The sequence below is a fragment of the Pseudomonas sp. AM4(2022) genome (genome assembly GCF_036346515.1).
Taxonomy (GTDB): Bacteria; Pseudomonadota; Gammaproteobacteria; order Pseudomonadales; family Pseudomonadaceae; genus Aquipseudomonas; species Aquipseudomonas paracarnis.
Window position 1 is genome coordinate 1 of record NZ_JAOTNW010000005.1, and the last position, 57671, is coordinate 57671.

Annotated in this window: 48 protein-coding genes and 1 pseudogene (1 of these 49 running past the window's edge); 19 read left to right on the plus strand and 30 right to left on the minus strand. The window is 61.9% G+C overall.

The annotated features are described in order from the left end of the window. Nucleotides 1-751, plus strand: a 751-nt coding sequence (locus tag ODQ19_RS08450; RefSeq protein WP_330209786.1) for a thermonuclease family protein, incomplete at its 5' end; no start/stop codon positions are given. 182 nt (nt 752-933) lie between these two features. Then, on the plus strand, nt 934-2202 hold the full coding sequence (locus tag ODQ19_RS08455) for a malic enzyme-like NAD(P)-binding protein (protein ID WP_014716577.1): 1269 nt from the start codon (nt 934-936) through the stop codon (nt 2200-2202). Between the two features lie 244 nt (nt 2203-2446). Here ODQ19_RS08455 and ODQ19_RS08460 read toward each other — a convergent pair whose 3' ends face one another. Further along, a complete protein-coding gene (locus tag ODQ19_RS08460) occupies nt 2447-4909 on the minus strand; it encodes a penicillin-binding protein 1A (protein ID WP_371921541.1) in 2463 nt (820 codons plus the stop codon). A gap of 233 nt (nt 4910-5142) precedes the next feature. Between ODQ19_RS08460 and pilM the strand changes: the two genes are divergently transcribed. The 10 genes from pilM to hemE all read left to right on the plus strand — a co-directional run bounded on the left by pilM (nt 5143) and on the right by hemE (nt 19602). After that, nucleotides 5143-5799 carry a type IV pilus assembly protein PilM gene (pilM, locus tag ODQ19_RS08465; RefSeq protein WP_330209787.1) on the plus strand — a complete coding sequence of 219 codons (657 nt, stop codon included), beginning with the start codon at nt 5143-5145 and terminating at the stop codon, nt 5797-5799. Then, nucleotides 5796-6347, plus strand: coding sequence for a PilN domain-containing protein (locus ODQ19_RS08470; protein ID WP_073524717.1), 552 nt, complete (start codon nt 5796-5798; stop codon nt 6345-6347). The genes pilM and ODQ19_RS08470 overlap by 4 nt, the downstream gene beginning before the upstream one ends. Further along, a complete protein-coding gene (locus ODQ19_RS08475; protein ID WP_330209788.1) occupies nt 6344-7315 on the plus strand; it encodes a pilus assembly protein PilP in 972 nt (323 codons plus the stop codon). The genes ODQ19_RS08470 and ODQ19_RS08475 overlap by 4 nt, the downstream gene beginning before the upstream one ends. A 69-nt stretch (nt 7316-7384) precedes the next feature. Then, entirely contained in the window at nt 7385-8710 is a 1326-nt protein-coding gene (locus tag ODQ19_RS08480) for a type IV pilus secretin PilQ (RefSeq protein ID WP_116666195.1), read from the plus strand. A 4-nt stretch (nt 8711-8714) separates the two neighbouring features. Then, a complete protein-coding gene (gene aroK, locus ODQ19_RS08485) occupies nt 8715-9233 on the plus strand; it encodes a shikimate kinase AroK (protein ID WP_003187914.1) in 519 nt (172 codons plus the stop codon). A gap of 126 nt (nt 9234-9359) precedes the next feature. Beyond that, nucleotides 9360-10460: a 3-dehydroquinate synthase gene (gene aroB / locus ODQ19_RS08490; RefSeq protein ID WP_330209789.1), complete on the plus strand. Its 1101-nt coding sequence runs from the start codon at nt 9360-9362 to the stop codon at nt 10458-10460. 9 nt (nt 10461-10469) lie between these two features. Next, nucleotides 10470-12047, plus strand: a complete 1578-nt coding sequence (locus ODQ19_RS08495) for an SPOR domain-containing protein (RefSeq protein ID WP_330209790.1) — start codon at nt 10470-10472, stop codon at nt 12045-12047. A 352-nt stretch (nt 12048-12399) separates the two neighbouring features. Beyond that, on the plus strand, nt 12400-16845 hold the full coding sequence (gene gltB / locus ODQ19_RS08500) for a glutamate synthase large subunit (RefSeq protein WP_330209791.1): 4446 nt from the start codon (nt 12400-12402) through the stop codon (nt 16843-16845). 32 nt (nt 16846-16877) lie between these two features. Further along, nucleotides 16878-18296 carry an FAD-dependent oxidoreductase gene (locus ODQ19_RS08505; protein ID WP_003187920.1) on the plus strand — a complete coding sequence of 473 codons (1419 nt, stop codon included), beginning with the start codon at nt 16878-16880 and terminating at the stop codon, nt 18294-18296. Nucleotides 18297-18534: 238 nt separating this feature from the next. Beyond that, complete coding sequence (hemE, locus tag ODQ19_RS08510; protein ID WP_330209792.1) at nt 18535-19602, plus strand: uroporphyrinogen decarboxylase; 1068 nt, start codon at nt 18535-18537, stop codon at nt 19600-19602. A gap of 155 nt (nt 19603-19757) precedes the next feature. On the opposite strand, the gene ODQ19_RS08515 is transcribed toward hemE, so the two are convergent. Next, nucleotides 19758-20975 (minus strand): MFS transporter, encoded by a 1218-nt coding sequence (locus tag ODQ19_RS08515; protein WP_442962733.1) that lies wholly within the window; start codon nt 20973-20975, stop codon nt 19758-19760. Between the two features lie 181 nt (nt 20976-21156). Between ODQ19_RS08515 and ODQ19_RS08520 the strand changes: the two genes are divergently transcribed. Then, nucleotides 21157-22050 (plus strand): LysR family transcriptional regulator, encoded by an 894-nt coding sequence (locus tag ODQ19_RS08520; RefSeq protein WP_330209794.1) that lies wholly within the window; start codon nt 21157-21159, stop codon nt 22048-22050. 304 nt (nt 22051-22354) lie between these two features. On the opposite strand, the gene ODQ19_RS08525 is transcribed toward ODQ19_RS08520, so the two are convergent. The 20 genes from ODQ19_RS08525 to ODQ19_RS08620 all read right to left on the minus strand — a co-directional run bounded on the left by ODQ19_RS08525 (nt 22355) and on the right by ODQ19_RS08620 (nt 39835). After that, nucleotides 22355-22750 (minus strand): hypothetical protein, encoded by a 396-nt coding sequence (locus tag ODQ19_RS08525; protein ID WP_032893934.1) that lies wholly within the window; start codon nt 22748-22750, stop codon nt 22355-22357. 26 nt (nt 22751-22776) lie between these two features. Further along, on the minus strand, nt 22777-24003 hold the full coding sequence (locus ODQ19_RS08530) for a beta-ketoacyl-ACP synthase (RefSeq protein WP_330209795.1): 1227 nt from the start codon (nt 24001-24003) through the stop codon (nt 22777-22779). Next, nucleotides 24003-24731 (minus strand): 3-oxoacyl-ACP reductase FabG, encoded by a 729-nt coding sequence (fabG, locus tag ODQ19_RS08535; RefSeq protein WP_116666201.1) that lies wholly within the window; start codon nt 24729-24731, stop codon nt 24003-24005. Before fabG ends, ODQ19_RS08530 begins: the two co-directional genes overlap by 1 nt. After that, a complete protein-coding gene (locus ODQ19_RS08540) occupies nt 24728-25189 on the minus strand; it encodes a hotdog family protein (protein WP_330209796.1) in 462 nt (153 codons plus the stop codon). The genes fabG and ODQ19_RS08540 overlap by 4 nt, the downstream gene beginning before the upstream one ends. After that, nucleotides 25186-26352, minus strand: coding sequence for a beta-ketoacyl-[acyl-carrier-protein] synthase family protein (locus tag ODQ19_RS08545; RefSeq protein WP_330209797.1), 1167 nt, complete (start codon nt 26350-26352; stop codon nt 25186-25188). The genes ODQ19_RS08540 and ODQ19_RS08545 overlap by 4 nt, the downstream gene beginning before the upstream one ends. Then, nucleotides 26349-26831 (minus strand): hypothetical protein, encoded by a 483-nt coding sequence (locus tag ODQ19_RS08550; protein ID WP_020301667.1) that lies wholly within the window; start codon nt 26829-26831, stop codon nt 26349-26351. Before ODQ19_RS08550 ends, ODQ19_RS08545 begins: the two co-directional genes overlap by 4 nt. After that, nucleotides 26828-27577, minus strand: a complete 750-nt coding sequence (locus ODQ19_RS08555; protein WP_330209798.1) for a class I SAM-dependent methyltransferase — start codon at nt 27575-27577, stop codon at nt 26828-26830. The genes ODQ19_RS08550 and ODQ19_RS08555 overlap by 4 nt, the downstream gene beginning before the upstream one ends. Beyond that, the gene (locus ODQ19_RS08560; RefSeq protein WP_330209799.1) at nt 27574-28821 is read right to left on the minus strand and encodes an NAD(P)/FAD-dependent oxidoreductase; all 1248 of its coding nucleotides are present in this window, start codon (nt 28819-28821) and stop codon (nt 27574-27576) included. Before ODQ19_RS08560 ends, ODQ19_RS08555 begins: the two co-directional genes overlap by 4 nt. A gap of 33 nt (nt 28822-28854) precedes the next feature. Beyond that, nucleotides 28855-31167 carry an MMPL family transporter gene (locus tag ODQ19_RS08565; RefSeq protein ID WP_330209800.1) on the minus strand — a complete coding sequence of 771 codons (2313 nt, stop codon included), beginning with the start codon at nt 31165-31167 and terminating at the stop codon, nt 28855-28857. Continuing rightward, a complete protein-coding gene (locus tag ODQ19_RS08570) occupies nt 31157-31840 on the minus strand; it encodes an outer membrane lipoprotein carrier protein LolA (protein WP_330209801.1) in 684 nt (227 codons plus the stop codon). Before ODQ19_RS08570 ends, ODQ19_RS08565 begins: the two co-directional genes overlap by 11 nt. After that, nucleotides 31837-32262 carry an acyl-CoA thioesterase gene (locus ODQ19_RS08575; protein WP_034125591.1) on the minus strand — a complete coding sequence of 142 codons (426 nt, stop codon included), beginning with the start codon at nt 32260-32262 and terminating at the stop codon, nt 31837-31839. The genes ODQ19_RS08570 and ODQ19_RS08575 overlap by 4 nt, the downstream gene beginning before the upstream one ends. Beyond that, nucleotides 32255-33796 carry an HAL/PAL/TAL family ammonia-lyase gene (locus ODQ19_RS08580; RefSeq protein WP_330209802.1) on the minus strand — a complete coding sequence of 514 codons (1542 nt, stop codon included), beginning with the start codon at nt 33794-33796 and terminating at the stop codon, nt 32255-32257. The genes ODQ19_RS08575 and ODQ19_RS08580 overlap by 8 nt, the downstream gene beginning before the upstream one ends. Then, nucleotides 33780-34715: an LpxL/LpxP family acyltransferase gene (locus tag ODQ19_RS08585; protein ID WP_330209803.1), complete on the minus strand. Its 936-nt coding sequence runs from the start codon at nt 34713-34715 to the stop codon at nt 33780-33782. Before ODQ19_RS08585 ends, ODQ19_RS08580 begins: the two co-directional genes overlap by 17 nt. Further along, the gene (locus tag ODQ19_RS08590; protein WP_330209804.1) at nt 34712-35446 is read right to left on the minus strand and encodes a glycosyltransferase family 2 protein; all 735 of its coding nucleotides are present in this window, start codon (nt 35444-35446) and stop codon (nt 34712-34714) included. Before ODQ19_RS08590 ends, ODQ19_RS08585 begins: the two co-directional genes overlap by 4 nt. 161 nt (nt 35447-35607) lie before the next feature. Then, a complete protein-coding gene (locus tag ODQ19_RS08595) occupies nt 35608-37278 on the minus strand; it encodes an ApeI family dehydratase (RefSeq protein ID WP_330209805.1) in 1671 nt (556 codons plus the stop codon). After that, nucleotides 37275-37820 (minus strand): membrane protein, encoded by a 546-nt coding sequence (locus ODQ19_RS08600; RefSeq protein ID WP_003187947.1) that lies wholly within the window; start codon nt 37818-37820, stop codon nt 37275-37277. The genes ODQ19_RS08595 and ODQ19_RS08600 overlap by 4 nt, the downstream gene beginning before the upstream one ends. Next, nucleotides 37817-38071 carry an acyl carrier protein gene (locus ODQ19_RS08605; protein ID WP_003187949.1) on the minus strand — a complete coding sequence of 85 codons (255 nt, stop codon included), beginning with the start codon at nt 38069-38071 and terminating at the stop codon, nt 37817-37819. Before ODQ19_RS08605 ends, ODQ19_RS08600 begins: the two co-directional genes overlap by 4 nt. A 9-nt stretch (nt 38072-38080) precedes the next feature. Beyond that, nucleotides 38081-38350 (minus strand): phosphopantetheine-binding protein, encoded by a 270-nt coding sequence (locus tag ODQ19_RS08610; RefSeq protein WP_032904077.1) that lies wholly within the window; start codon nt 38348-38350, stop codon nt 38081-38083. Further along, the gene (locus tag ODQ19_RS08615; RefSeq protein WP_116666215.1) at nt 38328-39140 is read right to left on the minus strand and encodes a lysophospholipid acyltransferase family protein; all 813 of its coding nucleotides are present in this window, start codon (nt 39138-39140) and stop codon (nt 38328-38330) included. Before ODQ19_RS08615 ends, ODQ19_RS08610 begins: the two co-directional genes overlap by 23 nt. Beyond that, nucleotides 39116-39835 carry a beta-ketoacyl synthase chain length factor gene (locus ODQ19_RS08620; protein WP_073524779.1) on the minus strand — a complete coding sequence of 240 codons (720 nt, stop codon included), beginning with the start codon at nt 39833-39835 and terminating at the stop codon, nt 39116-39118. The genes ODQ19_RS08615 and ODQ19_RS08620 overlap by 25 nt, the downstream gene beginning before the upstream one ends. A gap of 316 nt (nt 39836-40151) precedes the next feature. Between ODQ19_RS08620 and ODQ19_RS08625 the strand changes: the two genes are divergently transcribed. Both ODQ19_RS08625 and ODQ19_RS08630 read left to right on the plus strand, forming a co-directional pair. Next, a complete protein-coding gene (locus tag ODQ19_RS08625) occupies nt 40152-40922 on the plus strand; it encodes a ParA family protein (protein ID WP_020301660.1) in 771 nt (256 codons plus the stop codon). Between the two features lie 450 nt (nt 40923-41372). Then, nucleotides 41373-41588 (plus strand): DUF6124 family protein, encoded by a 216-nt coding sequence (locus ODQ19_RS08630; RefSeq protein WP_116666217.1) that lies wholly within the window; start codon nt 41373-41375, stop codon nt 41586-41588. Between the two features lie 130 nt (nt 41589-41718). Here ODQ19_RS08630 and trxC read toward each other — a convergent pair whose 3' ends face one another. Then, a complete protein-coding gene (gene trxC, locus ODQ19_RS08635; RefSeq protein ID WP_032893915.1) occupies nt 41719-42153 on the minus strand; it encodes a thioredoxin TrxC in 435 nt (144 codons plus the stop codon). A gap of 223 nt (nt 42154-42376) precedes the next feature. Between trxC and ODQ19_RS08640 the strand changes: the two genes are divergently transcribed. After that, entirely contained in the window at nt 42377-42673 is a 297-nt protein-coding gene (locus ODQ19_RS08640; protein ID WP_043047206.1) for a type II toxin-antitoxin system HigB family toxin, read from the plus strand. Beyond that, nucleotides 42670-43071: a helix-turn-helix domain-containing protein gene (locus ODQ19_RS08645; RefSeq protein WP_046070589.1), complete on the plus strand. Its 402-nt coding sequence runs from the start codon at nt 42670-42672 to the stop codon at nt 43069-43071. Before ODQ19_RS08640 ends, ODQ19_RS08645 begins: the two co-directional genes overlap by 4 nt. 4 nt (nt 43072-43075) lie before the next feature. On the opposite strand, the gene selO is transcribed toward ODQ19_RS08645, so the two are convergent. The 5 genes and pseudogenes from selO to ODQ19_RS28155 form a co-directional block, all read right to left on the minus strand. Next, a complete protein-coding gene (selO, locus tag ODQ19_RS08650) occupies nt 43076-44539 on the minus strand; it encodes a protein adenylyltransferase SelO (protein ID WP_330209806.1) in 1464 nt (487 codons plus the stop codon). A gap of 48 nt (nt 44540-44587) precedes the next feature. After that, nucleotides 44588-47971, minus strand: coding sequence for a mechanosensitive channel MscK (mscK, locus tag ODQ19_RS08655; protein WP_330209807.1), 3384 nt, complete (start codon nt 47969-47971; stop codon nt 44588-44590). Between the two features lie 49 nt (nt 47972-48020). Further along, nucleotides 48021-49763 (minus strand): potassium/proton antiporter, encoded by a 1743-nt coding sequence (locus ODQ19_RS08660; RefSeq protein ID WP_044270843.1) that lies wholly within the window; start codon nt 49761-49763, stop codon nt 48021-48023. 265 nt (nt 49764-50028) lie between these two features. After that, nucleotides 50029-50901, minus strand: coding sequence for a methyl-accepting chemotaxis protein (locus ODQ19_RS28150; RefSeq protein ID WP_371915192.1), 873 nt, complete (start codon nt 50899-50901; stop codon nt 50029-50031). 30 nt (nt 50902-50931) lie between these two features. Next, a pseudogene (locus ODQ19_RS28155) lies at nt 50932-51654 on the minus strand (MCP four helix bundle domain-containing protein); the annotation flags it as partial. A gap of 278 nt (nt 51655-51932) precedes the next feature. Between ODQ19_RS28155 and ODQ19_RS08670 the strand changes: the two are divergent. Beyond that, complete coding sequence (locus ODQ19_RS08670; protein WP_003187970.1) at nt 51933-52163, plus strand: hypothetical protein; 231 nt, start codon at nt 51933-51935, stop codon at nt 52161-52163. Continuing rightward, the gene (locus tag ODQ19_RS08675) at nt 52160-52453 is read left to right on the plus strand and encodes a cell division protein ZapA (RefSeq protein ID WP_003187971.1); all 294 of its coding nucleotides are present in this window, start codon (nt 52160-52162) and stop codon (nt 52451-52453) included. Before ODQ19_RS08670 ends, ODQ19_RS08675 begins: the two co-directional genes overlap by 4 nt. Here the strand turns inward: ODQ19_RS08675 and ODQ19_RS08680 are convergent. Then, entirely contained in the window at nt 52450-54252 is a 1803-nt protein-coding gene (locus tag ODQ19_RS08680) for an acyl-CoA dehydrogenase (protein ID WP_330209809.1), read from the minus strand. The genes ODQ19_RS08675 and ODQ19_RS08680 overlap by 4 nt on opposite strands. Nucleotides 54253-54479: 227 nt before the next feature. Further along, a protein-coding gene (gene putA, locus ODQ19_RS08685; RefSeq protein WP_330209810.1) for a trifunctional transcriptional regulator/proline dehydrogenase/L-glutamate gamma-semialdehyde dehydrogenase crosses the window boundary here: on the minus strand, nt 54480-57671 show its 3' portion. 762 nt of this gene lie beyond the right edge of the window; the window shows 3192 of its 3954 coding nt (coding positions 763-3954); its start codon lies off the right edge, out of view — the gene reads right to left on this strand; the stop codon is at nt 54480-54482.

Consider the following 57671-nt stretch of genomic DNA (forward strand, 5'->3'; position numbering starts at 1 on the left):
TGGGGTTTGGCTGGCGACTGCTCAGGCCGATGCATTCTGCCCCGCCCCGTCAGCCATCGCCCGCGTTGAGGTGCAGCGTGTGGTGGATGGCGACACAGTGCGCCTCAAGGACGGTCGCAGCGTGCGCATGATCGGCCTCAACGCACCGGAAACCGGCAAGAAGGGCCGCCCAGACGAGCCATTTGCCGTCGCCGCGCGCCAGCGTCTGCAGGCGTTGGTAAAGGCTAGCGATGGGCGTGTCGGCCTGGTGCCGGGGCGTGAAGGCAAAGATCATTACGGGCGCACCCTGGCTCACCTCTACGGCGCCAATGGCGAGAACCTGGAGGCGCAACTGCTGGCCGAGGGCTTGGGGTACCAAGTGGGCGTGGCGCCGAATGTTGACCTGGTTGCCTGCCAGCAGGCGGCCGAAAACAGCGCCCGCCATGCACGGCTTGGTCTGTGGCGCCAATCGCCGGTGCAAAGTGTGGCGAAGCTCAAGCGCTCCGGGTTTGCGCTGGTGACCGGCCAGGTCAGCAAGGTCGAGCGTAATCGCGGCGGAATCTGGATTGAACTGCAGGGTTCACTGGTATTACGCATTGCCCCTGAGCTGATCAGCCAATTCGATACGGCCATGCTCGATGGTCTACAAGGCCGCACCCTTGAGGCGCGCGGTTGGGTGCAGGATCGTGCCCGCCGTGGCGGCCAGAAAAAAGGCCAAGCACGCTGGCTGTTGCCAATAACCGATCCCGGCATGCTGAAATCGGCGCTTTGAATAAAAAATTGTAGACATTTTTTATTTCGATTGTGAACAGTTGAGCCCTTGTATCCCGTGGCTCTTGGCCAAAAGTCGTAGCCCAGGGCCCTTGACACCTGTGACTGCCCAGTCTTGTAGGGACTTTACGACACGCGTATCCTCGGCGGTCCGTCGACCAACAGTAAAAGCGGAATGCCGATATGTCTGATTTGAAAACTGCCGCTCTCGAATACCATGCCAATCCTCGTCCAGGAAAGCTGAGTGTAGAGCTCACCAAAGCCACTGCCACTGCCCGCGACCTGTCGCTGGCCTACAGCCCTGGTGTTGCCGAACCCGTACGTGAAATCGCCCGTGACCCAGAGCTGGCGTACAAGTACACCGGCAAAGGCAACCTGGTTGCAGTGATTTCCGATGGCACCGCGATTCTTGGCCTGGGTAACCTCGGCCCATTGGCTTCCAAGCCAGTCATGGAAGGCAAGGGCGTGCTGTTCAAGCGCTTTGCCGGTATCGACGTTTTCGACATCGAAGTCGATTCCGAAAGCCCGCAGGCGTTCATCGACACCGTCAAGCGAATTTCCATCACATTCGGTGGCATCAACCTGGAAGACATCAAGGCGCCTGAGTGCTTCGAGATCGAAAAGGCCCTGATCGAGCAGTGCGACATTCCGGTATTCCACGATGACCAGCACGGCACTGCGATCGTTACCGCAGCCGGCATGATCAACGCCCTGGAAATTGCTGGCAAAACCCTGGGCGAGGCGAAAATCGTCTGCCTGGGCGCCGGTGCCGCGGCCATTTCCTGCATGAAGCTGATCATCAGCATGGGCGCTAAGCTGGAAAACATCTATATGGTCGACAGCAAGGGCGTGATCCAGTCCGAGCGTACCGATCTGAACCAGTACAAGGCGATGTTTGCCCATCCGTCCTCCAAGCGCACCCTGGCTGACGCCCTCGACGGTGCGGACGTGTTCGTTGGCCTGTCCGGCCCGAACCTGCTGAGCGCTGAAGGCCTCAAATCCATGGCGCCGAACCCTATCGTGTTCGCCTGCTCGAACCCGGATCCGGAAATCTCTCCTGAGCTGGCCCACGCCACTCGCAGCGACGTGATCATGGCCACTGGCCGTTCGGACTACCCGAACCAGGTCAACAACGTATTGGGCTTCCCGTTCATCTTCCGTGGTGCCCTGGACGTTCGCGCCAAGCGCATCAACGAAGAAATGAAAGTGGCTGCCGCCAACGCCCTGCGTGAACTGGCCAAGCTGCCGGTACCTCAGGACGTGTGCGACGCCTACGGTGGCGCCAAGCTGGAGTTCGGTCGTGAGTACATCATTCCAAAACCAATGGACAAGCGCCTGATCACCCTGATCTCCGATGCCGTGGCCAAGGCCGCTATCGAGACTGGCGTGGCTACCCTGCCGTATCCAAAGAACTACCCGCTGCAGAGCGTGGATGATGTGTTCAACGGCTAAGCCGTTATAGCGCACCAACAAAAAGCCCCGGCTGAGTGATCAGTCGGGGCTTTTTTGTGGCTGGCGATTCACGAGGCCTGTGCAGATCCACCCTATGTAGGAGCGAGCTTGCTCGCGAAAAACGTCAACGATAACGCGTACTTCCTGAATGAACGCGGCGCCTGTGAATTTTTCGCGAGCAAGCTCGCTCCTACAAAAAGCCTTCACTGACTGGCATTAGGACTTGCTCCAGGCCGCAAAGCCGTCAGAACAGGTCGATCGGCGCGCCTTCATCCGCTGGTAGTGGGCTGCCCGGCACTGCGCCGTTGCCCAGTTCGTTGACCGACGGCGGTGTGTCTTCGCTCTTGAACAGCTCGAAGTACGCATTCGGCGTGCTCGGCGAGGCCGCACGGCCACTGATCGGGTCGATGCGCAGGCTGAGGATGCCTTCCGGCTCCGGCTGGGTGTGCAGCGGCTTGTCCTTGAGGGCGGCGCCCATGTAACTCATCCAGATCGGCAGGGCGACGGTGCCACCGAATTCGCGGCGGCCCAGGCTTTCCGGTTGGTCATAGCCGGTCCACACGGTGGTCACGTAGTCGCCGTTGTAGCCAGAGAACCAGGCGTCCTTGGACTCGTTGGTGGTACCGGTCTTGCCAGCGATATCCGCACGGCCCAGGGCCAATGCGCGGCGGCCGGTGCCTTTCTTGATCACGTCCTGCAGGATGCTATTGAGAATATAGGTGGTACGGCCATCCACAATGCGCTCGGCAACCGCTGGCGCTTGCGGTTCGGCCGGTGCGCTGGCGTTTGCGGCCGACGGCGTGCCTGGCGTCGGCTCGATGGTAATACCGTCGTTAGCCGGGGCCGCGAGACCGTCGGTTGCGGCCACGCCATTGACCACATCACCCGGTACCCGTGGCGGGTTGGCAGTGAACAGGGTGTCGCCATTGCGGCTTTCGATCTTGTCGATCAGGTAAGGCGCGATCTTGTAGCCGCCGTTGGCAAAGGTGCTCCAGCCGGTGGCGATTTCCATCGGCGTGAGGGTTGCGGTGCCCAGGGCCAGGGACAGGTTCGGCGGCAGGTCCGACTTGGCGAAGCCAAAGCGCGTCATGTAGTCGATGGTCTTGCCTACGCCCATCGCCTGCAGCAGGCGGATCGACACCAGGTTGCGCGACTTGTACAGCGCCTCGCGGATGCGGATCGGGCCAAGGAACGTGTTGGTGTCATTCTTCGGCCGCCAGACCTTGTCCAGGTATTCATCGACAAACACGATTGGCGCGTCGTTGACCAGGCTGGCGGCGGTGTAGCCGTTGTCCAGCGCGGCACTGTAGACGAACGGCTTGAAGCTGGAGCCCGGCTGGCGCTTGGCCTGGGTGGCGCGGTTATAGTTGCTCTGCTCAAAGGCAAAACCGCCGACCAGCGCGCGGATCGCACCGTTCTGCGGGTCCAGGGACACCAGGGCGCCCTGGGCGATCGGCACCTGGCTGAATTTGAGGCTGTCATCCTTCTGGCGTTGCACGCGGATCAAATCACCCACCTGGGCTACGTCGGATGGCTGCTTGGGCATCGGGCCCATGCTGTTGGTGTTCAGGAACGGGCGTGCCCACTTCATGCTGTCCCAAGCTACATGGGCTTCGCCAGAGCGGGTCAGCACTTGGATACCGTCTTTCGATACCTGGGTAACGATGGCCGGGTCCAGGCCGCTGATCGAGCGCTGTTTGCCCAATTCGGTGGTCCAGGCACTCAGGGTCTTGCCGGGCAGGCGCGACTCGGGACCACGGTAGCCGTGACGCTGGTCATAAGTGATCAGGCCTTCATGTACCGAATGGTTGGCGATTTCCTGCAAGTTGCTCGGTACCGTCGTGGTCACGCGGAAACCTTCGGTGTAGGCCTCGCTGCCATAACGGCCAACCATCTCGGCGCGGGCCATTTCAGCGATATAGGGCGCATTCACTTCCGGCGTCGGCACGTGATAGCTGGCGTTCAGCGGCTCGGCCACGGCGCTTTCATAAGCGGCCTGGTCGATCTTGCCCAGCTTGTACATGCGGCCCAGGATCCAGTCGCGGCGCTCTTTGCTGCGCGCCGGGTTGGCCAGCGGGTTGAAGCGCGAAGGTGCCTTGGGCAGGCCAGCAATCATGGCCATCTGCGCCAGGCTGGCGTCACGAATCGACTTGCCGTAGTAGACCTGGGACGCGGCCTCGATGCCGTAGGCGCGGTTGCCCAAGTAGATTTTGTTGACGTACAGCTCGAGGATTTCATCCTTGGTCAGCTGGCGTTCGATCTGCAGTGCCAGCAGGATTTCGGTGGCCTTGCGGGAAAAGCTGCGCTCGCTGGTGAGGAAGAAGTTCTTCGCCACCTGCATGGTGATGGTGCTGCCGCCCGATTGAATGTGTCCGCTTTTTACCAACTGCGTGGCTGCACGCACCAGGCTGCTGGGGTCTACGCCGTAGTGGTTGGCGAAATTATCGTCTTCGGCAGACAGCAAGGCGCTGATGAAATTGGGTGGAATGTCGGCGAAACGGATCGGTGTACGGCGCATTTCGCCGAACTCCGCGATCAACTTGTCATCGCTGCTGTAGACCCGCAAAGGAATCTGCAACTGGATACTTCTGAGGGCCTCTACGGAGGGCAAACCCGGACTAAGGTAGAGGTAGGCCCCGCTGAATACGAGCAGCAGCCCGCAGACGATGGCGACAATGGAGTACCCGAAAAACTTCAGCAGACGAATCAAGGCTTTTGGATTTCCAGAGAAAAGAAAGAGTTACGCGTCGGGGCATGCATGGCAAACGATGGATCGACCCGGGCAGCAGATAAAAAGCGGGAAAAAACGCTGGGCATTAAAGCATTTTTCGGCTTAGGGCGTCATTCGCGAGCCTTGAACAAGCCGACCGAATGCAAGGTGCCTGGCAGCAATCAGGCGAGATGACAGCCGGTATGACAGGGAAAGTTTTGGGGAGTTTTATGGGAAAGGGATTTTTCAGGCGAAAAGTCGACACGGTGTTGGGGGTCGATATCAATGACAGCGGCATCAAGCTGATCGAGCTGGGCCGTTCATCCGGCGGTTTCAGCGTCCAGGGTTACGCCACACAAGTGCTGGCGCCCCACGCGATGGTCGACGGCACTCTGCTGGACCTTGAGGGTGTGGGCCGGGCGCTGCAACAGGCGCTCTCGCGCTTGGGTTCCTCGGCCCGGTACGCCGCCGTGGCGGTTGCAGGCCCTTCGGTGATTACCCGGTTGATCGAAATGGACGCGGGTCTGAGCGATGAGGAAATGGCCTGGAAGATCCAGATGGAAGCCGACCAGTTCATCCCTTATCCATTGGATGAAGTGGCCATCGACTTTCAGGTTCAAGGGCCATCGGCTCAAGGCCCACAGTGGGTGGAGGTGATGCTGGTGGCGTGCCTGCGCGAGCAGGTCGAAGCGCGCGAGGCGGTTTTGGCCCTGGCGGGGCTGGTGCCGCGGGTGGTCGATGTAGAAGGGTTTGCATTGCAGCGCGCTTGCCTTCAGGATTTTGCCAGCTTCACGCCGGGTCATAGAGTCGATGGTGCACAATGGGCCTTGGAGGCCCAAGGGATGGGAGTGGCTTGCGGGCTGGCCCTGAGGAGTTTCGCTGGATGACACGAATCAATCTTTTGCCTTGGCGCCAGGCCCTGGCGGAGCGCAGGCGCAAATACCTGTTGGTGCTATTGCTGGCGTTTGCCTGCGTGGCGCTCGCGGCACTGTGGTTGGCTGATCAAGTGATCGACCAGGCGATAGACCGGCAGGTAAGCCGCAACAGCCGCCTGGAAGAGCACATCGCCACCCAGGACTCGCGGATCAGGACCATTGACGATTTGCAGGAGCGAAGCCAGCAACTGGCCGAACGCATGAAGGTGGTTCAGGACCTGCACGATGCCCGCTCTTCCGGGGCCCGATTGTTCGAGCAATTGGCTCGCGCGGTGCCTGAAGGTGTCCATCTGCATGAGGTGGTTGCGAACGGCGACACCATCAGCATTCGCGGCACGGCTGAAAGCAACCAGGATATCGCCCGTTTGATGCAGCAGCTCAAGCCAACCCACGGTTCCAGTTCAACCCGTCTGCAGCGCGTGCAGGCCGAAGGTGCGCGCGGCGAAAGTGAATTTCAGCTGATGGTGCGCCAGGGAGAATCCAGCGAGGCGCAACCATGAGCCTGCCCAGGCTCGATTTTTCCACGCTCTCTTACAACGCTGCTAAATGGTCCCTGCCGGGCAAGGTGCTGCTTGGCTGTGCGCTGGCCGGCCTGGTGCTGGTGATAGGCGAGGTTTCGCATGGGGGGCCGCAGCGGGAGCGATTGCACGGGCTTGAGGCGCGGGAGCAGGCGCTGCAGCAGCAACTCACAGAAAAGACCGGCCTGGCCGCGAGCCTTGAGCTGCGCACCCGGCAGGTCCGGAGCATGGAAGGCCAGATTGCCAGCCTTCTAGGGCAATTACCCGGCGAGTCCGAGGTGCCTGCCGTGTTGGAAGACATCGCCCGGCTGGCGGCTGCCCATGGGGTGTGGGTCGAAGGCATCACCGTGCTGGATGAAGCGCCTCGGCAGCTTTATATCGAACAACCCATGCAGGTAAGCGCCTCCGGGGCTTACCACGACCTGGCGACATTTGTCAGTGCCTTGGGTGGGTTGCCTCGGGTAGTCACCGTGCAGGACGTTACGCTTGGGCATCAGGGCGCCTTGTTACGTCTGAACATGCTCGCCAAGACCTATCGCAGCACCCTGCAAAACGGCAAGGCCCGTCAGGTGCTCGACCCAGGGCCGCTGTTTGTCTACGAGCCCTCGCCCTTGCGCGACCCGTTCACGCCGCCCGCCTTGCAGGCAGCCCACGTTCCGGGCCGCCCGGCCCTTGCCCCGGATTTCACCCGGCCACGGGGACTGTTGGAGGGTATGCGTCTCGAACAGTTCGAAATGGTCGGCACGTTGTCCCGTGGTGCGCAGGCCTTTGCCTTACTGCGGGCTGGGGCCAGGGTGTATCGGCTGGCGGTGGGTGATTATTTGGGGCCGGACCATGGCCAGGTCACGGCCATTCAAGACGCTGCTGTCGAGCTGGTGGAGCTGTTTCCCGATGGACAGGGTGCCTGGCTGGAACGCCCGCGAACCCTTGTGCTGAACGTCAACTCATAACGGAATCAAACAATGAAAAGGACCTTCTTGTCCTTCGGTGTGGCGCTATGGATAGCGTTCACGGCACCGATGGCTGCTGCTGTGCCCAATCGCCTGGACCTGATCCAACTGCCGCCGCCCGACAGTGCCTTGTCGGTCAGCTATACAGGCGCCAAACTGACTCTGAACTTCCAGGACATCGACCTGCGCGCGGTATTGCAGCAAATCGCTGATGTCGCTGGGCTCAACCTGGTGACCAGCGATGAGGTGCAGGGCTCGATCACCTTGCGGCTCAAGGATGTGCCGTGGGACCAGGCGCTGGACCTGGTGTTGCAAACCAAGGGCTTGGACAAGCGAGTCAAGGCGGGTGTGTTGCTGGTGGCGCCCGCCGATGAATTGGCTGCCCGAGAGCTGTTGATGCTGGAGTCGCGCAAGCAGATGGCTGAGCTCGCGCCCTTGCGGCGGGAGCTGCTGCAGGTCAATTACGCCAAGGCCGCCGACCTGGCCAAGCTGTTTCAGTCGGTGACCGGCTTTGAGGGCGCCACCGATGAGCGCGGTTCGGTGGCGGTGGATGACCGCACCAACAACATCATCGCCTACCAGACTGGCGAGCGGCTCGAAGAGCTGCGGCGCATCGTGGCGCAGCTGGATATCCCGGTACGCCAGGTCATGATCGAGGCGCGGATTGTGGAGGCCAATGTCGACTACGACAAAAGCCTGGGCGTGCGCTGGGGTGGACGGCTTACCCGTGGCAACGGCGGCGTTGGCGGTATTGCCAAGCCGCAGGCAGACGGCGCCGAGCCGCCGCAAAACCCGCCCAGCTCACCCTTTGTCGACTTGGGGTCGCTGGCCGGAACCTCGGGCCTGGGGATCGCCTACATCACCGACAACCTGTTGCTGGACCTTGAGCTGACCGCCATGGAAAAAACTGGCAACGGCGAGATCGTCTCGCAGCCCAAGGTCGTCACCTCCGACAAAGAGACTGCACGCATCCTCAAGGGCACGGAGATTCCTTACCAGGAATCCACCTCCCAGGGTGCCACCTCGGTGTCGTTCAAAGAGGCTTCGCTGTCGCTTGAAGTCACGCCGCAAATCACCCCCGACGACCATGTGATCATGGCGGTCAAGGTCACCAAGGATGAGCCCGACTACCTGAACCGCCTCAATGACGTGCCGCCGATCAAGAAAAACGAGGTCAACGCCAAGGTTCTGGTCAGGGATGGCGAGACCATCGTCATTGGCGGGGTTTTCTCCAACACCCAAAGCAAAGTGGTAGATAAAGTGCCATTTTTGGGCGATGTGCCGTATCTTGGCCGCCTTTTCCGGCGCGATGTGCTGGCGGAGAAAAAATCCGAGCTGCTGGTATTCCTGACTCCGCGTATCATGAATAACCAGGCGATTGCTGTGAGTCGTTGATTCTGTGCGAAATTTGATTCTTGTAGGGCCGATGGGGGCTGGAAAAAGCACCATCGGCCGTTTGCTGGCCAAAGAGCTGCGCCTGCCGTTCAAAGATTCCGACAAGGAAATTGAATTGCGCACGGGTGCCAATATCCCATGGATCTTCGATAAAGAAGGCGAGCTGGGCTTTCGTGACCGCGAGCAGGCGATGATTGCCGAGCTGTGCGGCTGCGATGGCGTGGTATTGGCAACCGGCGGTGGCGCTGTCATGCGCGATGAAAACCGTCGGGCGCTGCATGCCGGTGGTCGGGTGGTGTATTTGCACGCGTCGGTCGAGCAGCAGGTGGGCCGTACCGCCCGTGATCGCAATCGCCCGTTGCTGCGCACCGCCGACCCGGCCAAAACCCTGCGGGACCTGCTGGCGCTGCGCGATCCGCTGTATCGGGAAATCGCCGATCTGGTGGTGGAAACCGATGAACGGCCACCTCGGATGGTCGTGCTCGACATCCTTGAGCGCCTGCAACGGTTGCCACCCCGTTAAAGCCTGGCCAGAAATGCGCTATTCTCGGCGGCGCGCCATCACCCTGTAAGGTATGGCGTAGAGCCACCAGGCGGTGTCGAGATATCGACAGTGCCGGTCGTCAATACATCTTCAACGCGGGGACACATGCAGACACTTAAGGTCGATCTAGGCGAGCGCAGCTACCCGATCCACATTGGCGCAGGTCTGTTGGACCAGCCCGAACTGCTTGCGCCGCATATTGCCGGCCGACAGGTGGCGATCATCTCCAACGAAACGGTCGCGCCGCTGTATCTTGAGCGTTTGAGCCGCAGCCTGGCGGCGTACTCGGTGATCTCCGTGGTGTTGCCTGACGGCGAAGCCCACAAAAACTGGGAAACCCTGCAACTGATCTTTGATGGCCTGCTGACCGCACGCCATGACCGTCGAACCACTGTGGTCGCCCTGGGCGGCGGGGTGATTGGCGACATGGCCGGTTTTGCCGCGGCCTGCTACCAGCGCGGCGTGGATTTTATCCAGGTGCCGACCACCTTGCTGTCCCAGGTCGATTCGTCGGTGGGCGGCAAGACCGGTATCAACCACCCGCTGGGCAAGAACATGGTCGGCGCGTTCTACCAGCCTCAGGCTGTGCTTATCGACACCGCTACCCTCAACACCTTGCCGCCGCGCGAGCTGTCGGCGGGCCTGGCGGAAGTCATCAAGTACGGCCTGATTTGCGATGAGCCGTTCCTGACCTGGCTGGAAGAACATATGGACGCCTTGCGCGGCCTCGACCAGGTGGCGCTTACCGAGGCGATTTCCCGCTCATGCACGGCCAAGGCGCTGGTAGTCAATGCCGACGAGCGCGAGTCCGGTGTGCGGGCCACGCTGAACCTGGGCCACACCTTCGGCCATGCGATCGAAACGCACATGGGCTATGGTGTGTGGTTGCATGGGGAAGCCGTAGCGGCTGGCACGGTAATGGCATTGGACATGTCGCAGCGCTTGGGCTGGATCAGCGCCCAAGAGCGTGATCGCGGTATCCGCCTGTTCCAGCGCGCCGGTTTGCCGGTTGTTCCGCCCACGGAGATGACCGAGGCGGATTTCCTTGAACATATGGCGATAGACAAGAAAGTGATCGACGGTCGACTTCGACTGGTACTGCTGCGCCACATGGGCGAAGCCGTGGTGACCGACGATTATCCAAAAGAGATTCTACAGGCCACGCTGGGAGCGGATTACCGCGCCCTGGCCCAGCTCAAAGGTTAATAAGACCCGATGACTAGTTTGCATGCCGACGAGGCGTTCCTCGGCCATTACCACTTGAGCCACGACCCCTTTGCTCCACGGGTGCCGGGTTTCAAATTCTTCCCCGCCCAGCGCAAGCCGGTACTAGGGCAGTTGCATCACCTCGCGCGCTACAGCCAGTTGCTGCTGGTGGTCACCGGCCCTCTGGGCAGCGGCAAGACCTTGCTGCGCCAGGCGCTGGTGGCCAGCACCAACAAGCAATCGGTGCAGAGCGTGGTGGTATCGGCCCGCGGTGCCGGTGATGCGGCCGGCGTACTGCGTCAGGTAGCGCAGGCGTTGGACGTCTCTAATGCTGAGCCGAACGCGATTCTCAAGCAGGTGGTGCAACTGGGCTTGACCGGCCAGGAAGTCTACCTGCTGGTAGACGATGCCGAGCAGCTCGACGAATCCGCCTTGGAAGCCCTGCTGGCGCTGGCGGCGGGTACGCCGGAAGGTCGCCCGCATGTGTTCCTGTTCGGTGAGTCGTCGCTGATCGCCGATCTGGAGCAGATCAGTGGTGAGCAGGAGCTGTTCCACGTCATCGAGTTGCAGCCGTACGAAGAGGAAGAAACCCGCGAATACCTGGCGCAACGTCTTGAAGGAGCCGGGGCGGGTATCGAACTTTTCACCGCTGCGCAGATCTCTGATATTCACGAAAGCTCCGATGGCTGGCCTGGAAACATCAACCAGGTTGCCCGCGATGCCATGATCGAAGCCATGATTGCCAGCCGCTCTGCGGTCAAGCGTCCAAAGATGGGGTTCACTATGCCTAAGAAGCACGTATTGGCTATTTCCGCCGTTGTCGTGGTCGCTGTTGCCGCCGCCTGGTTGATCCCGGGCCGCAACAAAGCACCGACAACCACCGGCGCGCCAACCGAACAGGCGCAGTTGCCACTGGGCAAGCCCACGCCAAACGTCGAGTTTGCCAACTCCGGCCAACCGACCAACCTGCCGATGGTCGGCCAACCTGTGATGCGCGGCCCGCTGGCCGAAGAAGCCGGTGGCATCTCCGAAGGCGACGACGGCGTGCCGGTGGAAGGCTCCAGCGCCACGCCGCCGACCGTGACCACCACCGCGCCACCTGCAGGCGTACCGGCCGGTGTGCCAGCGACGCCGGTTGCTCCGGTCGCCAAGCCAGCTCCGACTCCGGCGCCGACCGTTGCCACCGCCAAGCCTGCTCCGGTGACCAAGCCTGTCGCACCGACGCCAGCCGCCAAACCAGCCCCGGCCGCCAAGCCTGCGGAAAAACCAGCCGCCACCGTTGCCAAGGCCGGCGCTGCTGGCAGCAGCTGGTACAACAGCCAGCCTACCGGTAACTTTGTGGTGCAAATCCTCGGCACCAGCTCCGAAGCCAACGCCCAGGCGTTCGTCAAAGAGCAGGGCGGCCAGTACCGTTATTTCAAGAAAGTGCTCAACGGCAAGCCTCTCTACGTGATCACCTACGGCAGCTTCCCAAGCCGCGCCGCAGCCGATTCTGCCATCAAGGCCTTGCCAGCGAAGGTTCAGGCTGGTAAACCTTGGCCTCGCACTGTTGCCAGCGTTCAACAAGAACTGGCAGCAACTCGCTGAAGATCCGGCGGCCTTACCCAGGCCGCCCTCCCGGCACCTCAAAAAAATCCGCAAGTGCGTGCTGCCCTTACAGGCCGCGCGCTTTGTGGTGTCTGCGTCACAGTAGCTTTTGAGTCGTAGCGGTCAGAATTAAAAAAGTTTTGACTAGCACAGCATATCGCTTTAAACCTTTCATAAATGCGACATAGATTTGCGACATTTCGTCGCTAAATTTGTGAGCGTCTGTGTCGGTGTGTACAATGACCTCCCTTTTGCCCCCGCTAAGCCGGCGTACGTTCGGCGTGGAAGGTAACCGGTTGAATTGAAAAGAAATTTGCCTCGATATAAGAGGCAGCCTGGTGAGAAAGTGTCTATGAAAGCAGGTCTGTACCAACCCGATGAATTCAAGGATAACTGCGGTTTCGGCCTGATAGCCCACATGCAGGGCGAACCCAGTCATACCCTTTTGCAAACGGCCATCGAGGCCCTGACCTGCATGACCCACCGCGGTGGGATCAACGCCGACGGCAAGACCGGTGACGGCTGTGGCTTGCTGATTCAAAAGCCCGACCAGTTCCTGCGCGCTGTCGCCAAAGAGCAATTTGCGGTTGAACTGCCCAAGCAGTACGCCGTGGGCATGGTGTTTTTCAACCAGGACCCGGTAAAAGCCGAAGCCGCTCGCGAGAACATGAACCGCGAGATCGCCGCCGCCGGCCTGCAGATCGTCGGCTGGCGCAAAGTGCCCATCGACACCAGCGTACTCGGCCGCCTGGCCCTGGAGCGCCTGCCGCAGATCGAACAAGTGTTCATCGCAGGCGATGGCCTGAGCGACCAGGACATGGCGATCAAGCTGTTCACGTCCCGTCGTCGTTCGTCGGTGCTCAACGCCGCCGACACCGACCATTACATCTGCAGCTTTTCCCACAAGACCATCATTTATAAAGGCCTGATGATGCCGGCGGACCTCACCGCCTTCTATCCAGACCTGAGCGATGAGCGCCTGCAAACCGCAATCTGCGTGTTCCACCAGCGCTTCTCCACCAATACCCTGCCGAAATGGCCGCTGGCCCAGCCATTCCGCTTCCTCGCCCACAACGGCGAGATCAACACCATCACTGGCAACCGCAACTGGGCCCAGGCCCGTCGCACCAAGTTCGCCAACGATTTGATGGACCTCGAAGAGCTCGGCCCGCTGGTCAACCGTGTGGGTTCCGACTCTTCCAGCATGGACAACATGCTCGAACTGATGGTTACCGGCGGCATCGACCTGTTCCGTGGCGTGCGCATGATCATTCCGCCAGCGTGGCAGAACGTCGAAACCATGGACCCGGATCTGCGTGCGTTCTACGAGTACAACTCGATGCACATGGAACCGTGGGACGGCCCGGCCGGCGTGGTCATGACCGACGGCCGCTACGCGGTGTGCCTGCTCGACCGTAACGGCTTGCGCCCGGCGCGTTGGGTGACCACCACCAACGGTTTCATCACCCTCGCTTCGGAAATCGGCGTGTGGGACTACAAGCCCGAAGACGTGATTGCCAAAGGCCGTGTCGGCCCCGGCCAGATCCTGGCCGTGGACACCGAGACCGGGCAGATCCTCGACACCGACGCCATCGACAACCGTTTGAAGTCGCGTCACCCGTACAAGCAATGGCTGCGCAAGAACGCCCTGCGTATCCAGGCGACCATGGAAGACAACGACCACGGTTCGGCTTTCTATGACGTCGACCAGCTCAAGCAGTACATGAAGATGTATCAGGTCACGTTCGAAGAGCGCGACCAAGTGCTGCGCCCGCTCGGTGAGCAAGGCTACGAGGCCGTCGGCTCCATGGGCGATGACACGCCAATGGCCGTGTTGTCCCAGCGCGTGCGCACGCCGTACGACTACTTCCGCCAGCAGTTCGCCCAGGTGACCAACCCACCGATCGACCCGCTGCGCGAAGCCATCGTGATGTCCCTGGAAGTGTGCCTCGGCGCCGAGCGCAACATCTTCCAGGAATCGCCTGAGCATGCGTCCCGCGTGATCCTCAGCTCGCCGGTCATTTCCCCGGCCAAATGGCGCTCGCTGATGACCCTGGAGCGTCCAGGCTTCGACCGCCAGATCATCGACCTGAACTACGACGAGAGCCTCGGCCTTGAAGCGGCTGTGCGTAACGTTGCTGACCAGGCTGAAGAAGCCGTGCGTGCCGGTCGTACCCAGATCGTACTCACCGACCGCCACATTGCGCCAGGCAAGTTGCCGATCCACGCGTCCCTGGCGACCGGTGCGGTGCACCATCGCCTGACCGAAAAAGGCCTGCGCTGCGACTCCAACATCCTCGTGGAAACCGCCACCGCCCGCGACCCGCATCACTTTGCGGTGCTGATCGGTTTCGGCGCTTCGGCGGTGTACCCGTTCCTCGCGTATGAAGTGCTGGGTGACCTGATCCGTACCGGTGAAGTGCTGGGCGACCTCTATGAGGTGTTCAAGAACTACCGCAAGGGCATCACAAAGGGCCTGCTGAAGATCCTGTCGAAGATGGGTATCTCTACGGTCACCTCGTACCGTGGTGCTCAGTTGTTCGAAGCCATCGGCCTGTCCGAAGAAGTCTGCGAGCTGAGCTTCCGTGGCGTGCCGAGCCGCATCAAGGGTGCGCGTTTCGTCGACATCGAAGCCGAGCAAAAAGCCCTGGCCTTGGAGGCCTGGAGCGCGCGCAAGCCGATCCAGCAAGGTGGCCTGCTCAAGTTCGTGCACGGTGGTGAATACCATGCCTACAACCCCGACGTGGTCAACACTCTGCAAGCCGCTGTGCAGCAGGGCGACTACGCCAAATTCAAGGAATACACGAGCCTGGTGGATAACCGCCCGGTGTCGATGATCCGCGACCTGTTCAAGGTGAAGACCCTGGACACGCCGATGGATATCGCCGAAGTCGAGCCGCTGGAGTCGATCCTCAAGCGCTTTGACTCCGCCGGTATTTCCCTGGGCGCCTTGTCGCCGGAAGCTCACGAAGCCCTGGCCGAAGCCATGAATCGCCTGGGTGCGCGTTCCAACTCCGGCGAAGGCGGTGAGGACCCAGCGCGCTACGGCACGCTCAAAAGCTCGAAGATCAAGCAGGTGGCCACCGGCCGTTTCGGTGTGACCCCGGAGTACCTGGTGAATGCCGAGGTGCTGCAGATCAAGGTGGCCCAAGGCGCCAAGCCGGGTGAGGGTGGTCAACTGCCAGGCGGCAAGGTCAACGGTTTGATCGCCAAGCTGCGTTACGCCGTACCGGGCGTGACCCTGATTTCGCCACCGCCGCACCATGACATCTACTCGATTGAAGACTTGTCGCAGCTGATCTTCGACCTCAAACAAGTCAACCCCCAGGCCCTGGTCTCGGTGAAACTGGTCGCAGAAGCTGGCGTCGGCACCATTGCCGCTGGCGTGGCCAAGGCCTATGCCGACCTGATCACCATCTCCGGCTACGACGGCGGCACCGGCGCTTCGCCGCTGACCTCGATCAAGTACGCCGGTGCACCGTGGGAACTCGGCCTGGCCGAAACCCACCAGACCCTGCGCGGCAACGACCTGCGCGGCAAGGTGCGAGTACAGACCGACGGCGGCCTGAAAACCGGCCTCGACGTGATCAAGGCCGCAATCCTCGGCGCCGAGAGCTTCGGCTTCGGCACCGCGCCCATGATCGCCCTGGGCTGCAAATACCTGCGCATCTGCCACCTGAACAACTGCGCTACCGGCGTAGCGACTCAGAACGAAAAACTGCGCAAGGATCACTACATCGGCACCGTCGACATGGTGGTGAATTTCTTCACCTACGTCGCCGAAGAAACCCGTGAGTGGCTGGCCAAGCTGGGCGTACGTTCGCTGGAAGAGCTGATCGGTCGCACCGACCTGTTGGACATCCTCGAAGGCCAGACCGCCAAGCAACAACATTTGGACCTCACGCCGCTGTTGGGCAGCGATCACATCCCGGCAGACAAGCCACAATTCTGCCAGGTGGACCGCAACCCACCGTTCGACAAAGGCCTGCTGGCCGAGAAAATGGTCGAAATGGCCGGCTCCTCGATCAACGACGTCAGCGGTGGCGAATTCGCGCTGGATATCTGCAACTGCGACCGTTCCATCGGTGCTCGCATCTCCGGTGAAATCGCGCGCAAGCACGGCAACCAGGGCATGGCGAAAGCGCCGATTACCTTCCGCTTCAAGGGCACTGCGGGCCAGAGCTTCGGCGTGTGGAACGCCGGCGGCCTGCACATGTACCTCGAAGGCGACGCCAACGACTACGTGGGCAAGGGCATGACCGGCGGCAAGCTGGTCATCGTCCCGCCGGCTGGCAGCGTGTACAAGACCCAGGACAGTGCCATCATCGGCAACACCTGCTTGTACGGCGCCACTGGTGGCAAGCTGTTTGCCGCAGGTACTGCCGGTGAGCGTTTCGCCGTGCGTAACTCCGGTGCCCACACCGTGGTGGAAGGCACGGGCGATCACTGCTGCGAGTACATGACCGGAGGCTTTGTCGCGGTACTGGGCAAGACCGGTTACAACTTCGGTTCGGGCATGACCGGCGGTTTCGCCTACGTGCTTGACCAGGACAACACTTTCGTCGACAAGGTCAACCACGAGTTGGTCGAGATCCAGCGCATCAGCGGCGAAGCCATGGAGTCCTACCGGAACCACTTGCAGCACGTGCTGGACGAGTACGTCGAAGAGACCGGCAGCGAATGGGGTCGTAACCTCGCCGAGAACCTCGATGATTACCTGCGTCGTTTCTGGCTGGTCAAGCCCAAGGCTGCCAACCTGAAATCGTTGCTTTCCAGCATCCGTGCCAACCCGCAGTGATATGCGCCTGAACAGTTTGATGAGGTTTTAACATGGCTGAACGTCTGAATAACGACTTCCAGTTCATCGATGTCGGGCGCAAAGATCCGAAGAAGAAACTGTTGCGTCAACGCAAGAAAGAGTTTGTGGAAATCTACGAACCCTTCAAACCCCAGCACTCGGCCGACCAGGCCCACCGCTGCCTGGGGTGCGGTAACCCGTATTGCGAATGGAAGTGCCCGGTGCACAACTTCATTCCCAACTGGCTCAAGCTGGTGGCCGAGGGCAACATCCTCGCCGCCGCCGAGCTGTCGCACCAGACCAACACCCTGCCGGAAGTCTGCGGCCGGGTGTGCCCGCAAGACCGCTTGTGTGAAGGTGCCTGCACCCTCAACGACGGTTTTGGCGCGGTAACCATCGGTTCGGTGGAGAAGTACATCACCGACACCGCGTTCGCCATGGGCTGGCGCCCGGACATGTCCAAGGTCAAGCCGACCGGCAAGCGCGTCGCGATCATCGGCGCGGGCCCGGCGGGCCTGGGGTGTGCCGACGTGTTGGTGCGTGGCGGCGTGACCCCGGTGGTGTTCGACAAGAACCCGGAAATCGGTGGCCTGCTGACCTTCGGTATCCCTGAATTCAAGCTGGAAAAAACCGTACTGAGCCACCGTCGTGAAGTGTTCACCGGCATGGGTATCGAGTTCCGCCTCAATACCGAGATCGGCAAAGACATCACCATGGAGCAACTGCTCGCCGAATACGATGCGGTGTTCATGGGCATGGGCACCTACACCTACATGAAGGGCGGCTTTGCCGGTGAGGACTTGCCGGGCGTGTATGACGCGCTCGACTTCCTGATCGCCAACGTCAACCGCAACCTGGGCTTTGAAAAGTCGCCGGAAGATTTCGTCGACATGAAGGGCAAGAAGGTCGTGGTACTGGGCGGTGGCGACACCGCGATGGACTGCAACCGCACGTCGATCCGCCAGGGCGCCAAGTCGGTGACCTGCGCGTATCGCCGTGACGAAGCCAACATGCCCGGCTCGCGCAAAGAGGTGAAGAACGCCAAGGAAGAAGGCGTGAAATTCCTCTACAACCGCCAGCCGATCGCCATCGTCGGTGAAGACCGTGTGGAAGGTGTGAAGGTGGTCGAGACCCGTCTTGGCGAACCGGATGCCCGTGGCCGTCGCAGCCCCGAGCCGATCCCGGGTTCCGAAGAGATCATCCCGGCCGACGCCGTGGTCATCGCCTTCGGCTTCCGCCCAAGCCCGGCGCCCTGGTTCGAGCAGTTCGAAATCCAGACCGACAGCCAGGGCCGCGTGGTAGCCCCGGAGCAAGGCCAGTACAAGCATCAGACCAGTAACCCGAAAATCTTCGCCGGTGGCGATATGGTGCGCGGCTCTGACCTGGTAGTGACGGCGATCTTCGAAGGCCGCAATGCCGCCGAAGGGATCTTGGATTACCTGCAAGTCTGATTTGAAACACGGTCAACTGTGGGAGCTGGCTTGCCTGCGATAGCGATAGTGAATTCACCACCGCCATCGCAGGCAAGCCAGCTCCCACACAAACCCCATTCCAGATAGGGTTTGGTGGTGTCTGTCATACCGCAAGACACCGCGACAAATTGACCCGATAGACAAAAGGCACGGCGCATTCCGTGCCTTTTGCGTCGCGCTCTGAGAAAATGCCCGCACTTTTTTTGCGGATGCCGACATGACTGCCCTCAAGAACGACCGTTTCCTTCGTGCCCTGCTCAAGCAACCCGTAGACGTCACCCCGGTGTGGATGATGCGTCAAGCCGGTCGCTACCTGCCGGAATACCGCGCCAGTCGCGCCAATGCGGGCGATTTCATGAGCCTGTGCATGAATCCTGCGTTCGCCTGCGAAGTCACGATGCAGCCGCTGGACCGCTATCCACAACTGGATGCGGCCATCCTCTTCTCCGATATCCTCACCATCCCTGATGCCATGGGCCAAGGCCTGTACTTCGAAACTGGCGAAGGCCCGCGCTTCAAGAAAGTCGTCAGCACCCTCGCTGATATCGAAGCCCTGCCGATTCCTGATCCACACAAAGACCTCGGTTATGTGATGGACGCCGTCAGCACCATTCGTCGCGAGCTCAACGGCCGCGTGCCGCTGATCGGGTTCTCCGGCAGCCCATGGACCCTGGCCACCTACATGGTCGAAGGCGGGTCGTCGAAAGACTTCCGCAAGACCAAGGCCATGCTCTACGACAACCCGCAAGCCATGCACCTGTTGCTGGACAAGCTGGCGCAGTCGGTGACCTCCTACCTCAACGGCCAGATCATGGCCGGTGCGCAAGCGGTGCAGATCTTCGATACCTGGGGCGGCAACCTGTCGGCGGCGGCGTACCAGGAATTTTCCCTGGCCTACATGCGCAAGATCGTCAGCGGCCTGATCCGCGAGCATGAAGGCCGTAAAGTGCCGGTGATCATGTTCACCAAGGGCGGCGGCCTGTGGCTGGAAAGCATCGCCGATGCTGGCGCCGATGCATTGGGCCTGGACTGGACCTGCGATATCGGCGAAGCCCGCCGTCGCGTCGGCAACCAGGTGGCGCTGCAAGGCAACATGGACCCGACCGTGCTGTACGCCAAGCCGGAAGCGATCCGTACCGAAGTCGGGCGCATCCTGGCTAGCTACGGCAAAGGCAGTGGCCACGTGTTCAACCTTGGCCACGGTATCACCCCGGAAGTGAACCCGGAGCATGCCGGCGCGTTCCTGCGTGCAGTGCACGAACTGTCGGCGCAGTACCACGAGTGACGAAAAAGCCCGGCTTGAAGCCGGGCTTTTTCATGGATGAACACAAAACAAATGTGGGAGCGGGCTTGCTCGCGAATGCGCAGTGTCAGTCGACAAATTCGTGACTAGACCACCGCATTCGCGAGCAAGCCCGCTCCCACATAAAGCAAATTGCGTCAGGTCCGCATATTTCCCAGTGGCGGCAACTTCGCCAGCTTCAACGCCACCAGCAACGCGCCAATCAGCAGCGCGACGATAAACCCGCCAATCCCGTTCCAGCCGGCAAAGTGCCAGAAAAACCCGCCCGCCGTCCCGGCAATACTCGATCCCACGTAATAGCAGAACAGATACAGCGACGACGCTTGCCCCTTGGCTTTCAACGCACGGCGGCCGATCCAGCTGCTGGCCACGGAGTGGGCGCCGAAGAAGCCGAAGGTGAACACCAGCATGCCCGGCACCACCAGCCACAACGGTGTGAAGAGGGTCAGGGCCATGCCGGCGAGCATCAGCACGATGGTGGCCCACAGCACGCGGCGGCGGCCAAGTCGGTCGGCCAGGGAGCCGATCTTGGCCGAGCTGTAGATGCCCGAGAGGTACACCAGCGACAGCAGGCCCACCACTGCCTGGCTCAGTTCATAGGGTGAGGCCAGCAGGCGATAGCCGATGTAGTTGAACATCGTCACGAAGGCGCCCATCAGCAGGAAGGCTTCGAGAAACAGCCATGGCAGGCCGGCGTCCTTGAAGTGCATGACAAAGCCATCCACCAGGTTGCGCGGCTTGAGGCTGCTGGCGCGGAAGTTGCGCGATTCGGGGAGGATCTTCCAGAACACCGTGGCAGCGATCAACGCCAGGGCACCGATGATCAGCATTGCGGTGTGCCAGCTGACGAAGTCGATCAATACGCCGATGATCAGGCGCCCGCTCATGCCGCCAATCGCGTTGCCGCCGATGTATAGGCCCATGGCCAGGCCGATGTGCTGCGGGTGGATCTCTTCGCTGAGGTAGGTCATGGCCACGGCGGCCAGGCCGCTCAAGGACAGGCCCACCAGTGCGCGCATCAACAGGATGCCCTCCCAGCTCGGCATCAAGCCGCTGGCGATGGTGGCCAGCGCCGCACAGAACAACGCGGCAACCATCACCGGCTTGCGCCCCAGCCTGTCGGATATCGGCCCGGTGATCAGCAGGCCGCAGGCGAGCATTGCGGTGGCGACGGACAGAATCAGGCTGCTTTGCGCCGCATTGATGGAAAACTCATGGGACAGCGCCGGCATCATCGGCTGCACGCAATACAACAGCGCAAAGGTGGCGAACCCGCCGGAGAACAGCGCCAGCACGGTGCGCATGAACATCGGCGTGCCTTTTTCGATGTACGCGTCATTAAGCTGCGCCACCACCTCATCGAGGGCTGAGGGCGTGGTGTGTTGGGCAAGTGGAGCAACAGCAGGATTCACGGGGGACCTCGGGGAGGAAAGTCTGCCAGGACTGACAATACGAAAAAGAATATAGCTGGCTAATGATTCTTTCCAATATATTGTTCGACCTGTTTGATAGGTTCTACGACCTAATGAGGTGTGCATGGAATTACGTCACCTGCGGTACTTCATCGCCGTCGCTGAAGAACTGCACTTTGGCCGCGCCGCACAGGTGCTGGGCATCTCGCAACCGCCCCTGAGCCAGCAGATCCAGGCGCTTGAACTCGAGCTGGGCGCACGCTTGTTCGAGCGCACCAATCGTCGGGTCGAGCTGAGCGAGGCCGGGCGCCTGTTCCTGCAAGAGGCACGGCTGGTGCTGGCCCAGGTCGACAAGGCAGCGGATGTGGCGCGGCGTGCGCAGTTGGGGGAACTGGGTGAATTGAAGATCGGCTTCACCTCGTCTGCGCCGTTCAACGCCAGCATTCCCCAGGCGATCTTTGCCTTCCGCCAGGCATTCCCGGCGGTGCATCTGAACCTGCAAGAAATGAGCAGCACCCAAGTGGCCGAGTCGCTGGTGGATGAGTCGATTCAGGTGGGGCTGATGCGGCCGTTGCCCTTGCCCGACTCACTGAGCGTGGTCGAGTTGATGCGCGAGCCATTAGTCGCGGTACTGAGCGCCGGCCACCCGTTGGCGCAAGGCAGCGAGCGCGGCTTGCACCTGGAGCAATTGGCCGAGGAGCCTTTTGTGTTCTTCCCGCGCAGTTACGGCAGCGGCCTGTACGCGCAATTGCTCAACCTGGCCCGCGACGCCGGGTTCAGCCCGCACTTTGCCCAGGAAGCAGGGGAAGCAATGACCATCATTGGGCTGGTGGCGGCGGGGTTGGGGGTATCGGTGCTGCCGGCGTCTTACCAGCGCATCCGCATTGATGGCGTGGTCTATCGCACCTTGCTCGACCCGCAGGCAGTGACGGCGGTGTGGCTGGTGCAGCGCAAGGGCGCGCAAACACCGATGGCGAAGGGGTTTGTGGAGTTGTTGACGCGTAGGGCGTCTACGTAACGAAGCAGAATGATGTGGGAGCTGTCGAGCTTTAGCGAGGCTGCGAAAGGATCACCGCGTTGTATCTGAAAGACCGCAGCGCCTGCATCGCAGCCTCGCTAAAGCTCGACAGCTCCCACATTTGATCGGCGGTCTTTTCCGAGTGCGGTTGCTTCAGGCATACTGCCCGAGTTCCCGAAAGGGGCTTGTGAGACTCTGAGGATCCTGGGTAACCAGCCATCGCAGAGCCAGGCAGGAAGCGGCGATGACAAGCCAACCTGTTTGTGAAGAGGGCGCCGAAAGGCGCCCTTTGTCGTTTCTGGCCTTACTGCATTCCGGCCGAGCGCAACCCCGCCAGAATATCCCGATCCAGCATGCTCACCCAACGGTTGTAGTTGCGATGGATCTTACCGTCCTTGTAGCCCAGGTCGCGGCTGTCGCGGTAGGTGATGGCGTAGCTGTTGCGGGTGTAGCGGATGTCGATGGCGGCGTAGAACTGGCCGCGCACGGTGATCTCGGCCTGCACCAGTTGCGGGCTCAGGCGTTGTACCGTCCACTCGCGTTTTTGCAGGGCGGCGACGATCACTTGTTTCATTTTTTCTTCGCTGACTTGGCTCGTGGCCGGCAACTCATGCTGGGTGTTGAGCACCGGTTTGCTGGTGCAGCCAGCCGTGGTCAGCAGGGCCAGGGTGATCAGGGTAGCGCGTAGCAGGGAAGACATTCCGTTTTCTCCGGTCGATTAAAAAGTCAGGCCCAGCGGCGGAAGATCAACGAGGTGTTGACGCCGCCGAAGGCAAAGTTGTTGTTCATCACGTAGTCGTTGTGCATCTGGCGAAAGCCACCTTGCAGGTAGTCCAGCTCGCCGCATTGCGGGTCGACCGAATCCAGGTTGAAGGTGTGCACGTACTGGTCGCGGTTCATCATCTCGATGCTGAACCACGATTCCAACGCCCCGCACGCGCCCAGGGTGTGCCCCAGGAAACTTTTCTGCGAACTGATCGGCATACGGCTGCCAAACAGGCTGCTGGTGGCCAGGGTTTCAGCGATGTCGCCCTGATCGGTGGCCGTGCCGTGGCCGTTCACGTAGCCGATGGCGGACGGTTCAAGACCTGCGTCTTCCAGGGCCAGCTCCATGGCGCGGCGCATGGTTTTCTGTTCCGGGCGGGTGGTGTGCTGGCCGTCGGCGTTGCTGCCGAAGCCGACCAGCTCCGCATGAATATGCGCGCCTCGCGCGAGTGCGTGTTCCAACTCTTCGAGCACCAGCATGCCGCCGCCTTCACCGATCACCAGGCCATCGCGGCCGCTGTCGTAGGGGCGCGGGCTGGTTTGCGGGGCGTCGTTTTTCAGGCTGGTGGCGTACAGCGCATCAAACACCATGGCTTCGGTGGGGCACAGTTCTTCTGCGCCGCCCGCAAGCATCAACGGCAGGCGCCCGAACTTGATCGCCTCATAGGCGTAGCCAATGCCCTGGCTGCCGCTGGTGCAGGCGCTGGAGGTGGGAATCAGCCGGCCCGTGAGGCCAAAGAAGATGCTGATATTCGCTGCCGTGGTGTGCGGCATCATGCGCACATAGGAATTGGCATTGAGCCCCTCGGCCACCGAGTTGAGCAGCATATTGCCAAACGCCTTGATCTCATCGGTGCTGCCGGTGGACGAGCCACAGGCCACGCCCATGCGTCCGTCCTTGATCGACTCGTCACCGAGCAAGCCGGCGTCCAGCAGGGCCTGCTCCGCCGCCCATACCGCCAGGCGCGAGACGCGGCCCATGCTGCGCAGTTGTTTGCGCGTCCAGTGAGCGGGCACGACGAAATCGTCGATAGGGCCGGCCAGGCGCGTGTTCAATTCGGTGAAACGGTCCCACTCATCCATGCGCCGGATGCCGCTGCGGTTGGCGCGAAAGTTCGCGGCGATGGTGTCCCAGTCGCTGCCCAGGGAGGTCACGCCGGCCATGCCGGTGACGACAACTCGCTTCATCAGCACAGGCCCCCGTTCACGGCCAGCACCTGGCGCGTGATATAGCCGGCTTCGGCCGACATGAGGAAGTTCACTGCGCCGGCGACTTCTTCCGGCGTGCCCATGCGTTGGGCCGGGATCATTTTCATCAGTTCTTCTACCGGCACGTTTTCATCCAGCATCGCGGTGTCGATCAGGCCCGGCGCCACGCAGTTGACGGTGATCTTGCGCTTGCCCAATTCAATGGCCAGCGCCTTGGCCGCACCGATCAAGCCGGCTTTGGACGCGCTGTAGTTGACCTGGCCGCGGTTGCCGATCAGTCCGGACACCGAGGTGATGCACACGATACGCCCGGCGGCGCGGCGTCGAATCATCGGCATCATCACCGGGTGCAGCACGTTGTAGAAACCATCCAGGTTGGTGCGCATCACCACATCCCAATCGTCTTCCGACAGAGCAGGAAAGGCACCGTCGCGGGTCAGGCCGGCATTGAGCACCACGCCGTAGTAGGCACCATGTTGCTCCACGTCGGCTTCAAGAATGGCCTTGCAACTGGCGCGGTCGGACACGTCGAATTGCAGCACCCGCGCTTTGCGACCCATGGCCTCGATCTCGACCTGCACGGTGTCGGCTTCGGTGCGGCCGTTGCGGCAATGCAGCACGATGTCATGGCCGGCCTGGGCCAGGCGCAGGGCAATGGCGCGGCCGATGCCACGGCTGGAGCCGGTGACCAGTACGGATTCAGTCATGGCGTTTCGTCCTTCGATTCATCTAAATAGTTGGCCGCCTGGGGCGGTCGAAATACGTTCAAGCGCGCGCTGGCCTGGATGCCGTCGCCGGTGAGGTGGCATTCGAACACACCCATGCCGTTGTCGTCTTCCAGGGAGCGCAGGCCGTGGATGTTCAGTTCGGCACCGGCCGGGAAGTGCTCCACATTGCACTCGAACTTACGCGTGCCCAACAGGAAGCCCAGCTCCACGGCCTTGCCTTGCTGGCGTGCATGGCAACCGGCATAGGCGGCGACGCTTTGCGCCATCAGCTCGATGCCGACCCAGGCTGGCAGGCTGCCGTCATCACGGTTGAACAGGCCGCCGGGCTTGACGGTGACGCGGGTGTGAATCTGCTCATCATCGAACGACAGCACCTGGTCGATCAGGATCATGTCGCCCGCGTGGGGCAGCAGTTCGGCGAGTGGCCAATCGATCATGGGGCCTCTGCGATTATCAGGCTGACATTGTTACCGCCGAAGGCAAACGAGTTGCTCATCAGGCAGGTTTTTTTCAAGCTGTCGCCGCTGCGCACCCATTGCAACGCGGGCAGCGCCGGGTCGGGATGGCCGTCCCATACGTGGGGTGGCAGCAGGCGATGGGTCAGGCTCAGCCAGCAGAACGCGGCTTCCAGGGCCCCGGCAGCGCCGAGGGTGTGGCCGGTCATGGGCTTGGTCGATGAGCAGGCGACGCCGCCGGGAAACAGGCTGGCGACCGCCAGGCTTTCCATGGCGTCGTTGTGTAGGGTCGCGGTGCCGTGCAGGTTCAGGTAGCCGATCTGCTCGGGCGAAAGCTTCGCGCAGGCTAAGGCCTTGCGCATGGCCAGCAACGCGCCCTTGCCGCTGGGCTCGGGCGCGGAGATATGGTGCGCGTCGCAACTGGCGCCGCTGCCCAGCAAGGCGATAGGGGCCGGCTCGCGGCTCATCAGGAACAGCACCGCCGCTTCACCGATATTGATGCCGTTGCGGTTCACCGAGAACGGATTACAGCGCTCGGCAGACACTGCTTCCAGCGCGGTAAACCCGTTCAGCGTCAGCTTGCACAGGCTGTCCACACCGCCGCAGATCACCGCATCGCACACCCCCAGGTCCAACAGGCGCTGGGCACTCATCAATGCACGGGCGCTGGAGGTGCAGGCGGTGGAAATCACATAGGCCGGGCCGCTCACGTTCAACCAGTCAGCGAGGAAGTTGGCCGGAGCGCTGAGTTCCTGTTGCTGGTAGTCGTAGTCAGCGGGGAACTGCGTGTTCTGCAGGTAATGGGCAATGCCACGGCTGGCTTCGTCAATGCCCGAGGTGCTGGTGCCCAGCACAACCCCGACCCGGCCAGGGCCGTAGGTTTGAATGGCCTGACGAATCTCATCTTCAATCTGCAGCGCCGCTTCCAACAGCAATTGGTTATTGCGGCTGCTTTGCTGGGCCAGCTCAGGGGGCAGGCTCGCCAGTTCGCCGTGTACGGCGGCCACCGGCACTACGCGTTCCGGCACCCAGCCGCTTTCGGCACGCATGCCCGAACAGTCGCCGGCAAACAGGTTGCGGCTGACTTGCGCCTGGCCACGGCCAAGGGCGCAGATCACGCCAAGGGCATTGAGGTAGGCGGTCATCGGCTCACACCCAGCGGGGTGATGCGGTAACTCAATGGCGGGTCGGCCATGTTCACGCTGAACACCTCCGAAGACTGGTAGACGATCTGCCAGTGGCCCGGCAGCGTGCGCGTCAGGTCCATGGCCTGGGCAGTGGGATACAACGCCGGTACGTCACCGGGCGCGGTCAGGGCAAACAGCAGCGCGGCAAATAGCGTGCGCGCCTGGGGGTTGGGCGGCAGCAAGCCGTCTGCCTGCCACTGCCCATCAAGCAGTTTTTGCCGGGCCAGGGGAATGCCCAGCGGGTCCATCATCGACCAGCGAATCGCGCGGCCTTCGCGCTGGATCACCAGCAGCCAGTCCTGGCTCTGGCCGTCCGCCAGGCGCTGCACATGCAATTGCATCGGCAAGGCCAGGGCCGGCATTTTTTCCGGCAGCGGCGCCTGGCTGGCGCAGGCGCCGAGCAGCAGCAGGCAACTTATCAACAGCAGGCGCATCATGGGGCCGCATTCTCCGCAGGTTTACGGGCCACGCAGTTGACCAGGGTTTCCTCGCGCTGGCCCACCGGCGGTGCCTTGCGCAGGCCCCAGCGTTCCAGCAGGCCGAAGTCACTGGAACGGCTCCACCACAAGTAAGGGTACGAAATGTTCTGTGCAGCGAACTCAAAGCCCTGCTCGCGTAGCATCTCCAAGTACTCTTCGGCGCTCTTTTGCACATGCATCGGGTGGCGGAACAGCCAGCGAATCACCCAGGTGTCGATGTAGGCTTCGGTGGATTCGGCGAACAGCAAATAGCCGCCCGGCTTGAGCACCCGATAGAACTCCTTGAGTGCGCGATGTTGCTCCACCAGATGATGGAAGGTCTGGTGGCAGAACAGGATATCGATGCTGGCATCCGCTAGGTTGAGGGTCGCGCAGTCGCTGCCGATCAACTCGACGTCCAGGCCCAGCCGCGCGGCTTCTTCACGGCTCAGTGCCAGGCTGTGAGGGTCGGCATCCAGGCCGATCAGGCGCGAAGGCGCAAACACCTGATGCAGCAACTGGAAGGATTTGCCCTGGCCGCAACCGGCATCCAGCAACACCGGCGCCACCGGCAGCGGCTCGCTGAACAGGCTGCGCAGGTCATTGATCGCCACGCGCAACACGTGATGCTGCCAGGTATGGCTGCGCAGGAACCAGAAACCGAACTTGGTCTCTTCGACGTAGTTTTGACTCAGGTAGTTTTTTTCAACGCCTGGGCTGCTCATACCGGCTCACTCGCACAAATTTCAGACAGCATCCGCAAGCGCCGCTTGGGCTCGCTGACAAACGGGTTGCGTTCATCCCAGGCGTAGCCGGCCAGGATCGAGCTGATCATGCGGCGAATCTCGGCTGAACTACCAGGATGGAAAATCACGTCCTGGAACGTGCCCGCATACCAGCCTTCGACGTAGCAACGGAAGGTATCGACACCGCGTTTGAGCGGCTCGGCAAATTCGGTTTGCCAGTCCACCGTTTCGCCGCTCAATTGGCGGTGCAGCACACCCGCGGCCATGCTTGCCGAACGCATGGCAATGGTCACGCCGGAGGAGAACACCGGGTCGAGGAATTCCGCCGCGTTGCCCAGCAGCGCAAAGCCTGGGCCGTGCAGGGTCTTGACGTTGGCCGCGTAGCCACCGATGGTGCGCGCCGGGGTGTCCCAGACGGCATTTTGCAGCACGCCGGACAGGCTTGGGGTTTGCTCGATAAAGCTGCGTAGGCAGGCGTCGAGGTCGCTGTCGGCGCCCTCGAAATGCTCCTTGGCCGCGACCACGCCCACCGAGCAACGGCCGTTACTGAACGGGATGGTCCAGAACCAGATATCGCGCTTGGTCGGGTGAGTGGTCACCAGGATTTTGCTGCGGTCAAAGCCTGGGTGTTCGATACGGTCTTCGACGTGGGTGAACACGGCCTGGCGCAGCGGGAAATTCGACGGTGCTTCCAGGTCCAGCAGGCGTGGCAACACACGGCCATAGCCACTGGCATCGAGCACGAACCTGGCCTTGAGGTGGTACTCGCTGCCATTCTCGCGGCGCACATGCAAATACCGGCTCTCGGCAGAAAAATCCACGCCGACAATGGTTTGGCCATAGCGGATTTCCACGCCTTGCAGCGCAGCCTGGTCGGCCAGCAATTTGTCGAACTCGCCGCGCTGCACTTGGAAGGTGGTGGGCTTGCCGTTGCTGAAGGTATCGCTGAAATCAAAGGCACTGTAGCGCTCGCCCCAGGCGAAGGCCGCGCCGGTTTTTACCTGGAAGCCTGCCGCTTGCACAGCGTCGAGCATGCCGGCTTCTTCGATAAAGTCGATGCAGTGCGACAGCAGGCTTTCGCCAATCGAGAAGCGCGGGAAATGCTCGCGCTCGATGATCAATACATCATGCCCTTTGCGCTTTAACAGCGCGGCCGCGATGGCACCGGAAGGCCCGGCACCGATCACCACCACCTGGCGACGTTCCATTTCAACTGTGGGCACGAGGGCTCCTTGCCGCATAGGCGCTAATCACATTCATAAGGCGTGTTTCTGCCGGCCGGCCCAGGGTGCCAGCATAAAGCTGAACGCCAGGCCCAGGCTGACCGACAAGCCGAAATTGCTCACGGCTGGTGTACTGGAGACCGCCAGCAGGCCGAACGACAACCAGGTCGTCAGTGCCGCCAGCAGTGTTCCCAACAGGCTGACGGCAGGGCCGCCGATCTGCTCGCGCATCAAAATCGCATAGTCAACGCTGATGGCCGTGACCAGCAACAGGCCAAACAGACTGAACAGGGTCAGAGGCTGGCCCAGCCAACCGAGGCTGGCCAGGCTGCACAACGCGGCCAGCAGCGGCAGGGCGACGATACGCAAGGCGCCGCCAACGCCGAAGGGCGCAATCAGCAATAGCACGATCAGCACGCAAGACAGCAACTTCAATTCGGCAGCGCTGATCTGCGTGTCGGCGAACACCCGGTTCAAGTCACCCAGGCGGTCCACCAACTGCACGCCGGGCAAGTCCTGCGCCTGCACCCGCAGCAACGCCGGGTTATTCAAGCCTTGCAGGCTGACCATGGCCGCCACGCCGCCGTCCACCGGGCCGAGCCACAGCGTGCGCCAGGGCTCGGCCAGCGGGCCTTGCAGTGCGGCGTCGATGTCTGCGGTGGGCAGCGCCTGCAACTGCGCCACTTCGGCTTGCAGGGCGCTGAGGGGCACGCCGAGGTCCAGTAGCGGTTGCCAGTGTGGCGCCAGGTTGTTCAGCGCCTCGCGCAGCTGTTGTTGCTCGCCAGGAAGGTTGACCAGTTGATTGAGCGCCAGGTAGCCCTGGAGCTTATCCATCTGCACCAACTGATCCAAGCGTTTGCCCAGGGCGGCCTGGCGTTCCAGCAACTGCTGCTGATTGTCCGCCCGCACCAGGAAAAACTGGCTGGTGGGCTGGAACCCGGTGATGCGTGCCACGGCCTGGGCTTCTTGCAGCAACTGCGGCGGCGCACCGATCCATTGGCGGATATCGTTTTTAGTGTTCAGTTGCCACAGGCCCGCGGCGCAGAAGAGCAGCACCCCCACCAGCAGCACCGATCCGGGCACGCGTTTGAGCAGGGCCGTACGCAGTTGCCATAGGCTTTGGGCGACACGCAGCGGCCATTGCGCCGGGCGCAGTTCCACGCCCTTGAGCAGTGCGGGCAACAGGCACACGGCGCACAAATAGGCACCGACCAGGCCGGCAGCGGAGAACACCGCAATCTGGGTCAGCGCCGGGAACGGCGTCCAGGCCAGCGCCAGGTAGCCGATAGCACTGGTGGCCAGGCTCAGGCTCAGCCCCGGCAGGGTCAGGCGCAACGCCGGCCAACTGCGCCACGGCTGCAGGCTCCAGCTTTTGGACAGGTAATGCAGCGGGTAATCCACCGCCACGCCGATCAGGCTGGAACCCAGCACCAAGGTCATCACATGCATATGCCCAAACAGCGCCACGCACGCCACCGCGCCAAACAGCATGCCCACCAGCACCGGCACGAATGCCAGCAACACCCGCCAGCGCCGGAACGCCAGCAACAGCAATAACAGGATGCCCAGGGTGGCGCCGCCGCCGACCCAGGTCATTTCCCGAGTGGCCTGCTGTTGCCCGTTGGCCGCATAGAGCAAACCGCTGGCGGCGAGCAGTTGCGCGCCGTGTGCGCCGGCTTGCTCGCGGCTGGCCTTCAGCAAGTCCGCGACCTGCAGCGGCAGCTTCATGTCGAATGCGTTGCCGGTAGTGCGCGCCCGCAGTAGCACCCAACTCTTGCCGTCGGCATCGGCGATCAAGGCGCCGCTGCCGATATCCATTTGCACCGCGCCGTGTTGCGGTTGGCTGTTCTGGATGCGCCCGGTCAGGCCGAGCCAATCGTCCTGGCTTGGCACCAGGCTGAAACCGGTGAAGGGGTCGAACAGCGATTGCACGCGTTGCTGGATGAACGCCTCAGGCTGTTGGGTCAGTTGTTCGCGGTCCTTGGACGAGAGCATCGACAAACGCCCACGCAGCAGTTGCTCGCGCAATGCTGGCAAGTCGGCTTGCAGGTTCCACTGCACCTTTTCAAACAGGCCGCTGGCCTGCCAACGCTCACCCAGTTGCTGCGCCACGGCCACCGCTTGCTGGCGGTCGGCATGCCCCACCAGTACCAGCATTTCGCGGTTGAGCGGCTCCTGCATGCGCTGTTCGGCTTGCAGTTCCAAGGCGTCCGGCGTGCTGCCGGGCACCAGCTCCATCAGGTTGGCCGATAAAGGCGCGCCATCACGCCACTGCCAGCCAGCCAGGGCCAGCACGGCCATCAGCAGGGTGAGGAACAGGCGCGGCAGTAGGCGCTCACTGGGCAAAGTCGTGTTGCTCCGCGTCGCTCAGGGGCTGGTCGGCCGTGCTGTCCTGCATGCGCAACAGCGTGCTGTCGCCTTGGGTTTCCAGCAGTTCAATGCTGTGCACCAGCGCGCCGCCGTCGATATTGATCTGGGTGAACACTTGCTTGAGCAGCAGCGAACGCGGGGTCAGCGTCAGCTTCCACTGTTGGGCCTCGCCTTGCAGTTGCAGGTCGAAGTCGCGCTGCAGGCCACTGCTGTCGCCCTGCAGTACTGCCAGGAACAAACGATTCTGTTCGGCGCCGGCGCTCTTGTTTGGCAGTAGTTGCCAGCCATTGGCGTCACGGCGGGCAATGCCCTGGGCTGTAATGCGGTAGTCCTGTTGCAGCGGAGTTTTCAACAGCCACAGCAGGCCGTGATCCTTGGCGAGCACGAAGGTGCCTTTGCTCACCAATGGCTGGGGCAGGGCGCGCAGGTGTTTTTCCTGGGTGAAGTTGCCGTGGATCACGGAGGGTTTGGCAAGCTGATCGCTCAACTGCTGCAGGTCGAAGGCGTGGGCGCTGAAGCTCAGCAACAACGCAGCCGCTGTAGGAGCGAGCTTGCTCGCGAAAAACCTGAGGGCCCCACGGGGTGTCAGGCGCCCCGCGTTATCGTTGGCGATCTTCGCGAGCAAGCTCGCTCCTACAGGGGGTCTCATTCCAGGGCTCTCTCTACGGCGTCGGTGAAGACTTTGGGCGAGGCCAGTTGCATCTCGCGGCTGGCGATTTGCACCGCTACTTGCACGGTGCTGGCGCGGGTCAAGCGCTCGCCGCTGGCCAGGTCGGTAATCAGGTAATTCACCTTCAAACGGTTTTCCCATTCCACCAGGCTGGCGCGCACATTGATGGTCTGGCCGAACGTCGCGCCGCGCACATAGCGTAGCTGCATGTCGATCACCGGCCACGCGTAGCCGGCTTCGAGCATCGCCGTGTAGTTATGGCCGATCTTGTCCAGCAACGCACAGCGAGCCACTTCCAGGTACTTCACGTAATGCCCGTGCCACACCACGTTCATGGTGTCGATGTCGAAAAACGGCACAAGGATTTCAGTGTCGCTGTGCAACACGCCGGGGCTACGCATGCAGCCTCCAGTGTTGCGTGGCGATGCGTTGCAGGCACAGGCGCAGTTCGCCTTCCAGGGCGCGGTCTTCGATGACCGGCGCAAAGTCCTGGGCCAGTTCCGCGTGCATCGCGGCCAGTGCCGGTGGCAGTGGGCGAGCATCCTCGGCCTGGGCGCGCAGCCACACGCCTTGGTTGGCGGCGAGCAAGGTCGCGGCGGCGACCTGTTCGGTCAGCTCCAGCACGCGGATCGCATCGCGGGCAGCGATGGTGCCCATGCTCACTTTGTCTTGGTTATGGCACTCGGTGGAGCGTGAGAACACGCTGGCCGGCATGGTGTTTTTCAGCGCTTCGGCGGTCCAGGCGCTGGTGCCGATTTGCACGGCCTTGAAGCCATGGTTGATCATTGCACGGTCAGCCGGGGCGCCTGAGAGGTTGCTCGGCAGGCCATGGTTGTAACGCACGTCCACCAGCAGTGCGAGCTGGCGGTCGAGCAGGTCGGCAACGTTGGCGACCAGGGTCTTGAGGCTGTCCATGGCGAAGGCGATATGCCCGCCGTAGAAGTGCCCGCCATGCAGCACACGTTCTTCTTCGGCATCGATGATCGGATTGTCGTTGGCACTGTTCAGCTCGATCTCAATGAAGGACCGCAGCCAGTTCAGGCTGTCCGCCAATACGCCGAGCACGTGGGGCGCGCAGCGCAGCGAATAACGGTCTTGCAGGCGATGCAGGGGCGCGGTGGGCGCGTCGATGGCCAGGTCCTTGCGCAGCCACGCGGCCACTTGCATCTGCCCAGGGTGTGGCTTGGCGGCGAACAGGCGCTCGTCGAAGTGTTCCGGGTTGCCTTGCAGGGCCACCACATTGAGCGCGGTGATGCGCGTGGCCAGTTGCAACAGATAGTCGGCGCGGGCAAAGGCCAGGCAGGCCAGGCCGGTCATCACCGCGGTGCCGTTCATCAGGGCCAGGGCTTCCTTGGGGCGCAGGACCAACGGCTCCCAGCCCAGCTCGCGGTGCACGTCGGCCGCCGGGCGGCGTTCGCCGCGAAATAGCACCTCGCGCTCGCCGGACAAGGTCGCGGCCACGTAGGACAGCGGCGTCAGATCACCACTGGCGCCCACCGAACCCTCTTCCGGGATCAGCGGCAGCACATCCTGTTCGAGGAAGGCATGCAGGCGTTCCAGCAGTTCCACACGCACCCCGGACACACCATGGCACAGCGACTGCAAACGCGCCGCCAGTACGGCGCGAGTAGCCTGGGCATCAAGCAATTTGCCCAGGCCGCAACCGTGAAAGGTGTACAGATGACGCGGCAAGGCTTCGACGTGTTCCAGCGGCACTGCCACTACGCAGGAGTCGCCGTAGCCGGTGGTCACGCCGTAGATCACGCCTTCCTTGTCCAGCAGCGAGTCGAGGAACTGCGCGCCCTTGGCGATGCGCTGGCGGTACGCGGCATCGTCCTGCAGGCGAGTGGGCACCTGGCGGTTGGCCAGGGCCAGCACGTCTTCGATGCGCAGGGGGCGTTCACCAAAGGTGATGGGCTCAAGGGGCGTCGTCATCGGTCTTCCAGAAAGGGTAAAAGTTGAACCATTGTTGGGGCGCTTGCAGGCAGAACTGGCCCAGGCGTGCGGCGTAGCGTGCGGTCCATTGGGCGATGACCTGCTCGCGGGTGCTGCGCTTCCATTCGATCAAGTCGGCAAAGGGCTCGATAGTCAGGCGATAGCGGCCCTGGTGCTTGAGGCACATCAGTAGATTGACCGGGCACTTGAGCAACCCTGCCAGCAGCCATGGGCCTTGGGGGAATGCCGCCGTATGACCGAGGAAATCCACGCGCACCGTGCGCCCGCCGTGCAGCGGGATGCGGTCGCCGGCAATCGCCAGCCACTCGCCATCGTCCAGGCGCTGGCTGAGCAGCAGCATGGTAGCCGGGTCGAGTTCGCTGACCTGGATCAGGCGCAAATGGGTCGCGCCGGCCTCGCCCAGCAGGCGGTTGAAACGCTCGGCGTGCTTGGTGTGCACCAGTACATTCATGGTGACCTGTTCACCGATCTCCGCCAGGGCGCGACACACTTCCAGGTTGCCCAGGTGCGCGCCCACCAGCATCTGCCCACGCTCGCCACGCAGGTGGCTACGTAACTGCGCCGGGTCGTTGATCTCGATTTGCTCCAGGCGCAGCTTGCCGTTCCATACGTCGAGCTTGTCCAGCAGCGAGTCGGCGAAGGCCATGAACTGGGCAAAGACTGTGCGGTGGGTCGGCAGCAAGTCATCGCGCCCGCTCCACTGCGCCAGCCGCTGCTGGTATTGCCAGGCGCTGTAGCGCGCGGTGCGGCCGAACAGGAAGAAGTAAAAGACGATGCTGTAGAGCAACGGGCTCAATAGGCGACGGCCGAGGACTTTCACCGCGACCGCCGTGAATTTCATCAGCCAGAAGCTGCCGCGTTCCTCGCGGTCGGCCCAATGCTTGGAGCTGTCGTTCATGCTTGCCACCGTCGCCACAGGATCATCGGCGCACGCACGAGCATGCCGAAGAACAACCGTGTGTGCATGGCGCTGATGCGCAGGTTGTCGCGCAACAAACGAAAGTGCGACAGGCCGTCGGCGGGGTAGTGCACCTGGGTGGGCAGCCAGCGCATAGGCTGGTTGCGCCAGGCCAGGCGCACCAGGATGTCCGAGTCGAAATCCATGTGCGTGCCGATATAGGCCGAGTCCATCAGCGCCAGGGTCGGCGCCAGCGGGTACACGCGAAAGCCGCACATCGAGTCGCGAATCTCAAGCGACAGGGTGTTGATCCAGACCCACACGTGGGTCAGGTAACGTGCGTACAGGCGACCCTTGGGCACGCTGTCGTCGTATTCGGGGTAGCCGCAGATGACGGCGTCGGGGTGCTGGCGTGAGGTGTGGATAAAGGTCTCGACTTCGCGCAGGTCGTGCTGGCCATCGGCGTCCACTTGCAGGGCATGGGTATAGCCCAGGCGCGCTGCTTCGCGAAAACCGGCCATCACGGCGGCGCCCTTGCCCTGGTTGCTGGGCAGGGTCAGCAGGGTGACGTTGTCGAGGGTGGCCAATTGCGCCAACACCGCTGCGCAAGCTGGGCTGCTGCCGTCGTCGACCAGCAGGCACGGCAAGCCGCTGCCCAGCAGGCTGCGGACCACGGCGGGTACGGCGGCTTCGTGGTTGTACACCGGGATCAGGGTACAGGGGTTATGCATATTCAAAGCCTGCGCAAACCCTGTGGCGAGGGAGCTTGCTCCCGCTGGGCTGCGAAGCAGCCCCAATGCAGGCGACCGAGATCATCCTGGGAATGGGTGATGCCAGGGTTGGGAGCGCTTCGCACTCCAGCGGGAGCAAGCCCCCTCGCCACAAAAACGGCTTATGCATGGGCGGGCTCCAGCACTATCCGTCCGCTGGAACAGGCGGCAACGCCGTTGCGGTAGGTGAAATATAGCTTGCTGCGTTCCCGGTCAAAGCGCAGGTGCAGTTCAATCTGATCGCCCGGGCGCACCAGTTGCTGGAACTTGAGCACTTCCATACCGGCGAACCGGGTTGGCAGGTCGAGCAATTGCTGGCCCAGGTTGAACGCCCATTCCACCTGCACCACTCCCGGCAAAACCGGGGTGACCGGGAAGTGCCCGCTGAAATAGGCCAGGTCCGGTGGGATGCTCAGTTGCAAGGTCCATTCACCTTCGGTTTCGACTTGCTTCAACACCTCAGGTCCCTTGGGGCGAGGCGCCAGTAACAAGGCTTCGATATCGGCCTGGGGCAGCTTGCCCTGGCTGTTCAGCGGCAATTGGCGCAGCACACGCCAGCGGCGCGGCAAGGCCAGGGCCTCGCAATGTTGGCTCAGGTGCTGGCGCAGGGTCTGGGTGAGCGTGCGGCGCCCCTGGTTGCGCAGGGCATGCAGCCCCGCGTCGGTGAGCACCACCACGGCCCCCAGGGAGGCACGATTTTCCTGCACCACGCCTAGGCGGGTGTCGGCCACCCATTCATGGGCGATCAGCGCTTGTTCCAACATCGGCAAGGAGATGCGTTTTTCTTCCAGCTTGACGATACGGTCCAGGCGGCCCAGCAATTCAAAACGGCCATCGGCATGGATGCGTGCAGCGTCGGCGGTCTGCTCGACATGCCCTTCGGGCAAGTACTTTGAGGCGATGCGTAAAGCGCCGTCGGCATCCTGGCTCAGTTGCACATCGGCAAACGGCTGCCAGGGTTGCGCGCCCTGGCGCCAGGCGATGCCGCCAGTTTCCGAGCTGCCGAGGATTTCTGTGGGCCATTGTTGCAAGCGGTCGTAGAGGCTGCCCGCGGCGTCAACTGGCAACGCGCCACCGGAGGAAAATACCCGTGCCACCTGGCTCAGTGCCGGCCAGTCGAGGTTGTCGCCCATGCGCTTGAGCAGCGCAGGGCTGGCCACCCAGGCAAATTGTGGGTGCTCACGGCTGGCGCGCTGCATGTCCTCGGGGAACGCCAGTTGCTTGCGCACAAAGGTGCGACCTGCGCACAGCGGCCACAACACGCGAAACAGCAAGCCGTAGATGTGCTGGGTGGCGACGCTGCCGATGATGCAGGCGTCCTTGAGGTCTTTGCCCCACAGGGCTTCCAGCGCCTCCACTTCATTGGCCAGTTGGCGCAGGGACTTGTCGATGCGCTTGGGCTCGCCGCTGGAGCCGGAGGTGCACAGGCTTAGTTGGCAGGTGTCCAGGTCGAGGGCGGCGGCGCCCAAGGGCGTTTGATACAGCGCGTCCAGGTCGCTGGCTTCGACCAGCCAGGCGTCCACGGCATTGGCCCAGCGTTGGCGCGTCTGGGGTTGCAGGTCGGCGGGCAGCAGCACGCTCGCACCGGCGCGCCAGGCGCCCAGCAGTGCAATCGCCAGCAGGCCGGCGTCTTCCAAGTGCACGGCCAGGCGTCGGATGCCCCGGGCTTTCAGGCCTGCGGCGAGGCTCAGGGAGTGCTCGCACAGTTGCGCGTGATTCATGAGGGGCTCGGTGGTCACCCCGCGATCTTGCAGTGGCTCAAGCAGCAAGTGCTCAAGTTTCAACCCATTCATACGCGGCCTCGAACCCTTTGTCGTACCAGCCATTCCACGGCAAACAACAGGCCCATCAACCCGTAGGCGATCAGGCCGTTGTACAACGTCCACCAGCTCAGCGGCGCCCACAGGGTGAGCGCGGCGGCGAGCAGGCCATTACAGAGAAAAAACACACTCCACACCAGGGTGACCCGGCGGGTATACACCACCGCGTGGGGCGGCAGGTGGGGGTCGGTCATGCGCGCCAGGCGCTCGACCATCGGCGGGCCGTATTTCAGGCTCAGGCCAAACAGCGCCAGCATGAACCCGCTGACCAGGCTCGGGTACCAGCGCAGCCACTGCGGGTTATCGAACCAGGCCAGCGCCAGGCAAAACACGATCACCACCACCGCCATCCAACGGCTGCCCGGGCGCTGCGCAGCGGTGAGCGCGCGCAACAGCCACAAGCTGCCCAGCAGCAAGCCGAACTGCCAGGGTGCAAAGTGCTCGGTGCCGTAATACACCGCGAAGGGGTACAGCAGCCCCGCCAATAACAGGCCAAGGCCGATCAGCCGGCTCATGCGGCGGGCTGGACCAGACGGTACACCGCCTCTACCACGTCGTTCACCGTGCGCACTGCCTTGAACTCTTCGGCGGCGATCTTCTTGCCGGTCTGGCGCTTGATGTGGTCGATCAGGTCCACGGCGTCGATGCTGTCGATTTCCAGGTCCTGGTACAGGTTGGCGTCAAGGGTGACGCGTTCCGGGGGCAGTTCAAACAGTTCCACCAAGGCGTCGCGCAGGGTGTTGAAGATATCGTCACGAGTTTGCATGGTACGGTCTCAAGCTGCCTGTCGGGCCGTGACGAATGCCGCAAGGCTGGCCACGTTGGTGAAGTGATTGCGGGTGTCCTTGGCGTCGGCATCGATTTTGATGCCGTATTTTTTCTGGATCGCCAGGCCCAATTCCAGCGCGTCGACCGAATCCAGGCCCAGGCCTTCGCCAAACAGCGTCTGGTCGCTGCCAATGTCGTCGACGCTGATGTCTTCCAGGCCCAGGGCCTCGATGATCAGCGTCTTTATGTCGTGCTCAAGGCGGTGTTGGTCGCTCATCTTCGGCGAGCTCCTTAATGAAATAGTGATGCAGGTGATCGTTGAGCTTGCGTGAAGCCTGGGGCGCGGCGCCGAGCGCGGCGAACGCCTGTGGTTCTATATCGGCGCCCACGCGCAAACTGAAGTGAAATCGACGGTGGGGAATGCGATACCAGGGTTCGGCCTTGGTCAGGGTGGTGGGGCTGACCTTGATCACCACCGGCGTGATGATTGTCGCACCCCGCAGCGCAATGGCCGCACCGCCGCGATGAAAGGCCGGCGCCGCGCCCGGCGGGGTGCGGGTGCCTTCGGGAAAGATGATCAGCGTCTGGCCGGCGCGCAGGGCATCGGCTGCGGCATCGAGCATATCGGCACTGCCGTCGTTGCTGATATAGCCGGCATCGCGTACCGGGCTGCGGGTGAACGGGTTCTGGAACAGGCTCTGCTTGACCACGCAGTTGGTCTGGCGCATCAGGCCGATCAGGAACACCACGTCGATCAGCGACGGATGGTTGGCGACGATCATCTGGCCAGGGCGGCCAAGCTTTTCGGCACCCTCGACGCTGTAGGTGAGAATGCCCAGGCCCTTCATCAGGCGAATGAAAAACCAGAACAGGCAACTGATGGTGTGGCGTGCGCGCCGTTGGTGCTGGGTGGCGTCGCCCGGCAGGCAACTGAGCAGTGGAAACACTAGCAAACGCAGGCACAGCCCGCCGATGCCAAACAGGCAAAAGCTGAGGGCCGTGGCAAACAGGCGCCAGTAGTAGGCCTGCCGTGGCTTGTGGGTCAGGGCTTGCGTTGCCAGTTCCATACTCGGTTCTTCCAGGCATGTTGGCAGGCGCCCTGTTCGGTCAGCAGGGTGCGCAGCAGGTTCAGGGCGTGGGGCCACTGGGTTTGAGTGAGTTGGACAGTGCCGGTGGTGAGTTCCAGTTGCCACTCGTCGCCCGGCGTGAGCAACAGGCCGAGGGCGTAGGGGAAGGGCACATCCGTAATCCAGCTGGCGTAGGCGTGGGGCGGTTGTTCTTCGGTGATCACCAGCAATACGGCGGCGGCGCCTTCGTTGAGCAACGCGGCGGCTTCGAGCAGGCCGTGTTCGAGGCCATCGCCGGCGGCGGCGAGAGCGGTCATCTCGCTGGTTTCATTACGCAGGATCGACCACAGGCCAATCACCGCGTTATGCACCGACAGGCTGAACTGAGTGGGCGACAGCGGCTGCTCGTTGGCCAGGTCGCTGAGGATGTCCAGGGTGCGCGGGGTTTCGCCGTGGCGGGAAATAAACACCAGTGGCAGGTCTTCAAGGCCCTCGGCCAGCGGCCAGCCGACGCTGAACGCCATGCGCGCCAGCCGGCTCAGACGGCGGCGCTGCATGGCTGGCAAAAATGACACATCGGGGGACGCTTCGCTGACAGGCGGCAACACCGGGTCCCGGCACCAGGCGTACCAGTCGTCCGCACTCTCAAGGCCAGGAGCCCAGGCGCGCCATTGGGCGATGTTGAAGTTGATCACTGAGAAGTTATCCCGCCCCTGCGGGCTTCCATGTGCGGCCAATGGCCCCGGATTCCGGGACAGGGAGCAATGGCCGTATGGCGCGCATTATCCCGGTGCTGTGGGGTTCTAGCAAATAGTGGTGAAAATTTGTTCACTATTGATCACAAATAAGTTGGAAGAATTTACAGATTATCGGCGAGCGAAGGCCGGGCTCGATCGTTGCGCGGTTTCCATTCATTTGTGAGCCAGGCAGCGCGTTAGGATGAACGAGGTAGCTAACCGGCGCTTTTGCGCTCTACACTCGGGGGATTCATTGATACACGGAGGTTTTTCCATGCGGCGCGTGGTGTTCAATCAAAAAGGCGGCGTGGGCAAGTCCAGCATCGCCTGCAACCTGGCGGCGGTCAGCGCCAGCGAAGGTTATCGAACCCTGTTGGTGGACCTCGATGCACAGGCCAACTCAACCCAGTACCTCACCGGGCTGACGGGCGACGACATCCCCATGGGGATCGCGGATTTTTTCAAGCAGACGTTGTCTTCCGGGCCGTTTTCGAAGAAGAACAAGGTGGATATCTACGAAACGCCGTTCGACAACCTGCACGTGATCACCGCCACCGCCGAGCTGGCAGATCTGCAGCCCAAGCTCGAAGCCAAGCACAAGATCAACAAGCTGCGAAAGCTGCTGGATGAGTTGAGCGAAGATTACGACCGGATTTACCTAGATACGCCGCCAGCGCTGAATTTTTATGCGGTTTCGGCGCTGATTGCGGCTGATCGTGTGCTTATTCCATTCGATTGCGACAGCTTCTCGCGCCAGGCTTTGTATGGCCTGCTAGCAGAGATCGAAGAACTGAAGGACGACCATAACGAAGGCCTGGAAGTGGAAGGCATCGTGGTCAACCAGTTCCAGGCCCGGGCGAGCCTGCCGCAGCAGATTCTCGATGAGTTGATTGCCGAAGGGCTGCCGGTACTGCCGGTGTACCTGGCCAGCTCGGTGCGTATGCGCGAGTCGCACCAGGAGAGCAAGCCGCTGATTCATCTGGACCCACGACATAAGCTGACGCAGCAGTTTGTGGAGTTGCATAACTTACTTGAGAACGCCTGATTCCTGTGGGAGCGGGCTTGCTCGCGAAAGCGGTGGGTCAGTCAGCTTATACGGCGACTGACACTGCGCATTCGCGAGCAAGCCCGCTCCCACATTTTTTGCATTTCGGCAGGTGAGTTGGATTTGTCCCACAAGGTCTGTAGGAAGGGTCTGGCAATGGGGCTTGTGCCTTGTAACCTTGCCTACAGCTACGCCAGAATCCGCCGGCTTGTGCGTCTGGATGGGCGTCTCTAAGGTTTGCCGGTCGCTGAATGTTCAGTGATCGGGTTTAGTAGCCCGTGGTGAGACGTACGGCAAATCGTCATCAGGATCTTCCTGGATTTGATGGTGGCTGTACGGAGGGCGCTTTCAAGCGCGCCGGTTGCGTCTCCCCGGTCTACTAACCTGCGTACAGCTGCCACCCTCCGTTTAGTAGCGGTAGGTTGCGGCTCCTCTACTCGGAGACGATCCATGGTTAACCTTTATACCGTTACACCCAACCTCCCCACCGAAGCCCTCGTGCTCAACAGCTACGAAACCTTCTCCTCCGTGCGCACGCTATTACTCAACTTGTCCAACGACCTCACAGGCGAACATCGCGATGTGGCTCTGGCGATTCACCAATTAAGCGAACTGGGCGTCATGCTGGTCGGCCAGATGATGGACCGCGAAGCCCCCCTGACCTAAAGCTGAAATGCATTCAATGTGGGAGCTGGCTTGCCTGCGATAGCATCGCCTCGGTGTACCAGGCAGACCGAGTCGCCTGCATCGCAGGCAAGCCAGCTCCCACATTGACCGAGTTGATGGCGGGGGGTGTTTACACCCCCTGGCTACGCAACCAGCTCATCAGCTGCGGCAACGGAAACGCCCCACTCTGGCGCGCCACTTCGCGACCGTTCTTGAACAGAATCAAACTGGGAATCGAGCGAATCCCCAACTGAGCCGATAGCTGCTGGTTAGCCTCACTGTCCAGCTTCGCCAGCCGGCACTTACCCTCCAGCTGCCCGGCAGCCTGCTCGAATACCGGCGCAAACGACTTGCACGGCCCGCACCAGTCGGCCCACACATCCACCAGCAACGGCAAGTCGCCCTTGATCTGGCTGGCATAGTCGCCCTGTTTCAAATCAAAGGGTTTGTTCAGCAACACCGGCTGCTTGCAACGCCCGCACTTGGGCGCATCACCCAGGCGTTCGCCGGGGATGCGGTTGAGGCCGTTGCAATGTGGGCAGGGGATGACAAGAGGTTCGGACATCGGAGGCTCCTTGGGGTCTGGCCAATAGGTGTATTTGGTGCCGGAACTGGGATTTATCAAGGCTGGGTGCAGGGGACTTATTCGCTCACAGTTTCGCCCGCGCCGGGATAAATCGTGTGACTAGGCTTTTGTTGTGCGCCACCCGTCTGTTTGCGGCTATAGCAAATTGCGATAGCTCGAATTCAGGTTTAACCTTCATAGCAAGATGCGATAAGGACGTTGCATGCGAGTCATCAGTGAAAGCAGGATCTGGGAAGCAAAAGGAAAATGGCCGCGCTCGGCAACGGCTCTGGATCAGTGGTATCGCGTGATCAAGCGCAACGCCCCCAAGGACTTCGCTGCGATGAAAGCCATGTTTCCTGCCACCGACAAGGTAGGTGAATTTCATGTGTTTGATATTGGCGGTAACAAGCTGAGGTTGATTGCCTCGGTGCAGTATCGAATGCAGCGCGTTTACATCAAGCATCTGCTTGACCATCGCGATTATGAGAAGGACAAATGGAAGGAAAAAATCAGATGAGCGCACTTATGCGAGTGGCGGCAGAGCACTGGCAATTCGTTTCGCCTGTGCTGCGCAAGCCGGAAAACGAGGCAGACTACGACGCACTGGTGTGCGGTTTGGATGAGTTGTTGAGCCTGGTGGGTGAAGACGAGGACAGCCCGCTAATGAGCCTGGTCGACATTCTCAGCGACTGGATCGAAGCTTATGATCGAGAGCATCGCCCAATGCCCGTCGCCAGCGGGGTCGATGTGCTGCGCTACATGATGCGCGAGCACAACCTCACCCAGAGCGACCTTCCGGGGGTTGGGGCGCAATCAGTCGTCTCTGAGGTATTGAGTGGAAAACGCCAGCTCAACGTGCGCCAGATTCGTTGGCTGGCCGAGCGTTTCGGGGTGTCGGTGGAGACCTTTATCTAAGGGGTCACGACGAACAACTAATCTCCAAATGCTTGCCCCAATCCGGCGGCCGTTGCGCGTACTGCTCCATCCCCGCTTGTTCCTCAAACGGCCTGGTCAGCACCTCATGCAGCCGCCGCACTTCGCTGTAGTCGCCTGATTCGGCGGCGGCGATGGCGTTTTGGGCCAGGTAGTTGCGCAGGATGTACAGCGGGTTGACCGCGTGCATGCGCTCACGGCGCTGTTCCTGGGTGTCATCCCCGTCCCGCGCAACGCGGGCCTTGTACTGCTCGGCCCAGGCGTCGAACCCGGCCAGGTCGACAAAGTCGTCGCGCAAACGCGTCACGGCCAGCGCCGCGGACTCATCCCCCAGGCGGCGCAAGAACAGCGTGTAGTCCACGCCACTGTTCTGCATCAGCTTGAGCAAACCCTCCACCAGCGTCTGGTCATCCTCTTCGGCGGTCGTCAGCCCCAGGCGGCGGCGCATCAGGTCCAGGTAGTGCGCCTGGTACAGCGGCAGGTACAGGCCGAGGGCTTCTTTCAGTGCGTCAACGCTGATGAACGGCGTAAGCGCCTGGGCCAAGGCGCTGAGGTTCCACTGCCCGATCGGCACCTGGTTGCTGAAGGAGTAGCGCCCTTCATGGTCGGAATGGTTGCAGAGGAAATGCGCGTCAAAATCATCGAGAAACGCGAAGGGCCCAAAGTCGAAGGTAATGCCCAGGATCGACATGTTGTCGGTGTTCATCACGCCGTGGCAAAAACCATAGGCCTGCCATTTGGCGATCATTTCGGCGTTGCGCTCGACGATTTCGCGGAACATCGCCAGGTAAGGCTCGGGTCGCTCGCGGCATTCGGGGTAGTGCAGGTTCAGCACGTGTTCGGCCAACTCGGCCTGCTGTTCGGGTTTCTTGGTGTAGTAGAAATATTCGAAGTGCCCAAAGCGGATGTGGCTATGGGCCAGGCGTAAAACCATCGCCCCGCGTTCCTGCTTCTCCCGCCATACCGGCGTGTTGGAGCCGATCACGCACAGGGCACGGCTGGTGGGGATGCCCAGCGCATGCAGGGCTTCGGAGGCGAGGAATTCACGAATCGAAGAGCGCAACACCGCGCGCCCGTCGCCCATGCGCGAGTAAGGCGTCATCCCAGCGCCCTTGAGGTGCAAATCCCAATGCTCGCCGGCCTCGTTATAGACCTCGCCCAGCAATAACCCGCGGCCATCGCCCAGTTGTGGCGTGTAGCCGCCGAACTGATGCCCGGAATACACCATTGCCCGCGGTTCTGCCTCGGCCCACAGCTTGTGGCCGCCGAACAGCTCGGCAAATACCGGCGTTTCGGCCACGGCCGGGTCGAGGTCAAGCAGGGCCATGGCAGCCTTGCTCGCGACGACCAGGCGCGGCTCGTCGAGGGGCTCGGGTAATACTTGGGTCGAGAATGCATCGCCCAGGCGTGCGAAGCGGTTGTCGAAGGTCAGTTCGTCGAGGGCTTTCACCGGCCATCTCCAGCAGAATGTCCGAGCATTCTGCTGGGGATAGGGCGTTTAGTCGAGTTTGCTGGGTGGTGGCTCCGGCGCATCCACCACTTTGCCTGCGGGAGGCTCCGGTGCGTCGGGCTTGTCGAGGGGCTCGGCGATGGTCTTGCGTTCATCTTCGGCCGGTACCAGTTTGTATTCCTGGCCGTGGAGGTTTTTCAGGTAGATCTCCATCTGCCTGAACGAGATGTTGATGTGCTGTTTCTTGAACTCACGGTTGATAAAGCGGTTGACCTCGTCGAGCACCGGGTTGCGGTCGCCCAGGTCGCGCACATGCATGCGCAGCTCGTGGTCCAGGGTGCTTTCGCCGAAGTTGAGGAAGTACACGTGGGGTTCGGGTTCTTTCAGTACCCGCGGGTTTTCCCGTGCGGCTTTGAGTAGCAATTCCTTCACCAGGTCAAGGTCCGAGCCGTAGTCCACGCCGAGTTTCAAGGTGACGCGGGTGATGGTGTCAGTCAGCGACCAGTTGATCAGTTGCCCGGTAATGAAAGTCTTGTTCGGGACAATGATGTCCTTGTTGTCGAAGTCGGTGATGGTGGTGGCGCGAATGCGGATCTTGCTCACCGTGCCCGACAGGTTGCCGATGGTGATGGTGTCGCCAATGCGCACCGGGCGTTCGAACAGGATCATGATGCCGGAGATGAAGTTGGCGAAGATCTCCTGCATACCGAAGCCCAGGCCAACCGACAGCGCGGCAACCAGCCATTGCAGTTTGTCCCAGCTCACGCCGAGGGTGGAGAGCGTGGTGACAAAGCCCACGCCAGCAATGATGTAGGACAGTAAGGTGGTGGTGGCGTAGGCGCTGCCTTGGGCCAGGTCGAGCTTGGACAGTACCAATACTTCCAGCAGGCCGGGCAGGTTGCGCGCCAGGGCGAAGGTGATGCCGATGATAATCGACGCGCCCAGCAGGTCGCCGATGCTGATGGGCACCATGCTGATATTCGCACCTGTGCCGCTGGTGTATTCGTACAGGGTGACGTTGTCCAGGTAGGAAAATACCGAGATCAGGTCCGACCACACCCAGTACAACGCCGCGATAAAGCCGCCGAGCAGGGCCAGGCGGATCAGGCGCATGGACTGTTCGTTGACCTGCTCGATGTCCAGGGTCGGCTCTTCGATCACCGCTTCGCCGTCACCGGCCTCCTTGGCTGCCTGGCGTTTGGCCAGGGCGCGGGCGTAGGCCAGGCGCCGTGCGGCAACACCCAGGCCGCGCACGAAGGTGGCTTCGATCACCAGCCAGAACATCAGCAGGTACAGGGTATTGATCAGCCGGTCGCTGAGTTTCAGCGCGGTGTAGTAATAGCCAAAGCACACGGCAATAAACAGCGCGATCGGCAGGGCGGTGAACACCACGCCGATAGCTTTGCGAAACAACGAGGCCTTTTCGTGGGTTGGGCTGTTCAGCAGCAGGCGGCCCAGCAGCCAAGCCATCAGCCCGTAGCAGGTCAGTACCACGGCGATACCCAGCACGTCGTCGGCCAGCGCCGCCGGTTGATGTTCGGCAATTGCGACCACGGCCACCAACGCCAGTACCACCAGCCCGAGCTTGCGTATCCAGCCTTGCAGGAATTCGACCTGGGGCCTTTCCCAGCGAAAGTGCAGCTCCGCCACGCCGCCCGGCGCGAGGATGCGGTAGGCGGTGTAGAACACCAGCCAGGCCTGGGCGATCTGCAACAAGGCCGCGCCCAGGTTGGCGTTTTGCCCGCGGGCGTCGATCTGCAACGCATAGCCGCACAGCGCCAGGCCCAAGGCCACGGGCATTGCCAGGAGGATGTTGATCAGGATGGCCTGCGGCGTATGCCACTGGCTGTCGCGCTTGAAGTGGCCGATGTCCTGGTGAACCTTTTTCAGGCGCACATACAGCGCATTGCGACGCCACAACAGCGCGCCGATCAGCAACAGCAACGGCAGGAACAGCAGTGGGCGTTGGGTCAGGCCGTCATACAGCTCGCTGACGCTGGACGCCCAAGGCAGGGTGGTAACCTGCTTGCTCAAGTGCGCCGGTACGGTTTCCAGCCATTCGGTGTCCAGCGGCTTGTTGCTGGGGATCCAGAACATTTGCTCGTCGAGCGTGGCGCGCAGGGTGCTGGCGGTGCTGAGCAGTTGTTTCTGGTTCAGTTGCAGGGTGATGGACTCGTTGAGCAGTGCGCTCAGTTCGCGGCTCAGGCGCTCCAGCAGGTCGCTGCGGGTGATCGCCACTTCCAGCAAGGTGCGGCGCAGTTGCGGGGTGACCTCATCCGGGGGCTGGTTGGCCAGCAGGTTGTCCACATAGGCGCTGGGGGAGCTGATCAGCTCACGCTGTTGGTTGACCTCGAACTGGTACAGGCGAATGTTGGCGATGTCGTCGGCCAGGTCTTTGTCCACGGTGAGACGCGGCAGGGCCTGCTTTTGTTTATAGAGAATCTTGGACAGCAGCAGGCTGCCCTTGAGCACGTTGATCTGCTCGTCCAGGGCCGAATCGCTTTGGGTCACGGTGTCCAGTTGCTGCTTGGTCTGCAGGTTTTTCTGGGTCAGGTCGTTGAGGCGGTCGGTGCTTTTGAGCAGGTAGTCGGACAGCTTCAGGTTGTCTGCGCTTTCCTTGGCAAGGATGCTGCTGCCGCCGGCTTTCTGCGCCTCGATGGACTGTTGGGTCACCGTCTGCTGGGACTGGGCCAGGCGTTTCTGGTTGATCAGGGTTTGCAGGTCCTGGATTTCTTGCTCCAGGCGTGCGGTTTTTTCCTGGATCAGGTCGTGCTGGCTGTTGCCCAGGTCTTGCAGCTGGCTGTTGCCGGCCAATTCTTGGCGGCGCAGGGGAATCAAGGCATTCAGGGCCGCCAGTTCGGCGTTGAGCTGGTTGCGCTGGTCGCCGCTGAGGGGTTTGCCATTATCTTTGCCGAGCTTGAGCGTCGCGTTGATTTGCTGGATGCGCGTCTGGCTGCTGCTGATTTCGGTCTGGGCGCGCTCGGGGCGGGTCTGGGCGGCGATGGTCAGGCTGTTGGCGTCGGCCAGTTCTTTTTGCAGGTCGCCTTGCTGGGTGCTGCGTTGCACCAGCAATTGTTCGAGCTGAGGCACCGGCAGGCTGGCGTAGCGTTGGGCCACCGGGATGATTTTGGTGGCCTTGAGGCGCGCCAGCTCACGCTGGTTCTCATTGGTCTGGCGCGGGGCCTCTTCCAGCTGGCGCTTGAGGTCGGCCAGGCGCTGCTCGTAGTCCTGCTCATTGCCCAGGTAGGTCAGGGTCTGTTGCAGGGTCGCCTGCAGCGCCTTCATGTCGGCGTCAGGCAGCTTGCGGTCGGGCAGTTTATCCAGGCTTTGCTGGACGGCTTCGGCGCTGGGCGGGTCGGCGGCGTATACGCTGCCAACACAAAGGGTCAGGCCCAGCAGGGCAGTGGCGAGAAAAGTACGCAGGGTTGGCATAGAGACCGGTCTTGCAAAGTGAAGAATCGGGGCGTTGTTGTCCCGCAGTTTAGAGGAAGAGTCCAGGGCCCGGGCGACTTCCTTCGGGGAATCTGACGCCGACTTTGCCAATCTTGTTCCCGTCCATGACGGCGACGGTCCAGATGGTGTTGTTCCATTCCACCTGGTCGCCGACTACCGGTGCACCGCCGACCTTCTGGGTAATGAAGCGGCTCAAGGGCATGTCCGGGTCGATACCTTCAAGCTTGAGCCCGTACAAGGCCGAAACCGCGCCCAGCTGGGCATCGCCTTCCAGTACGAAGTCGCCGAAGAAGCGCAAATCGAGGCCCCGTTGCGGCGCCTGGCTGAACAGTTTGCCCAGGGCCGGCAGGTTGTGTTCGTGGCCGATCACACAGAGCAAATCGCCGACTTCCAGCACCGTACTACCCGACGGATGGAGCAGTTGCTGGCCGCGAAACAGCGCCGCGATGCGCGTGCCTTCGGGCATTTTCAGCTCGCGCAGGGCCGCGCCGATGCACCATTTTTCTGCACCCAGGCGGTAGACGAACAACTCCCACTCGCTGGTGACGTGCACTTCCAGGGCCGCGCGGGAGATCGGCGCCGGGTCTGGCGGTACGGTGACTTTGAGCAACTTGGCCACCCACGGCAGGCTGGTGCCTTGCACTAACAGCGAGACCAGCACGATAAAGAACGCCAGGTTGAAGTACAGCTGTGCATGGGGCAGGCCGGCCATCAGCGGGAACACCGCGAGGATGATCGGTACCGCGCCGCGCAGGCCGACCCAGGCGATAAAGGCTTTTTCGCGACCGTGGAAGGCCTTGAACGGCAGCAGGCCCACCATCACCGAAAGAGGCCGCGCAAACAGGATCATCCACAGCGCCAAACCCAGGGCGGGCACGGCGATGGGCAGCAAATCGTGAGGCGTGACCAGCAGGCCCAGCACCAAGAACATCCCGATCTGCGCCAGCCAGGCCATGCCGTCGAGCATGTGCAAAATGCCATGGCGGCTGCGCACCGGGCGGTTGCCGATCACCAGCCCGCACAGGTACACGGCGAGGAAGCCGCTGCCGTGCAGGGCGTTGGTCAGGGCAAACACAAACAGGCCACCCGCGATCACCAGGATCGGGTACAGGCCGTTGGCCAGGTTGATGCGGTTGACCAGTTGCAGCATCAGCCAGCCGCCACCCAGGCCTACCAGGCCACCGATACCGAATTCGCGGATCAGGTGCGTGAGCAGGCTCCAGTGCAGGCCGGTCTGGCCGCTGGCGAGCATGTCGATCAGGGTGACGGTGAGGAACACCGCCATCGGATCGTTACTGCCCGATTCGATTTCCAGGCTGGCGCTGACCCGCTCGTTGAGGCCTTTGCCGCCCAGCAGCGAGAACACCGCCGCGGCGTCCGTGGAGCCGACAATGGCGCCGATCAGCAAGCCTTGGATGATGTTGAGGTCGAACAGCCAGGCCGCGGCCATACCCGTGAGGCCGGTGGTAATCAACACCCCCACCGTGGCCAGGGACAGGGCCGGCCACAGCGCCACGCGGAAACTCGCCACCCGGGTACGCAAACCGCCGTCGAGCAGGATCACGGCGAGGGCGAGGTTGCCCACCAGGTAGGCGGTCGGGTAGTTATCGAAAATGATGCCACCGCCATCGACCCCGGCGGTCATGCCCACGGCCAGGATAATCACCAGGATGGGGATACCCAGGCGTGACGAAAGCGAACTCACCAGAATGCTCGCAGTCACCAGCAACGCGCCGATCAAGAACAGGCTGTTGATGGTCGTCGCATTCAAAGGCAGTACTCCAGTGCAGGGGAAGACAGGGCGCAAACTGACCATGCAGTCTGCGTGCCAGGGATTCTAACCTGTTGAATTGCTGCGCTGTCAAAAAGCTTTTTCTGATTCGCGCACAAGTAAATGTGGCAGAGGGCTTGCCTCTGTAGGAGCGAGCTTGCTCGCGAAAAACTCCCAGGCGCCACGTTCATTCAGCAAGCGCGCGTTATCGTTGGCGTTTTTCGCGAGCAAGCTCGCTCCTACAAGGGTGGGGCGGATTTTAGGGTTAGAGGCGGAACCTTCCGACCATCCCATTCAAGTCCACCGCCAATCGCGACAACTCACCGCTCGCCGCACTGGTCTGGCTTGCACCCGTGGCCGATTGCACCGACAAGTCACGGATATTCACCAGGTTGCGGTCCACTTCCCGCGCCACCTGGGCCTGTTCTTCCGCCGCGCTGGCGATCACCAGGTTGCGCTCGTTGATCTCCACAATCGCGGTGTTGATGGTGTCCAGCGACAGGCCCGCGCCTCGGGCGATGTTGAGTGTCGATTCGGCGCGCTCAGTGCTGTTGCGCATCGAATCTACCGCGTGTTCAGTGCCTGTCTGGATGCTGCCAATCATGCGCTCGATTTCGCTGGTGGACTGCTGGGTGCGATGGGCCAATGCGCGCACCTCATCGGCCACCACGGCGAAACCACGCCCGGCTTCCCCGGCTCGGGCTGCTTCGATCGCGGCGTTCAGGGCCAGCAGGTTGGTCTGGTCAGCCAGGCCACGGATCACGTCCAGCACTTTGCCGATATCCCTAGATTCATTGGCCAGGTCGCCGATCAGAGAGGCGGTGGCTTGCACGTCGGCGCTCATGCGTTCGATGGCGCTGACGGTTTCCTGCACCAGGTCACGGCCGTCACCGGCAGAGGTGGTGGCGTTGCGCGAGGCTTCGGAGGTGCTCACCGCATTGCGTGCGACTTCTTCCACCGCGCTGGTCATCTCGTTGACGGCAGTGGCGGCCTGTTCGATTTCATTGTTTTGCTGGGTCAGGCCACGGGCGCTTTCGTCGGTGACCGCATTGAGCTCTTCAGCGGCAGACGCCAGCTGGGTGGCGGAGCCGGCGATACGTTGCAGAGTGTCGCGCAGTTTGTGTTGCATCTTGGCCATGGCCGCGAGCAGGCGCCCGGCTTCGTCGTTGCCGTCCACGGTGATCGGGCGCGTCAGATTGCCTTCGGCCACTTCTTCGGCGGCTTCTAGCGCCTGGGCAATGGGCAGGGTGATGCTGCGGGTCAGCAACCAAGCGAACAGCAAGGTCAGCGCCGTGGCAACCACCAGCAGGCCTACCACCAGGTCAAAGGCCATGTCGTATTGGTCTTTGGCGCGCTGGTTGGTGGCGTTGGCGTCGTCGTTATTGATATCCAGCAAGCGGGTCAAGACCGCATTGACCTGCTCGGAGTTTTCCAGCAACTCGGTGTTGAGCAGGCTGCGCAGTTCGTTGACCTGATCGGCGCGAGACAGGCTCTTCATGCGCTCTTCAATCTGGCGATACTGGCCCAGCAAGCGCACGTACTCGTTGTAGGCGTTGCGCTCTTCGGTGCTGGTGATCAGTTTTTCGTAGATGTCCTGGGCTGTGCGAATCTGCTGATTGCGCAGTTCAAAGGCTTCCAGGGTCTTTTGCTGTACGTCCGGCTCGCGGTTGGTCAGCAAGCGGTACGACAGCACGCGCAGGCGCAGGGTCAGTTGGGTGAATTCGTCGAGGGCACGAATGCTGGGCACGCTGGCCGAGGTGATGTCTTCGGTGGCTGCGCGAATCTTGCTCATCTGGTTCAGGGCGAACACACCCAGCAACAACATCAGGGCGCCAATAAACGCGAAGCCGAGGAAGGCCCTCGGGGCGATATTCATATTACGAAGAGACATGCTGGAATCCTGGGGGGAAGCGCGATCCGTGCGGCCATGAGACGAGGTGTGCCTGCGTTATCGGCCATGCGACTAAAGTCTTAAGACGCTGCGCGCTTTTGTCGCATCTGACCAAGGGTTGGGGGCATTGGAGGAACCAGATCGGGTAATTGCAGTCACTAAGGCTCCAAAGTGCGGCCCGGCCCCGATAAATCGGGCTGCGCGCCAGGGATAACCCTGGCATCCGAGGTGAATTTTCTTTATCGTCACCGCCCTTTTTAAAAGCCCGAGAAATCAAAATGTTAGAAGCATCCCTCAGCCAATTGGAACAACTGGTCAGCGACCTCGTACAGCAGAATCAAGAGCTGCTGGGCAGCAACGAATCCCTCAAGGCCGAGCTGGCCCGCGCCAAGGACGAAAACGACAGCCTGCAACTGAACCTGATGGAGCAGGAAGAAAAGCACGGCGCCACCGCCGCGCGCATCCAGGCGCTGGTTGAGCGTGTGAGTGCAGGGCCTGTCAGCGCATGAGTGAGGGCATAAAGGTCGTTTCGATTCTCGGAGAGGATTACTCGATCAAGGCACCGGCCGGCGAAGATCAGACCCTGATGCATGCCGTGACCATGCTCAAGGCCTCCCTGGCCGTGACCAAGAAAAAGTACCCGACCCTGATCGGTGACAAGCTACTGGTATTGGCCGCGCTGAACCTGTGCGCCGAGCAGATTGAAATGCAACAGGCTCACCAGCAGGAACTCGACCGTTACCAAGAGCAAGTCAGCGCCACGGTCGATGTGATTTCCAAGGTGATCGGTCAGCCTTAGAACCACTCGTCTTGCATGCCCAGGCACGTATCGTCGCGAGCCTCCAGAATCGCCAGTTCATGATGGCAGCTCGGTACTTCCCAGGTCAGGAAGTACCGGGCGGCCTGGAGCTTGCCCTTGTAAAAGGCCGCGTCAGCCGCTTCACCCTTGGCCAGCCCTTCTTCGGCGCGGATCGCCTGTCCCAGCCAGCGCCAGCCAATCACCGTGTGCCCGAACACTTTCAAGTACAGCGCCGAGTTCGCCAGGCTGCTGTTGACCTTGCCTTGGGCGAGATCGGTCAGCAGGCCAATCGTGACGCTTTGCAGCCGGTTTACCAGTTGCTCCAGGGGCTCTCGCAGTGCCGTGAGTGAGGGGTGCTTTTGCGCCCGGGCTCCGGTTTCGGCGATCAGGCGAATCAACTGCTTTAAGCCGGCGCCGCCGTTCTGCGCCAATTTGCGCCCGAGCAGGTCCAGGGACTGGATGCCGTGGGTGCCTTCATGGATGGGGTTCAGGCGGTTGTCGCGGTAGTACTGCTCCACCGGGTATTCGCGGGTGTAGCCGTGGCCGCCGAGAATCTGGATCGCCAGCTCGTTGGCCTTGAGGCAGAACTCCGACGGCCAGGATTTGACGATGGGCGTGAGCAGGTCGAGCAGTTCGTGGGCTTGCTTGCGCTCGGTGTCGGTTGCCAGGGTGGTGGTGTCGTCGAATAGCCGCGCCGCGTACAGGCCGAGGTCAAAGGCGCCTTCCACATAAGCTTTCTGGGTCAGCAGCATGCGCTTGATGTCGGCGTGCTGGATGATCGCCACCGGTGCGGTGCTCGGGTCTTTGCTATCGGGCAGGCGCCCCTGGGGCCGTTCGCGGGCGTAGTCCAGGGAATAAAGGTAGCCGGCGTAACCGAGCATCACCGCGCCCATGCCCACGCCGATGCGTGCCTCGTTCATCATCTGGAACATGCAGCTCAAGCCCTGGTGCGGCTTGCCCACCAGGTAGCCGACACAGTTGCCGTTATCACCGAAGTTAAGCGCTGTGGATGTGGTGCCGCGCCAGCCCATTTTGTGGAACAGCCCCGCCAGCAGCACATCGTTGCGAGCGCCCAGGCTGCCGTCCTCGTTGACCAGGAACTTAGGCACGATAAACAGCGAAATGCCCTTCACGCCTGCGGGAGCGTCCGGCAATTTGGCCAGCACCATATGCACGATGTTTTCCGACAGCGAATGGTCGCCACCGGAGATAAAGATCTTGTTGCCCTTGAGCCGATAGCTGCCGTCAGCCGCTGGTTCTGCCCGGGTACGAATGTCCGACAGGGAGGAACCGGCATGGGGCTCGGTCAGGGCCATGGTGCCGAAGAAGCGCCCGTCGATCATTGGCTGCAGGAAGCGTTGTTTCTGCTCCTCGGTGCCGAAGCTCTCAATGAGGTTGGCGGCGCCCATGGTCAGGAACGGGTAGGACGTCGAGGCGGCGTTGGCCGATTGGAAGTGCGCGAAACAGGCCTGTGACAACAGGGTCGGCAGTTGCATGCCGCCTGCTTCAAAGCTGCGTGCTGCGTTGAGGAAGCCGGCTTCAAGGAAGGCGTCCACCGCCGGTTTGACCTCCGGGATCAGGATCGCCTGGCCGTTTTCATAGCGTGGCTCGTTTTCGTCGTTCTTGCGGTTGTGAGGGGCGAAGTACTTTTCTGCGATATTGCGCGCCGTGCTGATGGCGGCATCGAAGGTTTCGCGGTTGTGTTCGGCAAACCGCTCGCGCTGGGTCAGGCCCTCGGCATCGAGGACTTCGTACAGCTCGAAAGCCAGATTGCGGGAACTAAGCAGCGTCTCGGACATGGCGGTTTACCTTTGAAGGAATTGGCCTGAGTCTAAGTGCGCGAATGGAGGGTGGGTAGCAAGATTGATCTAAGTGATACAGGGGCAGAACGAGATAAGGGCGTTACGACGCCGTCAATGTGGGAGCGGGCTTGCTCGCGAAGGCGGTAGATCAGTCAGTACATCTAAACCTGACACTCCGCATTCGCGAGCAAGCCCGCTCCCACACCTTTACTGCACTGTGTCAGTTAGCCGATGGTCATCAGGCTGGCGTTACCACCCGCCGCAGCGGTGTTTACGCTCAACGCACGCTCGATCACCAGACGCTCCAGCGCAATCGCCGTTTCGCCTTGCGACAGGCCATGCACCCCAACAATCGCCCCACCGCGCTGTGCCACTTGCTGGCACACCGCACGCAGTTGGTCGGAATCACCATGGTGCAGCACGGCGTCAAACACCACGTCGTCCTTTGTCCAGTCGGCCACGCGCTTGATCTTCGCCTGAATCTCTTTTGGCAGGCGTGGGAACAAGGCCTTGGTCAGCTCGGTTTCCGGCCATACCGCCGAACCACCGACGGCCAATACCGCCGCCAGTTGGGTCAGCAGGTCGCCTTCCACTTCGGCCAGGCACAGTACGTGCTCGCGCGGCAGGATGGCGTAGCTGTTGCGCTCGCCGGTCGGGCCAGCCAATTGGCGAGTGATACCGCTTTGCGACTGGGCGGAGAACTGCGTGCACAGGGCGCTCAGTTCACTGAACTTATGGCTGTCGGCCCAGGTTTTCAGAGCGGTCAGCGATTGGCTCATGGCATCACGCAGGCGCACATCCGGCGCGGCCAACTTGTCGCCCCGTACGAAGGATTGCTCGATCGCATCGGTAGGACGAGTCGACAGCAAACGATACAGGTACAGCGGGCCACCGGCTTTCGGACCAGTACCCGACAGGCCTTCGCCGCCAAACGGTTGCACACCGACCACGGCGCCAACAATGTTGCGGTTGACGTAGACGTTACCGGCATTGACGTTGTCGATCACCTTGGCGATGGTCTCGTCGATGCGGGTGTGCACGCCCAAGGTCAGGCCGTAGCCGGAAGCGTTGATCTGGCCGATAAGCTGGTCGATCTCTTTACGCTTGTAGCGCACCACGTGCAGCACCGGGCCGAAGATCTCGCGTTGCAGCTCGTCGAAGCTTTCCAACTCGATCAGGGTCGGCATCACGAAGGTGCCGCGCTTGATCTCTTCACCGTCGGCAATCGCCACCTGGTAAACGTTGCGGCCTTTGTCGCGCATGGCCTGGATGTGTTTCTCGATACCGGCCTTGGCTTCGGCGTCGATCACCGGGCCGATGTCGACCGACAGGCGTTCCGGGTTGCCCAGGCGGCATTCAGCCATGGCGCCCTTGAGCATTTCGACTACACGGTCTGCCGAATCTTCCTGCAGGCACAGCACGCGCAGGGCCGAGCAACGCTGACCGGCGCTGTCGAAGGCCGACGACACGACGTCGATCACCACTTGTTCGGTCAGCGCCGAGGAGTCCACGATCATCGCGTTCTGGCCACCGGTTTCGGCGATCAGCGGAATCGGGCGACCCTGGGCATCCAAGCGACCGGCGACATTGCGTTGCAGCAGGCGCGCCACTTCGGTGGAGCCGGTGAACATCACGCCCTTGACGCGATCATCACCCACCAGGCGGGCACCGACGCTTTCGCCCTGGCCTGGCAGCAATTGCAGCACACCTTCCGGAATGCCAGCTTCAAGCAGGATGCGTACGGCTTGGGCAGCAACCAGCGGCGTCTGCTCGGCAGGCTTGGCCAGCACCGGGTTACCGGCAGCCAGCGCTGCAGCTACCTGGCCGCTGAAGATGGCGAGCGGGAAGTTCCACGGGCTGATGCACACCACTGGGCCCAATGGGCGGTGGGCGTCATTGGTGAAGTCGTTGCGCGCCTGCACTGCGTAGTAGCGCAGGAAGTCCACGGCTTCACGCACTTCGGCGATGGCGTTGGCGAAGGTCTTGCCGGCTTCGCGGGCCAGCAGGCCCATCAGCGGCTGGATCTCGCCTTCCATCAGGTCGGCGGCGCGCTCCAGGATGGCAGCGCGTTCGGCGGGCGGGGTGGCCTGCCAGATCGGCGCGGCGCTGATGGCGCACTGGATGGCGTTGTCGACGTCTTCGACGGTGGCTTCCTGTACCTGGCCGACCACGTCACGCAGGTCGGAAGGGTTCAGCACCGGTTGTGCCGCTTCATTGCTGGCGGCGCAACCGAGCATCGGCGCGGCCTTCCAGTTGTTGTGAGCGGTGGCGAGCAGGGCGCAGGACAGCGAGGCCAGGCGATGTTCGTTGGCCAGGTCAATACCGGCCGAGTTGGCGCGGTCGCTGCCGTACAGGTCACGCGGCAAAGGGATGCGCGGGTGCGGCAGGCCGAAACCGCCTTCCTGGGTTGCCATTTGCTCGATGCTGGCCACCGGGTCGGCTACCAGTTCCTGGATCGAGATGGACTGGTCAGCGATACGGTTGACGAACGAGGTGTTGGCGCCGTTTTCCAGCAGGCGGCGCACCAGGTAGGCCAGCAGTGTTTCGTGAGTACCAACCGGCGCGTACACACGGCACGGACGGTTCAACTTACCTTCGGAAACCTTGCCGACTACCTGTTCGTACAGCGGTTCGCCCATGCCGTGCAGGCACTGGAACTCGTACTGGCCGGGGTAATAGTTCTGACCAGCGATGTGGTAGATAGCCGACAGGGTGTGGGCGTTGTGCGTGGCGAACTGCGGGTAGATGACTTCCGGCACCGACAGCAGTTTGCGTGCGCAGGCAATGTAGGAAACGTCGGTGTACACCTTGCGGGTGTACACCGGATAGCCTTCCAGGCCTTCGACCTGGGCGCGCTTGATTTCGCTGTCCCAGTACGCGCCTTTTACCAGGCGGATCATCAGGCGATGGCGGCTGCGGCGGGCCAGGTCGATGACGTAGTCGATCACATACGGGCAACGCTTCTGGTACGCCTGGATCACAAAGCCGATGCCGTTCCAGCCAGTCAATTGCGGCTCGAAGCACAGGCGCTCGAGCAGGTCCAGGGACAGCTCCAGGCGGTCGGCTTCTTCGGCGTCGATGTTCAGGCCGATGTCGTACTGCTTGGCCAGCAAGGTCAGAGACAGCAGGCGCGGGTACAGTTCGTCCATCACACGCTCGTACTGCGCACGGCTGTAGCGCGGGTGCAGGGCGGAGAGCTTGATGGAGATGCCCGGGCCTTCATAGATCCCACGGCCATGGGAGGCTTTGCCGATGGAATGAATGGCTTGTTCGTACGAGGCCAGGTACTTCTGGGCGTCGTGTTCGGTGAGTGCGGCTTCACCGAGCATGTCGTAGGAATAGCGGAAGCCCTTGGCTTCGAATTTGCTCGCATTGGCCAGGGCTTCGGCGATGGTTTCGCCGGTGACGAACTGCTC

Excerpts from the sequence above, each read along its gene's own strand:
- ODQ19_RS08455 (WP_014716577.1), top strand. The coding sequence starts at position 934 with ATGTCTGATTTGAAAACTGCCGCTCTCGAATACCATGCCAATCCTCGT.
- pilM (WP_330209787.1), top strand. The coding sequence starts at position 5,143 with ATGGGAAAGGGATTTTTCAGGCGAAAAGTCGACACGGTGTTGGGGGTC.
- ODQ19_RS08470 (WP_073524717.1), top strand. The coding sequence starts at position 5,796 with ATGACACGAATCAATCTTTTGCCTTGGCGCCAGGCCCTGGCGGAGCGC.
- ODQ19_RS08475 (WP_330209788.1), top strand. The coding sequence starts at position 6,344 with ATGAGCCTGCCCAGGCTCGATTTTTCCACGCTCTCTTACAACGCTGCT.
- ODQ19_RS08480 (WP_116666195.1), top strand. The coding sequence starts at position 7,385 with ATGGCTGCTGCTGTGCCCAATCGCCTGGACCTGATCCAACTGCCGCCG.
- aroB (WP_330209789.1), top strand. The coding sequence starts at position 9,360 with ATGCAGACACTTAAGGTCGATCTAGGCGAGCGCAGCTACCCGATCCAC.
- ODQ19_RS08495 (WP_330209790.1), top strand. The coding sequence starts at position 10,470 with ATGACTAGTTTGCATGCCGACGAGGCGTTCCTCGGCCATTACCACTTG.
- gltB (WP_330209791.1), top strand. The coding sequence starts at position 12,400 with ATGAAAGCAGGTCTGTACCAACCCGATGAATTCAAGGATAACTGCGGT.
- ODQ19_RS08505 (WP_003187920.1), top strand. The coding sequence starts at position 16,878 with ATGGCTGAACGTCTGAATAACGACTTCCAGTTCATCGATGTCGGGCGC.
- hemE (WP_330209792.1), top strand. The coding sequence starts at position 18,535 with ATGACTGCCCTCAAGAACGACCGTTTCCTTCGTGCCCTGCTCAAGCAA.
- ODQ19_RS08520 (WP_330209794.1), top strand. The coding sequence starts at position 21,157 with ATGGAATTACGTCACCTGCGGTACTTCATCGCCGTCGCTGAAGAACTG.
- ODQ19_RS08525 (WP_032893934.1), bottom strand. The coding sequence starts at position 22,750 with ATGTCTTCCCTGCTACGCGCTACCCTGATCACCCTGGCCCTGCTGACC.
- ODQ19_RS08530 (WP_330209795.1), bottom strand. The coding sequence starts at position 24,003 with ATGAAGCGAGTTGTCGTCACCGGCATGGCCGGCGTGACCTCCCTGGGC.
- fabG (WP_116666201.1), bottom strand. The coding sequence starts at position 24,731 with ATGACTGAATCCGTACTGGTCACCGGCTCCAGCCGTGGCATCGGCCGC.
- ODQ19_RS08540 (WP_330209796.1), bottom strand. The coding sequence starts at position 25,189 with ATGATCGATTGGCCACTCGCCGAACTGCTGCCCCACGCGGGCGACATG.
- ODQ19_RS08545 (WP_330209797.1), bottom strand. The coding sequence starts at position 26,352 with ATGACCGCCTACCTCAATGCCCTTGGCGTGATCTGCGCCCTTGGCCGT.
- ODQ19_RS08550 (WP_020301667.1), bottom strand. The coding sequence starts at position 26,831 with ATGATGCGCCTGCTGTTGATAAGTTGCCTGCTGCTGCTCGGCGCCTGC.
- ODQ19_RS08555 (WP_330209798.1), bottom strand. The coding sequence starts at position 27,577 with ATGAGCAGCCCAGGCGTTGAAAAAAACTACCTGAGTCAAAACTACGTC.
- ODQ19_RS08570 (WP_330209801.1), bottom strand. The coding sequence starts at position 31,840 with ATGAGACCCCCTGTAGGAGCGAGCTTGCTCGCGAAGATCGCCAACGAT.
- ODQ19_RS08575 (WP_034125591.1), bottom strand. The coding sequence starts at position 32,262 with ATGCGTAGCCCCGGCGTGTTGCACAGCGACACTGAAATCCTTGTGCCG.
- ODQ19_RS08580 (WP_330209802.1), bottom strand. The coding sequence starts at position 33,796 with ATGACGACGCCCCTTGAGCCCATCACCTTTGGTGAACGCCCCCTGCGC.
- ODQ19_RS08585 (WP_330209803.1), bottom strand. The coding sequence starts at position 34,715 with ATGAACGACAGCTCCAAGCATTGGGCCGACCGCGAGGAACGCGGCAGC.
- ODQ19_RS08590 (WP_330209804.1), bottom strand. The coding sequence starts at position 35,446 with ATGCATAACCCCTGTACCCTGATCCCGGTGTACAACCACGAAGCCGCC.
- ODQ19_RS08595 (WP_330209805.1), bottom strand. The coding sequence starts at position 37,278 with ATGAATGGGTTGAAACTTGAGCACTTGCTGCTTGAGCCACTGCAAGAT.
- ODQ19_RS08600 (WP_003187947.1), bottom strand. The coding sequence starts at position 37,820 with ATGAGCCGGCTGATCGGCCTTGGCCTGTTATTGGCGGGGCTGCTGTAC.
- ODQ19_RS08605 (WP_003187949.1), bottom strand. The coding sequence starts at position 38,071 with ATGCAAACTCGTGACGATATCTTCAACACCCTGCGCGACGCCTTGGTG.
- ODQ19_RS08610 (WP_032904077.1), bottom strand. The coding sequence starts at position 38,350 with ATGAGCGACCAACACCGCCTTGAGCACGACATAAAGACGCTGATCATC.
- ODQ19_RS08615 (WP_116666215.1), bottom strand. The coding sequence starts at position 39,140 with ATGGAACTGGCAACGCAAGCCCTGACCCACAAGCCACGGCAGGCCTAC.
- ODQ19_RS08625 (WP_020301660.1), top strand. The coding sequence starts at position 40,152 with ATGCGGCGCGTGGTGTTCAATCAAAAAGGCGGCGTGGGCAAGTCCAGC.
- ODQ19_RS08630 (WP_116666217.1), top strand. The coding sequence starts at position 41,373 with ATGGTTAACCTTTATACCGTTACACCCAACCTCCCCACCGAAGCCCTC.
- trxC (WP_032893915.1), bottom strand. The coding sequence starts at position 42,153 with ATGTCCGAACCTCTTGTCATCCCCTGCCCACATTGCAACGGCCTCAAC.
- ODQ19_RS08640 (WP_043047206.1), top strand. The coding sequence starts at position 42,377 with ATGCGAGTCATCAGTGAAAGCAGGATCTGGGAAGCAAAAGGAAAATGG.
- ODQ19_RS08645 (WP_046070589.1), top strand. The coding sequence starts at position 42,670 with ATGAGCGCACTTATGCGAGTGGCGGCAGAGCACTGGCAATTCGTTTCG.
- mscK (WP_330209807.1), bottom strand. The coding sequence starts at position 47,971 with ATGCCAACCCTGCGTACTTTTCTCGCCACTGCCCTGCTGGGCCTGACC.
- ODQ19_RS28150 (WP_371915192.1), bottom strand. The coding sequence starts at position 50,901 with ATGGCCAAGATGCAACACAAACTGCGCGACACTCTGCAACGTATCGCC.
- ODQ19_RS08670 (WP_003187970.1), top strand. The coding sequence starts at position 51,933 with ATGTTAGAAGCATCCCTCAGCCAATTGGAACAACTGGTCAGCGACCTC.
- ODQ19_RS08675 (WP_003187971.1), top strand. The coding sequence starts at position 52,160 with ATGAGTGAGGGCATAAAGGTCGTTTCGATTCTCGGAGAGGATTACTCG.
- ODQ19_RS08680 (WP_330209809.1), bottom strand. The coding sequence starts at position 54,252 with ATGTCCGAGACGCTGCTTAGTTCCCGCAATCTGGCTTTCGAGCTGTAC.